Source organism: Vibrio sp. EA2, assembly GCF_033042495.1.
Taxonomy (GTDB): domain Bacteria; phylum Pseudomonadota; class Gammaproteobacteria; order Enterobacterales; family Vibrionaceae; genus Vibrio.
Genome location: NZ_JAWLID010000014.1, coordinates 1 through 57,671 on the forward strand (window position 1 = coordinate 1; position 57,671 = coordinate 57,671).

Genomic DNA, 57,671 nt, shown 5'->3' on the forward strand with positions numbered 1-57,671 from the left:
TCGTTTCCGCTCGACTTGCATGTGTTAGGCCTGCCGCCAGCGTTCAATCTGAGCCATGATCAAACTCTTCAATTTAAGATTTTGTCGGCTCAATGAATACTGAACATTACATAAAGTAATGTTTGAATTGACTGTGCTCTTATTGGTTTTCACTTTTGAAAAAGTAAAACAAAACAGCTCAAGGCTGCTTCCCAATTCGAATGGTCACTTCGTATCATTGAAACCTAAATTGATACCGAAGTATCTAATTTGGATTATCATCAACGAGTGCCCACACAGATTGATAGGTCTATATTGTTAAAGAGCTTTCCTATTGAGCCTTGAGCTATGCGCCCCACTCAAATCGGACGGCCATTTTAGCGAGTTAAAGTTTAGTGTCAATCACTTTTTTCAAACTTTTTTCAAGCGTTTCCGCTTGGCTAATTTGGCTTGCTAACTTCGCTTCGTTCCTTTCGGAGCGTTGCCGTGTCAGCGAGGTGGCATTATAGAGATTGCGATCACATTGGCAAGCCCTTTTTTACTATTTTTTCGAATTTTCTATCATTCGAATGAAATAGCATCAAAAACACTTAAAAGAGCACGTTATTTCTACAGTTCTTTGAATTTATCCGTGAAAAGAGCCACTTTTTCCCAGTTGGTGTATTCCACTTCTTTCGTTGTATCCGTTTCTCCACCTGTCATCGACATGATGAACTTAATCATCATTTTGTCGAACCATCCGTAACGAGGATAATAAAGCGCACCAGCAAACACGCCTATCAGCTCTGGTTTCCAAGGTGATTTCATCAAGAACTTACGAATATAAGCACTTCCTTCGGGCGTATCTTTACCCTGGTCTTCCTTACGTGCCGTTAAGTTCACGCAGAAGAAAGCGACTTTATGCTTTTCCAGTTGCGTAAGATGGCGTTCAATAAATTGGTACAATTTCTTATTCAAATGCCCATAACGAATAGAAGCACCAACCAACACTTTGTCATAGGGTTCGAAATCAATAGTATCTACATTATGTAGGTCGACTAAATCACAATCGAAGTCCGTTAGTTTCTCATCTATATAGTGGAAGATTTTTTTAGTTTGCCCTTCGCGAGAAGAGTACAAGAACAAAGCTTTTGCCACGGTTTCCCCTTAACTACGCCAAAACGTCGGCGTGAGTAGAATGAGTAAGGTAAATATTTCCAGACGACCAAATAGCATGGAGACAATCAGTACCCATTTAGCTTTATCATTGACGTCGCCAAAATGCAGCGCCACTTCTCCAAGACCAGGGCCAAGGTTATTTAAAGTGGCAGCAACGGCCGAGAATGCACTCAGTTCATCCATTCCGGTCGCGATAAGCCCTAACATGCACACAACAAATACCAATGCATAAGCTGAGAAGAACCCCCAAACGGCATCGACAACTCGTTGTGGTAGAGCGCTGCCCCCCACTTTAATGGTGTAGACAGCCCTAGGGTGGACCAGACGTTTAAGCTCACGTGCTCCTTGTAGTGTAAGTAGCAAAATACGGATAACTTTCATGCCGCCACCTGTCGAGCCAGCGCACCCACCAATAAAAGATGAGAACAGAAGCAATACAGGTAAGAATAGTGGCCAATCAGCGAAGCCTGTTGTGGTAAAACCAGCCGTCGTAGAAATAGAAACCGTTTGGAACAGCGCTTGGTCAAACGCATCATAAGTGGAGGTATATGCGTGGTGCTGAAGTAATAATAAGAAGCAAATGACGAACAGTAGCACCTGTATAAAGATGAAGGCACGAAACTCGGGATCTTTCCAATAGTATTTCGGGTGCACACCACCAGAGGCAAATGCCGCAAAGTGCAAGGTATAGTTACATGCCGATATAAGCAGGAAAACCACGGTAATGAGGTTAATCGCATAGCTATCGAAATACCCCATACTCGCATCGTGAGTTGAGAACCCGCCTATTGCGATGGTCGAGAAGCTGTGGCTAATCGCATCAAATGGGGTCATACCCGCCAACCAAAATGCTGTCGCACACGCAATGGTTAAGCTTAAGTAGATATACCAGAGGGCTTTGGCTGTCTCGGCAATACGCGGCGTCATTTTAGTGTCTTTTACCGGACCCGGAATTTCAGCGCGATACAACTGCATACCACCGATACCCAATACAGGCAAAATGGCAACCGCCAATACGATGATCCCCATTCCACCAAACCATTGGAGTAACTGGCGATAGAACAAGATCGCTTTAGGTAACTCATCCAGACCAACAATCACGGTTGCACCGGTCGTCGTCAAAGCAGAAAATGACTCAAAAAAGGCGTCAGTTACCGATACATTAGGGTTATCGGCAATCAAAAACGGAATGGACCCCGCACTGCCTAGTACCGTCCAGAATAAGACCACAATAAGGAAGCCGTCACGTGATTTTAGCTCATGCTTGTGCCTGCGGTTCGGAAACCAGCAAACACCTCCGCAAAACAGCAGAACAAAAAAGGTCGTAACAAAGGGTACACCCGCGCCATCTCGATAGGTAAGCGCGACGAGTGCAGGTGCGAGCATTGTGACGCTAAAAAGCGCAAGCAATAGCCCGACAATACGAATAATTGAACGAAATTGCATGGATTGATTGACTAGCGAAGCTGTCCCTGTCGCTTACTGTTTTTCATTATTTTCCGTCTAGCGGGGTCACAATTGCCTTTGCCCCACTTTTATTGATGATCGCTTGGGTAAATCCGCTCACTTCACGCAGCTCAATTTCTACCACCAGCACGACCTGATCGCTGTATTCAGCATCGACTTCCACCGCCCCAAACTGAGGCATAATAGACTGTGCGATAGGCATAAACCCATAGTCTAACGCTAGTCTGAGCTTTGTGGTGATTTTTTTCTCAATAGTTTGAAGCTGCTTGAGTGCTTGTTGCACCCCACCACCATAAGCCTTAACCAGACCACCCGTGCCTAATTTGATGCCACCAGAGTAACGGGTCACAACCGCAGTCATTTCCCCAACCCCAGAGCCGGAAAGCTGCGCGAGAATAGGCTTACCTGCCGTACCAGACGGTTCACCGTCGTCGCTAAAACCCCATTTCATCGAATCTTCCGGCCTACCTGCGACAAATCCCCAGCAATTATGTCGCGCATCCGCGTGCTGTGCTTTTACTTGATCCACAAATGCTTTCGCCGCTTCGACACTTGGCGTATGGGCAAGATGCGTAATAAACACACTCTTTTTGATCTCTTCTTCAAATTGAGTCGGTTGCGCAGGAATCAAATAAGGCTGGTCATTCATAGCATTAGGTCGTTTATCTCTTTACCAGAAGTCTATCACGATAGTGATTTGCAAGTCGCATAAGATCTGTCCCAGCGCACAATGTTAAACACTTGTTTGAAAAATGTGTTGAAATTAAACATCCACCGATCAAAACTAACATCAATGGTCAAACCAGAATTAGAATAAAACACTTCCTCGATACCTATTTATCTGAGGCTATTTATACGAGGAAGGGCACCATTTAAATAGGTATACAGACAATCCCAGATTGTATGTCATGGAGATAGACAATGATTTACCAAGCCGAAACCCTACAGGTAAAGGAAATACAGGATGGCATTGCAGAGCTGAGCTTCTGCTCGCCAAAATCCGTCAATAAACTTGATTTAGCGACGCTTGAGTCACTAGACAAAGCCCTTGATGCACTTATCGCCCACCAAGGTCTGAAAGGCGTAATGCTGACTTCAGATAAAGATGCGTTCATTGTAGGTGCAGACATTACTGAATTTTTAGGTCTGTTTGCGAAGACAGATGCCGAGCTGGATCAGTGGTTACAATTTGCTAACAGCATCTTCAATAAAATGGAAGACCTGCCAGTGCCAACCATCTCAGTCATCAAGGGCCATGCTCTTGGTGGTGGCTGTGAGTGTGTATTGGCAACAGACATGCGTATCGGTGACAAGACCGCCAGCATTGGTCTGCCAGAAACGAAACTTGGCATCATGCCAGGCTTTGGTGGCTGTGTACGCCTGCCACGTGTTATCGGCGCTGATAACGCGATGGAAATCATCACCCAAGGCAAAGCTTGTCGAGCAAATGAAGCACTAAGCCTTGGCCTGTTAGATGCGGTTGTTGATTCAGACTCTCTCTATGCATCTGCTCTGCAAACACTGACTTCTGCAATTAACGAGAAACTGGATTGGCAAGCACGCCGTAAACAAAAGACATCGCCACTGACGTTGAGTAAGCTTGAGTCAACGATGAGCTTCACAATGGCAAAAGGCCTCGTGGCACAAAAAGCAGGCCCGCATTACCCAGCACCAATGACATCCGTCCTTACTATTGAAGAAGGTGCTCAGTTTGCCCGTGATGAAGCACTGGCTGTAGAACGTAAGTACTTCGTTAAGCTGGCAAAATCAGAAGAAGCGAAATCACTGGTCGGTCTGTTCCTTAATGATCAGTACATTAAAGGCATCGCTAAAAAAGCAGCAAAATCAGCAAACAAAGACACTAAACGTGCAGCAGTCCTTGGCGCAGGTATCATGGGTGGCGGTATCGCTTACCAATCGGCACTGAAAGGTGTGCCTGTACTGATGAAAGACATCGCTCAAGCCTCATTAGATTTGGGCATGAACGAAGCGTCGAAACTGCTGAATAAGCGTCTTGCTACGGGTCGTCTTGACGGCTTCAAGATGGCGGGCATCCTCGCGTCTATTACTCCAAGCCTGCACTACGCTGGCATCGAAAACTCAGATGTGATTGTCGAAGCGGTGGTTGAAAACCCGAAAGTAAAAGCTGCCGTCCTTAGCGAAGTCGAGCAAAATGTTGGCGAAGATACGGTTATTACGTCTAACACATCGACCATTCCAATCAACGTACTGGCTCAGTCACTACAACGCCCGGAAAACTTCTGTGGTATGCACTTCTTTAACCCTGTGCATCGCATGCCATTGGTTGAAATCATCCGCGGCGAGAAAACATCGGATGACACGATCAATCGTGTTGTCGCTTACGCAGCGAAAATGGGTAAATCACCTATCGTGGTCAATGACTGCCCTGGATTCTTCGTAAACCGCGTACTGTTCCCGTACTTTGGTGGCTTCAGCATGCTGCTTCGTGATGGTGCTGATTTCACGCAAATCGACAAAATCATGGAACGCAAGTTTGGCTGGCCAATGGGTCCAGCATACCTGCTTGACGTTGTAGGTATTGATACTGCTCATCATGCGCAAGCCGTGATGGCCGAGGGTTTCCCAGAGCGTATGGGTAAACAAGGTCGTGATGCGATTGATGCTTTGTTTGAAGCCAACAAATTTGGTCAGAAAAACGGCAGCGGCTTCTACAGCTATTCAGTTGATAAGAAAGGCAAACCGAAGAAGACCTTCTCTGAAGAAATCTTGCCACTATTAGCTGACGTATGTGCAGATAAACGTGACTTCGACGAGCAAACCATCATCCAACGTATGATGATTCCTATGATCAACGAAGTGGTGCTGTGTCTACAGGAAGGCATTATCGCCACACCACAAGAAGCGGACATGGCTCTGGTTTACGGTCTGGGCTTCCCTCCATTCCGCGGCGGTGTATTCCGCTACCTAGACAGCGTTGGTATTGCTGAATACATCGAAACAGCAAAACAACACGCTGAACTAGGCGCGATGTACCAAGTACCGCAAATGCTGATTGATATGGCAGCCAAAGGCGAGAGCTTCTACGGCGCACAACAGCAAGGCTCTATCTAAGGAGGGATTCCCAAAATGACTAATCAAACAAGAAATGTTGTCGTAGTAGATTGTCTACGTACCCCAATGGGTCGCTCTAAAGGTGGCGCTTTCCGTAATACTCGTGCTGAAGACCTATCAGCACAACTGATGAAAGGCATTCTGGCGCGTAACCCGCAAGTAAACCCAAGTGAGATCGAAGACATCTACTGGGGCTGTGTACAACAAACGCTGGAACAAGGCTTTAACGTTGCACGTAACGCAGCGCTGCTGGCTGGTCTGCCAATTGAAATTAGCGCGGTTACCGTAAACCGTTTGTGTGGTTCATCCATGCAGGCTTTGCATGACGGTACACGCGCAATTATGACTGGCGACGCAGAGATCTGTCTGATCGGTGGTGTTGAGCACATGGGTCACGTACCAATGAACCACGGTGTGGATTTTCACCCGGGCATGGCAAAGAACGTAGCTAAAGCGGCTGGCATGATGGGCTTAACGGCTGAAATGCTGGGCAAACTACACGGTATCAGCCGTGAACAACAGGATGAGTTTGCGGCACGCTCTCATGCTCGCGCTCATGCAGCCACCGTGGAAGGCCGTTTTAAAAACGAGATCCTGCCAATCGAAGGTCACGCGGCAGACGGTACTCTCTTTACTCTCGATTACGATGAAGTTATTCGTCCAGAAACTTCGGTAGACGGCTTATCTCAGCTTCGTCCGGTATTCGACCCTGCAAATGGTACTGTGACGGCAGGTACGTCTTCTGCTCTGTCAGATGGCGCATCAGCCATGCTGATCATGAGTGAAGAAAAAGCCAACGAGCTTGGCCTGAAGATCCGTGCGCGTATCAAGGGTATGGCGGTTGCAGGCTGCGATCCGTCAATCATGGGTTACGGTCCGGTACCAGCAACACAAAAAGCGCTAAAACGTGCAGGTCTATCTATTGATGATATGGATGTCGTTGAACTAAACGAAGCATTCGCAGCACAATCACTACCATGTGCGAAAGACCTGGGTCTTCTTGATGTGATGGATGAAAAAGTGAACCTGAATGGTGGTGCAATCGCTCTGGGTCACCCACTAGGCTGTTCTGGTTCTCGTATCTCTACAACGCTGATCAACCTAATGGAAGCTAAAGACGCGAAATACGGTCTTGCGACCATGTGTATCGGTCTTGGTCAGGGCATTGCGACTGTCTTTGAAAGACCTTAGGTCTTTGAACGACAGAGTGATCCACTCGGCATCCTGATGAAATGAACCGATGCTAAAGTCATTTAGTATTAGACTTAAGGGCGACATCCTGTGTCGCCCTTTATTTTTAAGTTGTCATCAGAGATACATGCACTACAAGCATAGATTAAATGATGAACTTTCATTTTATTCATAACCAAACAAGACATACACTTAGAGGCAGTTAATATCTTGCTGCTGTGGCATCCCAGCCACACTACCGCACACTCGGAGAACCTCATGTTTAATGCTCTAGTTCTAAACCAAGAAGACAAACGTACTATCGCCAACATCGAACAAATTGATGAAACCCAACTTCCTGAAGGTGACGTCCTGATTGACGTTGACTACTCATCGTTAAACTACAAAGACGGTTTGGCGATTACAGGCAAAGGTAAAATCATCCGTAACTTTCCAATGGTTCCGGGCATTGACCTGGCTGGTACCGTGGTGAGCTCTGAAGATGGACGCTACCAGGCTGGCGACAAAGTGGTACTGACAGGCTGGGGCGTCGGTGAAAACCACTGGGGCGGCATGGCGCAACGTGCTCGTTTGAAAGCTGATTGGTTAGTACCGCTACCAAAAGGGCTAGACAGCAAAAAAGCAATGATGGTTGGTACTGCTGGCTTTACCGCAATGCTGTGTGTTCAGGCGCTGCTTGATGCTGATATCAAACCAGAAGCAGGCGAAATCCTTGTTACTGGCGCAAGTGGTGGCGTAGGCTCAGTCGCTGTGGCATTGCTGGCGCAACTGGGTTACAAAGTCGCAGCCGTTACTGGCCGCGTTGAACAAAACGGCCCACTGTTAGAAAAACTGGGTGCAAGTCGCATCATCGACCGCGTTGAGTTTGAAGAACCAGCTCGCCCACTTGAGAAACAAATCTGGGCAGGTGCAGTTGATACTGTCGGCAGCAAAGTGCTGGCAAAAGTATTGGCACAAATGGATTACAACAGCGCAGTCGCAGCATGTGGCTTAGCAGGTGGTTTTGACCTGCCAACAACAGTGATGCCATTTATCCTACGTAATGTAAGACTCCAAGGCGTGGATTCAGTTATGTGTCCAACTGAAAAACGCATTGCCGCATGGGAAAAGCTGGTTGAGATCTTACCTGATAGCTACTTTGATCAAGCTTGTACCGAAGTCGAACTGGGAGAAGCACCAAAGTACGCTGAAGACATCACTAATGGCCAAGTGACTGGACGCGTGGTTATTAAGCTTTAAGCTCTACAATCACAAACTTGATAGACCAAGAGCCGGCATTGCTGGCTCTTTTTGATCAACCTAATCCCATATCTTCGATGCGCTTGGCAATCAACCGTCCGCACTCTTCTTTCACAATCCCTCTCAACCATTCTTGTGCAGGTGAATGCTCACAACGCGCATGCCAGATCATCGAGTAATCAAACGGAGTAAATTCAAACGGCAGAGGTTTCACCATTAGGTCATAACGTTCCGCTACCAAATACGCTAAATCGGCCGGAACGATGATAATGATTGGCAAGGTATCAACAATCGCCAGTGCCGCTTCCAGGTGATAAGCACGCAGCACCATTTTGCGTTGTGGCTTATCCATCAGAGCTTGCTCGATCAGCGCATTGACCCCATCACTGATGGCAATCATCGCATGTGGGTAATGCAGATAATCGTTCAGACTCATCTCTTTTTCTGCCAACGGGTGCTGTTTCGACAACAAACACAACACGCCGACTCGACCCAAAATTTCACTTCGCAGTGGCTCTATCGGACCAGTAGGTCGACAAATGGCGAGATCGGCACCTTCATAGGTCAGCTGATCTGACAACCGGTCATGCTGCAAGGGCAGGAAATTGAACGACACATTCGGTGCTTCCTGATAAATACGCGGCAAAGCAAAAGGCAATATAGTCTGCATCGCGTAATCTGTCGTGGCGATAGTAAAGGTCTGGTCGCATTGCAGCGGATCGAATTCAATTGGCGAAAGCAGCTGTCGCAGCGACTCTAACGGCTCCCCTAGAGAACGATCAATTTCCAGCGCCTTTTTAGTTGGAATCAAATGCTGCCCCTGGCGAGTGAACAATGGGTCATCCAATAAATCGCGCAGTCGACCAAGCACCCGACTCATCGCCGACTGGCTCAAGTTCAGGCGGGTTGCAGCCTTACTGACGCTGTTCTCTTCAATCAGAACACGTAGTGCGACTAATAAATTCAGATCTCGACGATAAATGTCTTCTAATTCCACAATGACCACATACTGTGCAGGGGTTTCGTCAAATTGTACTCTTCAGGCAAAAAAAATCCCGCCTTTCAGCGGGGAAGCCCAAGAAAAAATGGGGATAGTGTCGGAATGAAGTGTTGGTAAAAAGATAATGGCAAATCAATGTGTCTCGATTGAGTTAGGCAATATTAGTTTTCTTGCTCTGATGCATCTGACCACTTATGCATCTCAATCCAAATACCCAAAATCGTTGCAATCACGCCTACGAGAGGCATTAATGAGGAATCCGCTGGTTTACTGACGACCAATGCACCAAACGAAATAAAACAGAGAACAGAATATATTGTTAGTCTGTCTAAAGCTGTCAACATCGCTTCTCCTCACCACTTGTTACCAATTTGTTAACTTAAGGTAAATCAAAAATAACAATTTGCCAAGTGGTTATTGAATATTTTTTCCACGAACGTAAAATTCATCGCTAAGTTAGCTACGAGAGTCACACTATGAGCTTTAATCCTGAACTGGCAACCAAGACGTTAGAAGCAGAGGGACTTCGCTGTCCAGAGCCAGTCATGATGGTCAGGAAGACAATTCGCAACATGCAAGATGGTGAAATTTTGCTGATCAAAGCGGACGATCCATCCACGACACGAGATATCCCGAGTTTCTGTCGCTTTATGGATCACCAACTGGTTGCTGCACAAACGGAGCAGCTGCCTTACCAGTACCTGATTAAGAAAGGGTTGGAATAATCAAAAACGGCAGCCGATTAGGCTGCCGTTTGTTTATTCGTCATATTCTAGTGTGCGAACTTCTGACTGTAGCTTGTTGAGTTGTTGTTTCATCGCCCGCATTTCTTCATGCATCGGTATGATATGAGCAACCCGAATCCACGCTTCTACCGTTAAGCCGGTAAGAACGAACGTTCCCGCCACAATCGGCAACCACATATCGGTCAGCGCCAATGCCAGTAAACACAGCGCCAAACCAAAGGTGAATAAATAACTCTGACTCTTTGGGGTCATCCCCATGTAACGTGTAAGCATATATTTGCCCTCTCGCTATCATTCACAGCACTAAACTACCATGACAAGTATGACACTAATATGTGCTTCGTCACGCTCCTGATCGAATTTAAGCCAGAGTTTGAATAAGACCACGAATTAGCTAGTTATTGATAATTCTTTCCATTTCAACTAATTTTCGCAGACAAAGCCACGCTCAACGGTTGGCTTTGTCCACATTGGTAAATTAGAAGAATGCCGCACCAATCGCCAACAAGACGAACAAAAAGGCGGTCACCTTACGGATAAGATCCAGTGGCATTTTATCCGCTGATAACTTACCGATCAGAACCACAGGCACATTCGCCAATAACATACCTATCGTGGTACCTAACACGACCCAGCTCAAGGCATCGGCATACTGCGCACCCAGAATAGAAGTGGCGATCTGAGTTTTGTCTCCAATCTCGGCCACGAAGAAGGCAATAAAACTGGCAATAAATGGACCGCGATTGGAAATCTCTTCATCATCATCCAGTTTATCCGGAATCAGAACCCAGGCGGCCATAGCAACAAAACTGACCACCAGCACCCATTTTAATACTTCAGGAGATAGATAATCGGCCACAACGACACCTAACCATGCAGCCAAAGCGTGGTTAGCAATGGTGGCTAAAAAGATTGCTGCAATAATAGGAACCGGTTTGCGGTATCGACTGGCAAGTAACAACGATAGCAATTGGGTCTTATCGCCAATTTCTGCTAACGCGACAGTAGTAATTGAAATAGCTAAAACGCTCACGACATGCTCTTTGGGGCAGGGATTATTATATTCAACCGTAGACAAACCTCACGCCCCACCCCGGTTCGTGATGATTTGTCTAAGGTCTTGCTAAACTCGAAAGGCTTCGAGTCTCGAGCGCCATGGTGATTTTGCACCAATTATGTTGACGAACGAACCTGATGAAACGGAAACTTCACCGGGTAAGCTACTCCCCAAAGACAGGCGCAATTCTAGCCAACCTTAAGGCTCATCTCAAGCACCAAAGCGGCAGAAAACTCCCTTTTAAGAAAAATACAGCAGATAACGCGGTAAAAATTCATTAAAGGAGAAAATCGCCCATGAATTAATCAAGATTAGCTCTACTCCCATGCTCAATATCTGGTTATACTAGATTGTTAATTTATTCAACCGTAATTACTCTTTATCGCCGTTGTTAGAGTTGAAAAACTCGGCATAGATGACGAATTAATGAGTAACAAGAGAATCGCGCGAACCTGACTTATGCAAAAATACGATATCAAAACCTTCCAGGGAATGATCCTCGCGCTGCAGGATTATTGGGCTCAAAATGGTTGTACCGTTGTTCAACCACTCGATATGGAAGTTGGAGCGGGTACCTCGCATCCAATGACCTGTTTACGAGCAATTGGTCCAGAGCCAATGTCGACAGCTTATGTACAACCTTCACGTCGTCCTACTGATGGCCGTTATGGTGAAAACCCTAACCGTCTTCAGCACTACTACCAATTCCAAGTAGCGCTAAAACCATCGCCAGACAATATCCAAGAGTTGTACCTTGGTTCCCTTGAAGTTCTTGGTATTGACCCGCTTGTACACGATATCCGTTTCGTAGAAGACAACTGGGAAAACCCGACACTAGGCGCATGGGGTCTAGGCTGGGAAGTATGGCTAAACGGCATGGAAGTAACTCAGTTTACTTACTTCCAACAAGTTGGTGGCCTTGAGTGTAAACCAGTCACTGGCGAAATTACTTACGGTATCGAGCGTCTTGCTATGTACATCCAGGAAGTAGATTCGGTTTACGACCTGGTTTGGAATATCGCACCAGACGGCAGCAAAGTTACTTACGGTGATATCTTCCACCAAAACGAAGTGGAACAATCAACTTACAACTTCGAACACGCTGATGTTGATTTCTTATTCGGCTTCTTTGAACAGTGTGAGAAAGAGTGTCAACAGCTCGTTGCGCTTGAAAAACCTCTTCCACTACCAGCTTATGAACGCATCCTGAAAGCAGGCCACGCGTTCAACCTGCTAGATGCACGCAAAGCGATCTCTGTAACTGAGCGTCAACGCTATATTCTGCGCATCCGTAACCTGACTAAGGCAGTAGCAGAAGCATACTACGCATCACGTGAAGCACTTGGCTTCCCAATGTGTAAAAAAGAAGATAACGCGTAAGGGGTCGATCTAACATGGCAAAAGAATTTCTAATCGAGCTGGGTACAGAAGAGCTACCACCAACGCAACTTCGTACACTGGCTGAAGCATTCGCAGCAAACTTTGAATCTGAGCTAGCAAGCGCAGAGCTTGCTCATGAAGGCATCAAGTGGTTTGCAGCACCTCGCCGTCTGGCACTTAAAGTAGCCGCACTGGCAGAAAGTCAATCTGACAAAGTCGTTGAAAAACGCGGCCCTGCTGTATCAGCAGCATTTGATGCTGACGGAAACCCAACCAAAGCCGCTCAAGGCTGGGCACGCGGTTGTGGCATCACGGTTGACCAAGCGGATCGCATGGTGACCGATAAAGGTGAATGGCTACTGTTCAAGCAAGAAGTTAAAGGTCTGCCAACCTCTGAGATCATCGTTGAACTAGCTGCAAAAGCACTAGCAAACCTACCTATCGCAAAACCAATGCGCTGGGGTAACAAGACGACTCAATTTATTCGTCCAGTGAAAACACTCACCATGCTAATGGGCAGCGATCTGATCGCAGGCGAAATCCTTGGCGTTGCATCGGATCGCACAATTCGCGGTCACCGCTTCATGGGTGAGCAAGAGTTCACTATCGACTCTGCTGAGCAATACCCTGCGATTCTTGAAGAACGCGGTAAAGTCATGGCGGATTACGAAGCTCGTAAAGCTATCATCCTGGCTGACGCACAAAAAGCGGCAGCTGCTGTTGGCGGTATCGCTGATCTCGAAGATGACCTAGTAGAAGAAGTGACCTCTCTGGTTGAATGGCCAGTAGTACTCACAGCGAAATTCGAAGAAGAATTCCTCAAAGTGCCTTCTGAAGCCTTGGTTTACACCATGAAAGGTGACCAGAAGTACTTCCCTGTCTACTCTGAAGACAAGAAGCTACTGCCTAACTTCATCTTCGTATCCAACATTGAGTCGAAAGAACCTCGCTACGTTATCGAAGGTAACGAGAAAGTCGTTCGTCCACGTCTTGCTGATGCAGAGTTCTTCTTCAATACTGACCGCAAGCGTCCACTGATTGACCGCCTTCCAGAGCTGGAAAACGCGATTTTCCAGAAGCAACTGGGCACAATCAAAGACAAAACCGATCGTATCACTGCACTTGCAGGCTACATCGCGAAACAAATTGGTGCGGATGTCGAGAAATCAACTCGCGCAGGTTTGTTAGCGAAGTGTGACCTAATGACTTCAATGGTATTCGAGTTTACGGATACTCAAGGTGTTATGGGTATGCATTACGCCACTCACGATGGTGAAGATGAGCAAGTAGCACTCGCACTATACGAGCAATACATGCCGCGTTTCGCTGGTGATGTTCTGCCAAGCACTGCGATTTCTTCTGCAGTGGCAATGGCTGACAAGCTGGACACTATCGTTGGTATCTTCGGTATTGGTCAAGCGCCAAAAGGCAGCGACCCATTTGCACTTCGTCGTGCCTCTCTGGGTGTACTACGTATCATCGTTGAAAATGGCTACAACCTAGACCTTCTAGACCTTATCCGTGAAGCAAAAGTACAATTTGGCTCTAAGCTGACTAACACTAACGTTGAACAAGACGTTATTGAATTCATGCTTGGTCGTTTCAATGCATGGTACAAAGACGAAGGCTTCAGTGTCGATATTATTCAGGCAGTACTAGCACGTCGCCCAACCAAACCAGCAGATTTCGATCAACGCGTGAAAGCAGTATCTCACTTCCGTGAGCTAGAAGCGGCAGAATCTCTGGCGGCAGCAAACAAACGTGTAGGTAACATCCTGGCGAAATTCGATGGCGAACTAGCAGAAGAGATCGACTTGTCTCTTCTACAAGAAGATGCAGAAAAAGCGTTAGCAGAAAGCGTTGAAGTGATGACTGAAGCACTTGAGCCAGCTTTTGCAACAGGTAACTACCAAGAAGCCCTAAGCAAACTTGCTGATCTACGTGAGCCAGTGGATGCGTTCTTCGACAACGTAATGGTAATGGCAGACGACGAAGCGCTTAAGAAAAACCGTCTGACCCTACTGAACAACCTGCGTAACCTGTTCCTACAGATCGCAGATATCTCTCTTCTACAAAAATAAGTAACCGAAGACTCAGTTACTGACCGAAGAAGTGATATAAGATAGTAAGAAGGGAAGCATCTGCTTCCCTTTTTTGTTGCTAATACAATGATGTTAGGGGTATTTATTATTCATTTTGTGAACAACACAAAAATTTGTAGGGTGAGAGGCATTTAACTTGTTGTTGTACCGCTCGGATTGTAGAGGGCTCTTTTTGTTATAAAAGAGTTGTTTATCCGGGGGAAGGACACAATGAAAAAAACAATTCTCGCACTCTCTATTAGTCTGCTTAGTGCCTGCAGCAGCCAAATTCCAGAAAACGCCATCGTACTCAGTATCGGTGAAGACAAAGCCGTGTTTGAACAAAATGAAAAAGGCTTGCTCATCGCAGAGCAGAAACTGGATAAAGGCAATTACACTTTCACGATCGCCGACAGCAAACAGAGCTGTGGCAATAGCTTCGCTCTGGCAGAAGAAAGCCGCATAAAATTCAACCGACCATTAAAAATGGATAACTGTGCAACGGATGCCACTATGCCGCTGCGCATTTTTAAATCTAATACCTACCAATTTACGCTTAACCCAGCGACCAATGAGCTGACCGTTAAGCTCAAGCCAAAGCAATCTCAGGTAACCAGCTTCACTTGCCCTGTTGCGACCGATACGGCTAAAACCATCAATGTCGCGGAAACCTTTGATGATGGAACCTTGGTTCGCGATGCTCTCACAGGACAAGAAGCAACCGTAACCAACGGCAGTGTCACTCTTCAGCCAGGCCCTATGAGCCAGGGTCTATTGCTGCTGGAAGAAGTTGAACAGCAAACGGCCAAATCATTCAGCTGGGATAACGCCACGGTTTATTTCGTCATGACAGACCGTTTCTACAATGGCAACCCGAACAATGACAACAGCTACGGCCGCAGCAAAGACGGCAAATATGAGATCGGTACCTTCCACGGAGGTGACCTAGCCGGTCTGACCAATAAGCTCGATTACATTGAATCCTTGGGTGTGAATGCCATCTGGATAACCTCACCCCTTGAGCAAATTCACGGCTGGGTTGGCGGCGGCGACAAAGGCGATTTCAAACACTATGGTTATCACGGCTACTACCACCAAGACTGGACTAAGCTTGATGCCAACATGGGCACCGAAGATGAGCTGAGAACCTTCATCGATACCGCACACGAGAAAGGCATTCGCATCATTTGGGATGTGGTGATGAACCATACCGGCTACGCCACACTGGCCGATATGCAGGAATTTGGCTTTGGTCAGCTTTATCTTGATGATCAGGAAGCCAAAGACGTGCTGGGTGATAACTGGACTGACTGGCAGCCAAAATCAGGTCAGAGTTGGCATAGCTTCAACGACTACGTCAAATACAATGACAGTGAAGCATGGGACAAATGGTGGGGTAAAGACTGGATTCGAACCGACATCGGCAATTACGATGCACCGGGATACAACGACATTAGCATGTCTCTTAACTACTTACCGGATCTGAAAACTGAGTCGACTCAGAAAACTGGTTTGCCAAACTTCTTCCACAACAAAGATACTGGCGCACGTGATGAACAAAAGACGCCGCGCGAACATCTGATCACTTGGCTATCCGATTGGGTCCGCGATTATGGCGTTGATGGCTTCCGTGTTGATACCGCGAAGCACGTAGAAATGGAAGCGTGGTCAGAATTGAAAGCCAGTACCACACAAGCGCTAGCAGAGTGGAAACAGAACAACCCAGATAAAGCGCTGGACGATTTACCATTCTGGATGACCGGAGAAGTTTGGGCGCACAGCGTGGTGAAGAGCCCTTACTTCGATAACGGATTCGATTCAATTATCAACTTCGAATTCCAGTCAGATGTCGCACCAAAAGCGCTGAAATGTTTTGCCAACCTCGACAGTGATTACCGACGCTATGCAGAGCAAATCAACGATGATCCTGAGTTTAATGTGTTGAGTTACCTCTCTTCTCACGATACTCAGCTGTTCTGGTCTGCCCGTAGTCGCAGCTTCGATGATCAGGCCCGTGCCGCAAATGCATTGATGCTGGCTCCGGGTGCGGTTCAGATCTATTACGGTGACGAAATTGCCCGTGACTTCGGTCATACCGGTTCCGATACGCATCAGGGAACCCGCTCAGACATGCCATGGGATAAGATTCATGGCGAACGTGAAGACTTACTGCAGCACTGGCAAAAACTGGGCGAGTTCCGTAAGCGTCACCCAGCCGTTGCTCAAGGTCAGCACATTACACGCAATCAGGAAGACTACTACGCATTCGAGCGTCAGTATCAGGATGACAAAGTGCTTATTGTCTACACTGGCGAATAGCACATCCATCTTTCCACCAGCAAGGGAAGCGCAGGCTTCCCTTTTTAATCCTCTTTTCGCTTTATAATCCATTCATCTGGTCTGAACAGACACTTTTTTCTTCTTCGAGTGAATTCACACTTTGCGTCGTAATAACATTAGGGTAAGGTCAAGTATTACACTATAAGCTGGTGTTCAATCAGCAAGATGACACAAAGCAATCACAATGAATTAGGTATAAGTAAACATGCAGTTCTCAAAGTTTGGTGAAAAATTTAATCAGTATTCAGGTATCACGCAGTTAATGGATGATTTAAATGATGGTCTGCGCACACCAGGTGCCATCATGCTCGGTGGAGGTAATCCCGCTGCCATCCCTGCCATGCTCGATTACTTTCACCAAGCCAGTGAGGAAATGCTCGCCAATGGCGATCTCATCGCCGCTCTGACCAACTATGATGGTCCACAGGGTAAAAATGCGTTTATTAAAGCCTTGGCTAAGCTGTTCCGTGAAACGTACGGTTGGAACATTAGCGAGAAGAACATCAGCCTGACCAATGGCAGCCAAAGCGGTTTCTTCTACCTATTCAATTTACTCGCTGGCCAACAGCCGGACGGGTCACACAAGAAAGTACTATTACCAATCGCGCCAGAGTATATTGGTTATGGCGATGCGGGCATTGATGAAGATATTTTCGTCTCGTACCACCCAGAGATCGAATTGCTTGATAAGGGTCTGTTTAAGTACCACGTTGATTTTGAAAAGCTAAAAGTTGATGACTCTGTCGCGGCTATCTGTGCTTCTCGCCCAACCAACCCAACAGGCAACGTACTAACGGATGAAGAAGTTCGCAAACTGGATAAGCTCGCGCGTGAAAACAACATCCCGCTAATCATCGATAACGCTTACGGCTTGCCATTCCCGAACATCATTTTTGAAGAAGTTGAACCATTCTGGAATGACAATACGATTCTTTGCATGAGCTTGTCCAAGCTTGGCTTGCCGGGCGTGCGCTGCGGTATCGTAATCGCCAATGAAGCCATCACTCAAGCTCTGACCAATATGAATGGCATTATTAGCCTTGCGCCGGGAAGTGTCGGCCCTGCAATAGCGAATCATATAATTGGTAATGGCGACCTTCTAAGGCTGAGTTCGGATGTCATTAAGCCCTACTACAAGCAAAAGTCTCAACGTGCAGTAGAACTGCTGCAGCAAGCGATTACCGACCCACGTTTTCGTATTCACAAGCCAGAAGGCGCCATCTTCTTATGGCTGTGGTTTGATGAACTGCCAATCACGACAATGGAGTTGTACCAACGTCTGAAAGCTCGTGGGGTACTGATTGTTCCGGGTGAATATTTCTTTATCGGTCAGGAAGATGAGTGGGATCACGCCCATCAGTGCCTACGTATGAACTACGTTCAAGATGACGAGATGATGCAGAAAGGCATTGCGATTATCGCCGAAGAAGTTGAAAAGGCATACCAAGAAGGTAAATAGAAAAACAAACTAAAAGAGCGCCGACTGGCGCTCTTTCTCACTCTATGGGCAAAGTATTTGCTGATTAGCTGTTTTCCAGCAGGTTGCCGCCGCCGATAGCAATTTTACGTGGTTGCATCGCTTCAGGAATTTCACGAACCAAGTCAATGTGTAACAGGCCGTTTTCCATTGATGCGCCTGTCACTTTCACGTAGTCCGCTAGCTGGAACTTACGCTCAAAATCGCGCTCGGCAATGCCCTGGTAAACGTAGTTTTTACCTTCTTCGGCTTGACGTTCGCCCTTCACAATCAGCATATTTTCGTTTTGGGTCAAATCAAGCTGCTCTTCAGCAAAGCCCGCAACGGCCATCGTAATACGGTAATTGTGCTCGTCTTTTTGTTCAATATTGTATGGAGGGTAACCATTGGAAGAGTTCTTCGCAGAGCCCGCTTCCATCAGGTTTAGCAGACGGTCAAAACCAATAGCATTACGGTATAGTGGTGAGAAATCTACATTGCGCATAAATCTATCCTCTTAATCAAGCAATAGTCTTAGCCCAGATGACAGCCATCTAGAAAGCGTGATTATGCAAAAATCAGCGCTGAGCTAAGCGATTCTTATCATTCCGCAGGCTGTTATCTTCAGCGCAGAGACATGACGTGGAATCTTTAGGGTTTAAATTTTGTTGCTAAAACCACGTATCCTCTTCTGAGCGATCGGGTTTTAGCGATTTCAGAGCGCTGAACTTCTAGTCTCTAGCAAGTCCGCTAACCTCTTCAATTCTAGATATAAGGCCTGAAAAATGGCTTTCAAGGGTTGGAACGAAAATAATTTGTCGATTTGAGGTCTTGTATTAAGGTCCTAGGTTCTAGAATCCTAGGTCCTAGGGAGAAACACGGTTACGGATTACGGATTACGGATTACGGATTACGGATTACGGATTACGGATTACGGATTACGGATTACGGATTAATTTTCAACCACCCAAGCCGAATATCAAGCATTTCGGTATTCTGTAAGCGAAGCGCCCTGTATTCTGTATTCCAAGACAACAAGCACCTGAGCTTACAGTTGTAACTGAACTTACCACAGATACACCTAGGTCCTAGGATCCTATCAACCTAGGACCTTTTCCAAAAAAAACGCCACCCCTTATCGAGATGGCGTTTGAATCTGTTTTTGTCTGAGTATTTGAAACTACACGTCTAGGTTGGCAACCTTCAGCGCGTTCTCTTCGATGAAGTTACGACGAGGTTCAACCTGGTCGCCCATTAGCGTAGTAAACAACTGATCTGCACCAACGGCATCTTCAATAGTGACTTGCATCATACGACGAGTCTCTGGATCCATGGTGGTTTCCCAAAGCTGCTCTGGGTTCATCTCACCCAGACCTTTGTAGCGCTGACGGCTCAGGCCACGCATAGACTCTTTAACCAGCCACGCGAGTGCTTCTGCAAAGCTTGAAACTGCCAGAGTACGCTCACCACGCTTGATGTAAGCGCCCTCTTCCAACAATCCGTCCAGCGCTTCTGATAGATCGGCGAGTTTGCTGTACTCTTTCGAGTTGAGGAAGTCGATACTGATGGCATGCTCATGAGTCACACCGTGAGTACGGACAATGATCTTAGGTAGGTTCAGGCCAAGTTCAGCGTGCTGTTCTACCTCAAAGCTGTATTGGCTCGCGCCGACTTCTTTTGCGTTAAGCTGCTCAACAAGTTGTTTTGTCCACGCTTCGACAGCCGCGGTATCATGACACTGTTCCGGCGTTAGACGTGGTGTGTAAATCAGCTCATGCATCAGTGCGCTTGGGTAACGACGGCTCATACGATCCGCAAGTTTGATACCGGCGTTGTATTGCTGAACCAGTTTCTCCAATGACTCACCCGCAAGCGCCGGCGCTTCTGCGTTAACGTACAGTGATGCGTTATCCAGTGCCAGTGAAACCTGATATTGGTTCATCGCTTCTTCATCTTTGATGTACTGCTCTTGTTTGCCTTTCTTCACTTTGTATAGTGGTGGCTGAGCGATGTACACGTAGCCACGCTCAATGAGCTCTGGCATTTGACGGTAGAAGAAAGTCAACAGTAGCGTACGGATGTGCGAACCATCGACGTCGGCATCGGTCATGATGATGATGTTATGGTAACGCAGTTTGTCCGGGTTGTATTCGTCACGACCAATACCACAACCTAGCGCTGTGATAAGCGTTGCGACTTCTTGTGAAGACAGCATCTTGTCGAAACGTGCTTTTTCAACGTTCAGGATCTTACCTTTAAGCGGTAGGATAGCCTGGTTCTTACGGTTACGACCCTGCTTAGCACTACCGCCCGCAGAGTCACCCTCCACAATGTAAAGTTCAGAGAGTGCCGGATCTTTTTCCTGACAGTCAGCAAGTTTGCCTGGAAGGCCTGCTAGGTCTAGCGCACCTTTACGACGAGTCATTTCACGAGCTTTACGCGCCGCTTCACGAGCACGTGCTGCATCGATGATTTTCGAACAAACCATCTTCGCTTCGTTCGGGTTTTCAACTAAGAATTCTGAAAGCTTTTCACCCATCGCCGACTCAACCGCTGATTTCACTTCTGATGAAACCAGTTTGTCTTTGGTTTGGCTTGAGAATTTTGGATCAGGTACTTTCACCGAAACCACGGCAGTCAAACCTTCACGTGCGTCATCACCTGAAGTTGCTGTTTTCGCTTTCTTAGAGAAACCTTCTTTATCCATAAAGCTGTTCAATGTACGCGTCAGCGCAGCACGGAAACCAGCCAGGTGAGTACCACCATCACGCTGTGGAATGTTGTTGGTAAAACAGAAGATGCTCTCCTGGAAACCGTCGTTCCATTGCATGGCAACTTCTACAGCAATACCGTCTTCACGCTCAAAGTTGAAGTGGAAGATTTTCTCGATGATTGGTGTTTTGTTGGTGTTTAAGTGCTCAACGAATGCCTGAATACCACCTTCGTATCTGAAGTGGTCATGCTTGTCTTCTTCACGTTCATCAAACAACTTGATTGAGACGCCAGAGTTCAGGAAAGACAGTTCACGCAGACGTTTCGCCAGAATATCGTAGTGGAACTCGGTGTTAGAGAAAGTTTCAGCACTTGGCCAGAAACGAATTTGTGTACCGGTTTTTTCCGTATCACCCACAACCGCTAGAGGAGCCTGAGGCTCGCCATGGTGGTAAGTTTGGGTATGAATATGACCGCCACGATGAATCGTCAGTTCAACCTTTTCAGACAGTGCGTTTACTACCGAAACACCTACACCGTGAAGGCCGCCCGATACTTTGTACGAGTTATCGTCGAACTTACCACCAGCGTGAAGAACCGTCATGATAACTTCGGCTGCTGAGACATTTTCCTCTGAGTGGATTTCTGTTGGTATGCCACGGCCATCATCGCTAACGGAAACAGAGTTATCCTCATGAATTGTCACAACGATGTCTTTACAGTGACCTGCCAACGCTTCATCAATTGAGTTATCCACCACCTCGAAAACCATGTGGTGCAGGCCGGTGCCGTCGTCCGTATCGCCGATGTACATACCTGGACGCTTACGTACCGCATCCAGACCCTTCAGTACCTTAATACTCGATGAATCGTAATTTTCAGACATGAGTTTCTCTCTTCTAGTTTGACTCTATCCTGCCATGTTCCACATGAAACAATTTACCCTTTTCGTCCAACATGTCGGCGATTTGGTTTTCAGTGATAGAGCTTACAAATACTTGTGCGCCTGTCTCTTTCAAGCAATCAGCAAGACGCTTGCGACGTTGGCTATCTAATTCCGACGCAAAGTCGTCAATTAGGTAAATGCATTGTTTACCGGTCATCTCTGTCAAGTGCTGCCCTTGCGCCACTCGCAATGCACACATCATGAGTTTTAATTGACCGCGTGACAGAACATCCTCAACTGGCGTTCCGTTCACTTTAATGCGCAAATCAGCTTTGTTCGGGCCACTAAAGGTGTACCCCAACGACTGATCACGCTCGAAATTCTTTTCCAGTATCTCTTGGTACGGGGTGTCTTTATCCCAACCACGATAATACTTTAATTGGATATCAAATTCTGGCAAAAATGTCTTACAGATACTTTCCGCAACGGTTTTCATCTGTTCGATATACAGCGCGCGCCACTGGCTGATATTTTCCGCCAAACGCGCCATTTCCTGATCCCAGTAACTGAGTTCTCGATAGCTACTGGCCGTTTTAAGTAACGCATTTCTCTGCTTATTGAGACGCCTAAAACGTCCCCATGCTTCATAAAAAGCCGGTTCAGTATGGAATACACCCCAATCGATAAATGCGCGCCGATGCTTAGGGCCATCGGTAAGTAAATCAAACCCTTCCGTATGTATCAACTGCAGTGGCAATACTTGCGCTAACTGTGCTAATTTTTGCCCGGATTGACCGCCTATTTTAACCTCTGTTGAGCCATCACGCTGCTTATTAATGCCGATTGGTAGCTCAAATTGATCAGAGTTCAAAAAACGACCGTGAACAAACAGTTCATCACACTCGTTCTGAATCACCCGACCAGTCAGAGAGCTTTTGAATGAACGGCCATGCCCGAGCAAGTAGACCGCTTCCAGGACACTGGTTTTGCCACTGCCATTAGGCCCGATAAGAAAGTTAAAGCCTGCTGATAACTCAATATCACAGGCTTTAATGTTGCGAAACTGCTGAATAATAAGGCGAGAAAGAGGCATCTGTTCGCTTATAGACGAATTGGCATCACCACATACATGGCACTGTCATCGTCGGCATTTTCAATCAATGCACTCGCATTCGCGTCCGACATCGACACACGCACATTTTCACAACGTAGCGTATTGAGCACATCCAGTACGTAGCTGACGTTGAAGCCGATTTCGATCGCTTCACCATCAAAGCTAACGTCCAGCATTTCTTCGGCTTCTTCTTGCTCTGGGTTGTTAGCAGTAATACGCATTTCCGTATCCGCGAGATTCACTCGCACACCACGGAACTTTTCATTCGATAGGATTGCAGCACGTGAAAATGCCTGACGCAACTCGTCACAGTTAGCGATTAACGTTTTGTTGGTATTCTGTGGCAATACACGGCGATAGTCGGGGAAACGACCATCAACGAGCTTAGAAGTGAAGATAAAATTATTCACTTCAGCACGTACATTAGAGTTACCAATTTGCAATACGACCGGTTGCTCTGGTGCATCCATTAACTTAACGAGTTCCTGGACACCTTTACGTGGCACGATGATTTGCTTTTGCGCAAAATCCGCACCCAGTTCTGTTTGCGATACCGCCATACGGTGGCCATCCGTCGCAACACTGCGCAGTGTTGTACCATCAATTTCAAACAACATACCGTTGAGGTAGTAACGAACGTCCTGGTTCGCCATCGAGAACTGGGTTTTGTCGATCAACGTACGCAGATCCGCCTGGCTCAATGAGACTTCTACTTCACTTTGCCAGTCTTCAATGTTTGGAAAATCGTTCGCAGGTAGCGTCGCCAATGAGAAACGACTGCGGCCAGAGCGAACTTGTACGCGATCGCCTTCTAATACGAAGGTAATGATCGCGTCGTCAGGTAAACCGCGGCAGATATCGAGAAACTTACGCGAAGGAACGGTAATGCTGCCCGCTTCAAAATCCCCTTCCAGAGTCACTTTGCTCACCAATTCCACTTCCAGATCGGTCGCGGTCATCGAAAGCACGTTCTCTTCTACTTTAAGTAGTAGGTTTCCCAGAATAGGCAGAGTTGGTCGGCCACCTAAAGCACCCGAAACCTGTTGTAACGGTTTGATTAAATGACTACGTTCAATAGTAAATTTCATGCTTGGCTCTTTACGCTGTCAGCTCAATAAATGATTTGCTTAGAATACTGTTATTCTAACCGATTAAGAGGACAGGGTGCGAATCAAGTTAGAGTAATCTTCTTTAATATCGTGGCTCTCTTCACGCAGCTGCTCAATCTTGCGACAGGCATGCAGTACCGTGGTGTGGTCACGACCACCAAACGCATCGCCAATTTCTGGCAAGCTGTGGTTAGTCAGCTCTTTCGCCAGTGCCATCGCTAGCTGACGAGGACGAGCTACCGAACGAGAGCGACGCTTAGACAATAGATCCGCGACTTTAATTTTGTAGTATTCCGCCACCGTCTTTTGAATATTGTCGATGGTCACCAGCTTTTCTTGCAGAGCCAGTAGATCGCGCAGTGCTTCACGTACAAAATCAATCGTAATTGGGCGACCAGTAAAGTTCGCATTGGCGATAACTCGGTTTAGTGCGCCTTCCAGCTCACGAACGTTGGAACGCAGGCGCTTAGCTATAAAGAATGCTACTTCGTCGGCCAGGTGAATTTGGTGATCTTCGGCCTTCTTCATCAAAATCGCTACGCGCGTTTCCAGCTCAGGCGGTTCGATCGCAACCGTAAGGCCCCAGCCAAAACGAGATTTCAGGCGATCTTCTACGCCACTGATCTCTTTTGGATAACGATCAGAAGTCAGGATGATCTGTTGGTTGCCTTCTAACAATGCGTTGAAGGTATGGAAGAATTCTTCCTGCGAGCGCTCTTTATTAGCAAAGAACTGAATATCATCGATAAGCAATGCATCAACGCTGCGGTAGTAGCGTTTGAACTCTTCAATCGCGTTATTTTGCAGCGCTTTTACCATGTCTTGCACGAAACGCTCAGAGTGCATGTACACCACTTTCGCGTTGGGGTTGTTATCCACAATCGCATTGCCCACTGCGTGGAGTAAGTGAGTTTTACCCAGGCCGGTGCCACCATAAAGGAACAATGGGTTGTACGCTGCGCCCGGATTATCTGATACCTGACGTGCTGCAGCCAAGCCCAACTGGTTCGATTTACCTTCGACAAAGTTGTTGAACTTATGTTTTGGGTTCACGTTAGAGCGGTGATTGATATCAGCGATCACCTGTGCGTCATCATCCCAGGTTTTGTGCACAGGCTTACGCGCCTGCAATTGTGCTGGGGCTGAAGATTCCGCTGCGACATCGGCTGGTGTACGTGTCGGCGTTGGCTTAGGTGTAGAAACCGGACGGCTACCCACTTCAAAGCGTAGGTTCGGGATATCGTTACCGCAGTAGTGCTGCAGTAAACGGGTAATACTATTCAGATACTTATCACGCACCCAATCCAACACAAAACGGTTCGGTGCGAATAGAGTGAGCGTATTGTCATTGAGCTCCGCTTGTAGCGGACGAACCCACATACTGAATTCTGTTGCTGGTAGCTCTTCTTGAAGCTGCTGCAAACATTGCAGCCAAAGCGAAGATGACACGGCGCCCCCACTGAGTAATTGAATTATCGGAAAAGACTGGCAATTTTACCTGTTGATAACCAAGATCGCCAGCAATTGATCGACGATCCAGTGAATAAGATCGAAGTTATTCACAATTATTTCACTAGACTTAGTGAGATCAACACATATTGCCCCAACTTTGCCCACATAACGATCCACATTTGGGCACAATCAACCGGATCGACAGATTGGTGATAACTCTGTGTATTATTTTATTTCCGGCAGGGATTTTTTGATCTCCAGTCATCGATGAGATCGTTTTTGTTAGTACTTTGCAAAAATGTAATTATGATTGACTAGACAGATAACTTATTACACTACGGTCTAGATTATTGCACTTGGTTATTATTTAATTGAGTTATTTAACAGTAGTATATCTAACCATAAAATTGTGGAGATTTATGATGAAAAACTGGATTAAGGTTGCTGTGGCGGCTATTGCACTATCTGCGGCGACTGTTCAAGCAGCAACAGAAGTAAAAGTTGGCATGTCAGGCCGCTACTTCCCATTCACTTTTGTAAAGCAAGATAAGCTACAAGGCTTTGAAGTGGATATGTGGGACGAAATTGGTAAGCGCAATGATTACAAGATCGAATACGTGACTGCGAACTTTTCTGGTTTGTTTGGTCTGTTAGAAACAGGTCGAATCGATACGATCTCAAACCAGATCACCATGACTGATGAGCGTAAAGCTAAATACCTGTTTGCTGACCCATACGTGGTTGACGGTGCACAAATCACAGTACGTAAAGGCAATGACAGCATTAAAGGCATCGATGATCTTGCTGGCAAAACCGTAGCAGTAAACCTGGGTTCGAACTTTGAGCAGCTTCTTCGTCAGTACGACAAAGACGGCAAAATCAACATCAAAACTTACGATACCGGTATTGAGCACGATGTTGCTTTAGGTCGCGCAGATGCGTTTGTTATGGATCGCCTGTCAGCACTAGAACTGATCAAGAAAACCGGTCTTCCTCTAGAATTAGCTGGCGAACCATTTGAAACCATTCAAAACGCTTGGCCATTTGTAAACAACGAAAAAGGTCAAAAGCTACAAGCGGAAGTTAACAAAGCACTTGCAGAAATGCGTGCAGACGGTACCGTTGAGAAGATTTCCGAGAAGTGGTTTGGTGCCGACATTACCAAATAAAACACTTTGAAATATAAGGTGTGGAGAGATACCCTCCCCACCTCTATAAATTTACGTGAAGGTGGAACCTAGTTTTCCACCTTTTCTTTTCTCTAGCGTTCAGGTATGCCGAATGGGATTTGATTTTAATTACATGTTGGAACTGTTGCCGATATTGCTCAAATATCTTGGCACAACCATGGAAATGGCAACATGGGGATTGGTGTTCTCACTGATTCTTTCCATCATTTTAGCCAATATCCGCGTTTTTAAGGTTCCAGTACTCGATCAATTGAGCCAGCTGTACATCAGCTTTTTCCGAGGAACCCCACTATTAGTTCAGCTGTTCCTGCTTTATTACGGCTTACCGCAAATCTTTCCATTTATGGTTGGCCTCGACGCTTTCTCTGCGGCCGTGATCGGATTAACCCTCCACTTCGCCGCCTACATGGCAGAGAGTATTCGAGCGGCCATCATCGGTATTGATCGCAGCCAGATGGAAGCGAGTTTATCGGTGGGCATGACGACCACTCAGGCGATGCGTCGAGTAATCTTGCCGCAAGCGACTCGTGTTGCGCTGCCATCTCTGATGAACTACTTCATCGATATGATTAAATCGACCTCCCTCGCCTTTACGCTAGGCGTGGCAGAAATCATGGCTAAAGCGCAGATGGAAGCATCATCCAGCTTCCGATTCTTTGAAGCTTTCCTTGCCGTCGCTCTGATTTACTGGGGCGTGGTCGTGATTCTGACCCGCGTTCAAATTTGGGCTGAAGTGAAACTGAATAAGGCGTACATTCGATGATTAAATTAGAGAATATTCATAAGCGCTTTGGTGATACTGAAGTACTCAAAGGCATCGATATCGACATCAAACAAGGTGAAATCATCGTTATCATTGGGTCTAGTGGTACCGGTAAATCTACCTTATTACGTACAGTTAACTTTTTAGAACAAGCTGACCAAGGGCATATCACGATTGATGATGTGTCGGTAGATGTAAATAAACACACTAAAGCAGAAGTACTGGCTTTACGCCGTCGAACTGGGTTTGTTTTCCAGAACTACGCGCTATTTGCTCATATGACCGCTCGTCAGAATATTGCCGAAGGTTTGATTACCGTGCGTGGCTGGAAGAAACAGGAAGCGCTGACTCGTGCTCAGCAGATTCTGGATGATATTGGCCTTGGCGACAAAGGCGACAGCTATCCGGCTGCGCTATCTGGTGGCCAGCAGCAGCGAGTCGGCATTGGCCGAGCGATGGCACTGCAACCTGAGCTTCTGCTCTTTGATGAGCCAACTTCTGCTCTGGATCCAGAATGGGTTGGCGAAGTGCTGTCATTAATGAAGAAGTTAGCCAATCAGCATCAAACCATGCTGGTGGTCACACATGAAATGCAATTTGCCAAAGAAGTCGCCGATCGGGTGATCTTCATGGCGGAAGGCAATATTGTTGAACAAGGTTCTCCACAGGATATATTCGATAATCCACAAGATCCTCGTTTGAAAAAATTCCTTAACCAAGTGGGAATAGAGTAACGATCAAGGTAGAGGATCGATTGATCCTTGAGATTTTACTCACACTACGTATAATCGCCCGGCCGGAATTTCATACGCATTGAGTCATTGACACATAATGTGAGTGTGATTACAATTCCGCCTCTTTGTTGAGAGGCGTCGGTTGCCTTCTCTATGTAAAGAGCTTCTTTATATAAGAAAGCATGTACCCACGCCGGGTTTAACAAGAACCTAAAACTACTGATCAGTAAAGGTAATTATCATGAAACGCACTTTTCAACCTACAGTTCTAAAGCGCAAGCGTACTCACGGCTTCCGTGCTCGCATGGCAACTAAGAACGGTCGTAAAGTTATCAACGCACGTCGTGCAAAAGGCCGTGCGCGCCTATCAAAATAATCGCTAGTTTATTTTGAACACGTACGCGTTTAATCGGGAGTTACGTTTGTTAACTCCCGAGCATTATCAAAACGTCTTCCAGCAGGCTCATCGTGCTGGCTCGCCTCATTTCACCATCATTGCTCGCAATAACACTCTTTCTCATCCACGATTAGGTCTAGCCGTTCCGAAAAAGCAGATTAAAACTGCCGTCGGTCGTAACCGATTTAAGCGTCTGGCTCGTGAAAGCTTCCGTAATAAACAACATCAGCTTCCAAACAAAGATTTTGTTGTGATCGCGAAGAAAAGCGCGCAAGATTTAAGCAATGAGGAATTATTTAAATTGTTTGATAAGCTATGGCAACGCCTGTCTCGCCCTTCACGTGGATAGCCATTGGGCTCGTTTATCTGTATCGCTGGTTTATCAGCCCTTTGATTGGTCCTCGTTGCCGGTTCACACCAACTTGTTCCACTTACGCGCTAGAAGCTTTGAGAGCTCACGGTTTTGTAAAAGGATGTTGGTTATCAGGCAAACGTCTATTAAAATGCCACCCTTTGAATGAAGGGGGGTATGACCCCGTTCCACCAGTCCAAAAACAAGACAGAGATAACTAACGATGGATTCTCAACGTAATATCCTGCTCATCGGTTTGGCCCTGGTTTCTTTCTTGCTGTTTCAACAATGGCAAGTAGCGAAGAATCCAGAACCTCAAGCAGTTGAACAGGCTCAATCAAACAGCAGTCTACCTGCACCATCTTTTGCTGATGATCTAGACCCAGCTCCGGGACACCAGCAAGCTTCTGCAAAAACTATCACAGTAACGACTGATGTTTTAACTCTGTCGATCGACACCGTTGGTGGCGATGTGGTACATGCCGACCTAAATGAATATTCTGCTGAACTTGATTCTGCTGACCCGTTTGTTCTGCTAAAAGACACTCAAGGTCACCAGTTCATCGCGCAAAGCGGCCTTGTGGGTCCACAGGGTATCGACCTTAGCAGCACGAATCGCCCTCATTACAATGTAAGTGCAGACAGCTTTACGCTTGCAGAAGGTCAAGACGAACTGCGCGTTCCGATGACTTTCTCAGCAAACGGCCTTGAGTACACTAAGACTTACATCTTTAAGCGCGGCAGCTACGCACTTAACGTAGAGTACGATGTCGTCAACAACTCAGGTAACAACGCAACATTTGGTATGTACGCTCACCTGCGTCAAAACCTAATGGACGATGGCGGCAGCATCACGATGCCAACCTACCGCGGCGGTGCTTTCTCTACAGAAGATACGCGTTACAAAAAATACAGCTTTGATGATATGCAGGATCGTAACCTGTCTATCAACCTAGCAGATGGCCAAGGTTGGGCAGCAATGATCCAACACTACTTCGCTGCTGCTTGGATTCCACGTAACGAGCCAGGCACAAACCTTTACACTCGTGTAATTGGTAATATGGGCGATATCGGCGTACGTATGCCGAACAAGACCATTGCAAATGGTGACCAAGCGAAGTTTGAAGCAACGCTATGGGTAGGTCCAAAACTTCAGGACCAAATGGAAGCCGTTGCGCCTAACCTAGACCTTGTTGTGGATTACGGCTGGCTATGGTTCATTGCGAAGCCACTACACTGGCTACTGTCTATGATTCACGGCTTCGTGTCTAACTGGGGTGTGGCAATCATCCTGTTAACCTTCGTCGTTCGTGGTGCAATGTACCCACTTACAAAAGCTCAATACACCTCTATGGCGAAAATGCGCATGCTACAGCCTAAGCTGCAAGCAATGCGTGAGCGTATCGGCGATGACCGCCAGCGTATGAGCCAAGAGATGATGGAACTGTACAAGAAAGAGAAAGTAAACCCACTGGGTGGCTGTCTACCTCTTATCCTGCAGATGCCAATCTTCATCTCGCTGTACTGGGCGCTAATGGAATCGGTTGAGCTACGTCACTCGCCATTCTTCGGTTGGATTCATGACCTTTCAGCGCAGGACCCATACTACATCCTGCCACTACTGATGGGTGCTTCAATGTTCATGATCCAGAAAATGAGCCCAACAACAGTAACGGATCCGATGCAGCAGAAGATCATGACCTTCATGCCGGTTATGTTTACCTTCTTCTTCTTGTTCTTCCCATCAGGTCTGGTTCTTTACTGGTTGGTGTCGAACATCGTTACGCTTATCCAGCAAACGCTAATCTATAAAGGATTAGAGAAAAAAGGCTTACACACCAAGTAATCCTTTAGGAAATGATTGAGAAAGGCGGCCAAAAGGTCGCCTTTTTGTTTTTGGCTGATTACAATTCAGCTAACAAATGATGATGGCTCCCTAGGGGCAACCTCCCCTATAGCCCAGCTCAAAAGGCAAGATTATGACTACAGATACGATTGTCGCTCAAGCGACCGCGCCTGGTCGTGGCGGTGTCGGCATTATTCGTGTTTCCGGCCCAAAGGCCAATCTGGTGGCAGAGGAAATCACAGGTAAAACACTCAAACCTCGCTACGCAGAATATCTGCCATTTCAGGCACAAAATGGCACCGTGCTTGATGAAGGCATCGCTTTGTACTTCCCTAACCCACACTCGTTTACCGGCGAAGATGTACTTGAACTACAAGGTCACGGCGGCCCTGTCGTCATGGATATGTTGATTAAGCGTATTCTTGGCATTGAAGGCGTGCGTGCCGCTCGTCCGGGCGAGTTCTCTGAACGAGCGTTCCTCAACGATAAAATGGACCTAACGCAAGCAGAGGCGATTGCTGACCTGATTGATGCGAGTTCTGAAGAAGCGGCGAAGTCAGCCCTGCAATCACTGCAAGGCCAGTTCTCGCAACGTATTCAGACGCTGGTGGAATCACTGATTCATCTACGAATCTATGTCGAAGCCGCTATCGACTTTCCAGAAGAAGAAATTGACTTTCTTGCCGATGGCAAAGTAGCCGGTGATCTGCAAGCGATTATCGATAACCTCGATGCTGTACGTCGTGAGGCGAATCAGGGCTCGATTATGCGTGAGGGCATGAAAGTCGTCATCGCTGGTCGTCCTAATGCGGGAAAATCCAGCCTGTTGAATGCGCTTTCTGGTAAAGAATCGGCCATCGTTACCGATATTGCAGGCACAACCCGTGACGTACTGCGTGAACATATCCACATTGATGGCATGCCGCTACACATTATTGATACTGCCGGTCTGCGTGATGCCTCTGATGAAGTGGAAAAGATTGGTATCGAGCGCGCCTGGGATGAAATTGCCCAAGCAGACCGCGTATTATTCATGGTTGACGGCACGACAACCGATGCCACCGATCCGAAAGATATTTGGCCAGACTTTGTTGATCGCCTGCCTGATAGTATTGGTATGACAGTGATCCGTAATAAAGCGGATCAAACTAATGAAGAGATGGGGATCTGCCATGTGAATAACCCTACTCTGATCCGTCTATCAGCGAAAACCGGGGCTGGCATTGACGCACTGCGTACCCACTTAAAAGCATGCATGGGCTTCTCTGGTAATACAGAAGGTGGCTTTATGGCTCGTCGCCGTCATTTAGATGCTTTAGAGCGAGCCGCACAACACCTGCAAATCGGTCAGGAGCAGCTTGAGGGCTACATGGCTGGTGAGATACTGGCAGAAGAACTGCGTATCACTCAGCAGCATCTGAATGAGATAACCGGGGAGTTCAGCTCAGACGACTTGCTCGGACGCATTTTCTCTTCATTCTGTATCGGCAAATAATATAACGCGCGGTGTTAAGCTTAGGTTTACCACCGCGTTTCTTTTTGTACTCTCGCTCAACAGCAGTATGTGCGAGCGCAAGTATCGCTTTATAAGGAAGATAAATGATCCACATTATAACAGGTAGCACCCTAGGCGGCGCTGAATACGTGGGCGATCACCTAAGTGATCTCCTGATTGAGAGCGGATTCGAAACCACGATCCATAATCAACCAGACCTGTCGTCAATTGAGAATCAAGGCACCTGGCTAGTGATCACCTCAACCCACGGTGCGGGTGAATACCCAGATAACATTCAGCCTTTTATTGTGGCTCTGCAAAATACTCCACCAAAAATGGCTGACGTAAAGTTTGCGGTGATAGCCATTGGCGATTCAAGTTATGACACCTTCTGTGCCGCTGGTCAGCATGCGTATGATTTGTTGGAAGACATCGGTGCAACACCGATCACTGACTGTCTGAAGATTGATGTCCTTAGCCACACAGTGCCAGAAGACGCTGCTGAAGAATGGCTAAAAGAGCATATCGATCGTTTTTAATCCCCCGAATTTTCCCACTGACAGAGTCATATTACGACTCTGTCACCGTCAATCTGGATAACTTTCTCTCTACCCTGCCAATCAACTGATTAAAAAACGCGCACTCGAGCTGTGGATAAGTAAGCTAATATCCCGTTACTTTCCTTTAGTTATCCAAATAACAACTTTGATCGTTTTCCTTCCCTGTGCATAACCACCCATTTTGATCCCAGCTAATCCTCGATCAGATCCAAGCAAGATCACAAGATGTGATCCAAAGAAGATCCATGATCTTGTTGATCATTTTTCGGTTATCCACAGAAAGGGGCGATCCTAATAATAGATCTAATAAAAGATCATATATATAGATCTTATATATATAGTACTTGAAGCTTAAAATGGATAAAGCGAGAAAACGATTTTCTCTGTGACATAAAGCAGGTAAAATACGGCTCCTTTATCTGTCCAATAAATCCTTTGAATACCTGAGGTCGGTTCATGCTTTATCACGAAAATTTTGACGTCATTGTTGTTGGTGGCGGACATGCTGGAACGGAAGCCGCACTCGCATCTGCACGTACAGGACAAAAAACGCTTCTTCTAACCCATAACATCGATACGCTAGGCCAGATGTCTTGTAATCCGGCGATTGGTGGTATTGGTAAAGGTCACTTAGTCAAAGAAGTGGATGCAATGGGCGGTTTGATGGCACAGGCTATCGATCATGCAGGTATTCAATTCCGAACACTTAATGCCTCTAAAGGCCCAGCTGTACGAGCGACTCGTGCTCAAGCCGATCGCGCGCTTTACAAATCTTACGTTCGTAGTGCACTAGAAAACGCGCCAAACTTAACCCTATTCCAGCAATCGGTTGATGATCTGATTGTGGAACAGGATCATGTGGTTGGCGTTGTGACTCAAATGGGTCTTAAATTTCGCGCTAAGTCGGTTGTGTTGACGGTTGGTACTTTCCTGGGTGGTAAGATCCACATTGGTATGGAAAGCTCTTCAGGTGGTCGTGCAGGTGATCCGCCATCGATCGCGCTTGCAGATCGTTTGCGTGAACTGCCATTTCGTGTTGATCGTCTCAAGACAGGCACCCCACCACGAATTGATGCTCGCACGGTAGACTTCTCAGTACTGGAAGAGCAACACGGGGATAACCCGACACCAGTATTCTCATTCTTGGGTAAACGTGACCAGCACCCGCGTCAGATTCCATGTTTCATTACTCACACCAATGAAAGTACTCATGATGTGATCCGCGCGAACCTTGATCGTAGTCCAATGTACGCTGGGGTAATCGAAGGTATCGGTCCGCGTTACTGCCCGTCTATCGAAGACAAGGTGATGCGTTTTGCTGACAAGAATAGTCACCAGATTTTTATTGAGCCAGAAGGTCTGACAACCAACGAGCTTTACCCAAATGGTATTTCGACCAGTTTGCCGTTTGATGTTCAGGTGAAGATTGTTCGCACCATGAAAGGTTTTGAGAACGCGCATATTGTGCGTCCAGGTTACGCGATTGAGTACGATTTCTTCGACCCGCGTGATTTGAAGCAAACCTACGAAACGAAATTTATTAATGGCCTGTTCTTTGCTGGTCAAATTAACGGTACCACCGGGTACGAAGAAGCGGCAGCTCAGGGCTTGATGGCAGGCTTGAACGCGAGTTTGTACAGCCAAGACAAAGAAGGTTGGAATCCACGTCGCGATCAGGCTTACATGGGCGTATTGATTGATGATTTATCTACCATGGGTACCAAAGAACCGTACCGCATGTTCACCTCTCGAGCGGAATACCGCCTGTTGTTGCGTGAGGACAATGCCGATTTACGCTTAACCGAAAAAGCGCGTGAACTTGGGTTGGTTGATGATGTGCGTTGGGCACGTTTCAATGAAAAAATAGACAACATGGAAACCGAGCGTCAACGCCTGAAGTCGACCTGGATGAACCCGAACTCACAAGGTATCGATGCCCTGAACAGCTTGCTGAAAACCCCAATGGCGCGTGAAGCCAGTGGTGAGGATCTGTTGCGTCGTCCGGAGATCACATACGCACAACTGACTCAGTTAGAGGCTTTTGCCCCGGCGCTGGAAGATCAACAAGCCGCTGAGCAGGTTGAAATCCAGGTGAAATATGATGGTTACATCAAGCGCCAGCAGGATGAGATCGAGAAGTCGCTTCGCCATGAACACACTAAGTTACCGGTTGATCTGGATTATAAAGATGTAAAAGGTCTTTCCAACGAGGTGGTAGCTAAGTTAAGCGAAGCGAAGCCTGAAAGTATCGGCATTGCGTCTCGTATTTCTGGAGTGACACCGGCAGCGATTTCAATTCTGCTGGTTCACCTGAAGAAACATGGTTTACTGAAAAAAGGCGAGGATGAGTAATGACCGTACTTCGCACCAAATTGGATGCATTGATTGCTCAAACCGACCTTGAGGTATCCGATAAGCAACGTGATCAGCTCGTTGGCTATGTTGAACTGCTCGACAAATGGAACAAAGCGTACAATTTGACTTCAGTACGTGATCCGCATGAGATGTTAGTGAAACATATTCTTGATAGTATAGTGGTTAGCGAACACTTACCTGGTCAGCGATTTATCGATGTTGGCACTGGCCCCGGTTTACCGGGGATTCCACTGGCAATCATGAATCCGGACAAAGAGTTTTACTTACTTGATAGCCTGGGTAAGCGTATTCGTTTTCTCAAACAGGTAGTACACGCGCTAGGCCTGAAGAATGTTACTCCTGTCCAAAGCCGTGTTGAAGAGTTCCAGCCTGAAGAAAAATTTGATGGTGTTTTAAGCCGTGCTTTTGCTTCAATGACAGATATGGTGGAATGGTGTCACCATCTGCCGAAACAAGAACATGGATTGTTTCTTGCATTGAAAGGACAGCACCCTAAAGATGAAATAGATCTGCTTCCTGAGTGGTGTTATGTGACAGATATCGTATCTTTGACTGTTCCTGAGTTGGAAGGCGAGCGTCATCTAGTAATCTTATCGCGCAAGGAAAATTAGCGAGGTAGTTTGTGGGTAAAATAGTAGCAATCGCCAACCAGAAAGGTGGGGTCGGCAAAACAACAACGTGCATTAACTTAGCGGCTTCGATGGCGGCAACAAAGCGCAAGGTTTTGGTTATCGATCTCGACCCTCAAGGCAATGCTACGATGGCCAGTGGTGTCGATAAGTACATGGTCGATGCCACGGCGTATGATCTGTTAGTCGAAGACACGCCGTTTGAACAAGTGGTGTGTTCGGAAACGTCCGGAAAGTACGATCTTATCGCGGCAAACGGTGACGTTACCGCTGCAGAAATCAAGCTGATGGAAGTCTTCGCACGCGAAGTTCGCCTGAAAAATGCCTTATCGTCAGTTCGTGATAACTATGATTTCATCTTTATCGATTGTCCCCCTTCTCTAAACCTTCTTACAATCAATGCTATGGCTGCAGCTGATTCAGTGCTGGTGCCTATGCAATGTGAATACTTTGCGTTAGAAGGTTTAACTGCTCTTATGGATACGATTAGCAAACTGGCGGCGGTAGTGAACGAAAACCTCAAAATTGAAGGTTTACTGCGCACCATGTACGATCCGCGTAACCGTTTATCGAATGAAGTATCCGATCAACTTAAAAAGCATTTTGGTACGAAAGTTTACCGCACAGTTATTCCGCGTAACGTTCGTCTGGCCGAAGCGCCAAGCCATGGTAAACCGGCGATGTACTACGATAAGTATTCTGCTGGCGCCAAAGCTTATCTTGCTCTGGCGGGTGAGATGCTTCGCCGCGATGAAGTACCCGTTTCACTCTAACCTAAGGAATTCAATCCCATGTCTAAGCGTGGTCTAGGAAAAGGACTGGATGCGTTGTTGTCGACCAGTTCATTTGCTCGTGAAAAACAGCATATTGCATCGCATAGCCAAGCCTTATCGGCAGACGGTGAGTTAATGGAACTCGCGATAGGTCAATTGCAGCCAGGAGTCTACCAACCGCGTAAAGATATGGCACCAGAAGCTCTGGAAGAACTGGCGGCTTCGATTCAATCACAAGGCATCATTCAGCCGATTGTGGTTCGTCAGCTCGATAGTGGCCAATATGAGATCATTGCCGGTGAGCGACGCTGGCGTGCCGCTAAGCAGGCAGGTCTAAAGCGTGTGCCTTGTTTGGTGAAAAAAGTTGAGGACCGTGCTGCGATTGCCATGGCGCTGATTGAGAATATTCAGCGTGAAGATCTTAACGTGATTGAAGAAGCACAGGCTTTAGAGCGTTTGCAAGATGAGTTTGCCTTAACGCACCAGCAAGTCGCCGAAGTGATTGGTAAGTCAAGAACGACGGTCAGTAATCTGCTGCGTTTGAATCAGCTCGAGCTCGAAGTGAAAAGCTTGGTGGCGGATAAAAAGCTCGAAATGGGACATGCCCGGGCGTTATTAGCACTGGAAGGCGAGCAGCAAATTGAGGTTGCTTTTCAGGTGGCGAAAAAACAAATGACTGTTCGCCAAACCGAACAGTTAGTAAAAAAGTGCTTAGCCCCACAGAATGAGCAAAAAGCGCAACAAGAAGATACCGAAGCTATGCAAATGTCGCATAAATTAAGCCAGATGCTTGACGCTAAAGTTTCTTTGGTTCGTTCTGCAGGTGGAAAAGCAAAGCTGACGATAAGTCTTGATGAACCTCACAAATTAGAGCAACTTATTGCCAAGCTTGAGGCCTAAGTGAGATAATTGATTTAGGTCAATTAACCGATTTAATCGAATTTTGTGCGAAAGTTGTCGTTTTGTAAACAAAACTGTAAGTTTTTGATGCAATTTAATTGCATTCGGTTGGACTGAACGTATAATTTTCGCCAATTTCACTGCACAGTGAGTTTAGTGCGAAGTGGATATTACTAGAGGTACGAATACATGGTAGCTGCGTTAGCTAGACCAGGACGAGAGCTTGCAAGGCAATTGTTAATGATCCAGTCTGGCGCGGTTATTTTTGTGGCAGCAGGGATGGCGGTAGCCGTAAATCCTGATTGGGGACTTTCCGCGTTGATTGGTGGGGGCATTTTTGTCATTGCCAATGCAGTATTCGCGCTATGTGCTTTTATGTTTAGTGGGGCTCGCGCTGCCAAGCGCATCGCGGCTTCTTTCTATACGGGCGAAGTACTGAAAATTCTCATCACGGTTGCACTGTTCTATGTTGCCTACATGTATATGCAGGTGGAACTTGTTCCCCTCAAACTAACCTATTTGCTGGTACTAGGTATTAATATCTTTGCACCAGTGCTATTCATTAACAACAAAAAATAGGATGAGTTATGGCTGCGCCAGGTGAAGCGCTAACATCGTCCGGATACATTGCCCACCACCTTACCAACTTATCATTAGCTAAGTTAGGTTTAGTGGAAGAAGCAAGTTTCTGGAACGTACATATCGATAGCCTGTTTTTTTCTTGGTTTACTGGTTTAATTTTCCTCGGAATCTTTTACAAAGTAGCAAAGAGAACAACAGCGGGTGTACCGGGTAAGCTTCAGTGTGCTGTAGAAATGATCGTAGAATTTGTCGCTGATAACGTCAAAGATACGTTCCATGGACGCAACCCACTGATCGCGCCTTTAGCACTGACTATCTTTTGTTGGGTATTTTTGATGAACGTGATGGACTTAGTCCCGATCGACTTCTTACCATACCCAGCAGAACATTGGCTTGGTATTCCTTACCTTAAGGTCGTACCGTCTGCTGATGTGAATATCACCATGGCTATGGCTCTAGGCGTTTTTGCATTGATGATTTTCTACAGCATCAAAGTAAAAGGTCTAGGTGGATTCGCAAAAGAACTTGCACTACATCCATTCAATCACCCACTGATGATTCCGTTTAACCTACTGATTGAAGTGGTATCGCTACTTGCGAAACCTCTATCACTTGGTATGCGTCTATTCGGTAACATGTTCGCGGGTGAGGTTGTATTCATTCTTTGTGCGGCAATGCTACCATGGTACTTACAATGGATGGGTTCACTACCGTGGGCAATCTTCCATATCTTGGTTATTACGATTCAAGCCTTCGTATTTATGATGTTGACAATTGTTTACCTGTCAATGGCACACGAAGATCCTGATCATTAATTTTTTTAGCTTTTTTATTTGGGCACTAAGCCAACAACTATAAATTGGAGATAGTAATGGAAACTTTACTGAGCTTTTCTGCAATCGCCGTAGGTATTATCGTCGGTCTTGCTTCTCTTGGTACAGCGATTGGTTTCGCACTACTAGGTGGTAAATTCCTAGAAGGTGCAGCACGTCAACCAGAAATGGCTCCTATGCTACAAGTTAAGATGTTCATCATCGCAGGTCTACTTGATGCGGTTCCAATGATCGGTATCGTAATCGCGCTACTATTCACTTTCGCAAACCCATTCGTTGGTCAACTAGGTTAATCACCTTTAACTTGGGACGAGCTTAGGCTTGTCACTGATTAATACTAAGTCCAAATAGAGGGGTAGCTGTTGTGAACATAAACGCAACTCTGCTAGGTCAAGCAATCTCGTTCGCACTATTTGTGTGGTTCTGCATGAAGTATGTGTGGCCACCGTTGATGCAAGCGATCGAAGAGCGTCAGAAGAAAATCGCTGATGGTCTTCAAGCAGCTGAACGTGCTGCTAAAGACTTGGATCTAGCACAAGCCAACGCTTCTGATCAGTTGAAAGAAGCGAAGCGCACAGCAACTGAGATCATCGAGCATGCGAATAAGCGTAAGTCTCAAATTCTAGAAGAAGCTCGCGAGGAAGCTCAGGCAGAACGCCAGAAAATCCTAGTGCAAGCGGAAGCTGAACTTGAAGCTGAGCGTAATCGTGCACGCGATGAGCTGCGCAAACAAGTTGCTACTCTGGCTGTAGCTGGTGCTGAGAAAATCCTTGAGCGTTCTATCGATAAAGACGCGCAAAAAGATATTCTCGACAACATTACTGCAAAACTTTAAGTCTGGGGGCGCATATGTCTGATTTGACTACAATCGCACGCCCCTATGCTAAAGCAGCCTTCGACTTTGCGGTAGAAAAAGACCAACTAGACCAATGGGGTCAAATGCTGTCTTTTGCTGCTGAAGTTGCCAATAACGAACAAATGACTGAACTGCTAACCAGTTCATTCTCTGCTGAAAAAATGGCAGAAATTTTTGTTGCAGTTTGTGGTGACCAAGTTGATGCGAACGGTCAAAACCTTTTAAAGGTCATGGCTGAGAATGGTCGTTTAACGGCCCTTCCTGATGTTTGTGAGCAGTTCTTCATTTTGAAGAAAGAACATGAGAAAGAAATCGATGTTGAAGTTATTTCAGCGTCAGCGCTTTCTGATGAACAGCTTGCAAATATCAGCAGCAAACTTGAAGCACGTCTTGAACGTAAAGTGAAGCTGAATTGCAGTGTAGATGAGACCCTACTTGGTGGGGTTATTATTCGAGCCGGAGACCTAGTCATCGATGACTCAGCGCGTGGTCGTTTGAACCGCCTGAGCGATGCATTGCAGTCTTAATGGGGATTGGAGCATGCAACTTAATTCCACGGAAATTAGCGATCTGATCAAACAACGTATCGAATCTTTCGAAGTTGTTAGTGAAGCTCGTAACGAGGGTACTATCGTATCGGTAAGCGATGGTATCATCCGCATCCACGGCCTAGCGGACGTGATGCAAGGTGAAATGATTGAATTACCGGGTGGCCGTTTTGCACTGGCACTTAACCTTGAGCGTGACTCGGTTGGTGCTGTTGTAATGGGTCCATATGCTGACCTTAGGGAAGGCATGAAAGTTACAGGTACTGGCCGCATTCTTGAAGTGCCAGTTGGTCCAGAACTACTAGGCCGCGTAGTAAACACGCTGGGTGAGCCTATCGATGGTAAAGGTCCAATCGAAGCGAAAATGACTTCACCTGTAGAAATGATCGCACCAGGCGTAATCGACCGTAAATCGGTAGATCAACCTGTGCAAACTGGTTATAAGTCAGTTGACTCAATGATCCCAATCGGTCGTGGTCAGCGTGAGCTTATCATCGGTGACCGTCAGATTGGTAAAACAGCACTGGCGATCGATGCGATCATCAACCAGAAAGACTCTGGTATTTTCTCAATCTACGTAGCAATCGGTCAGAAAGCATCGACTATTGCAAACGTGGTTCGCAAACTAGAAGAGCACGGCGCACTACAAAACACTATCGTTGTAGTTGCATCGGCTTCTGAATCTGCTGCGCTACAATACTTGGCGCCATACGCAGGTTGTGCGATGGGTGAATACTTCCGCGATCGCGGCGAAGACGCACTGATTGTTTACGATGATCTATCTAAGCAAGCAGTAGCTTACCGTCAGATCTCTCTACTACTTAAACGTCCACCAGGCCGTGAGGCTTTCCCAGGTGACGTATTCTACTTACACTCTCGTCTACTAGAGCGTGCAGCTCGTGTAAACGAAGACTACGTAGAGCGTTTCACTAACGGTGAAGTGAAAGGTAAGACTGGTTCTTTGACTGCTCTTCCTATCATCGAAACTCAAGCCGGTGACGTTTCAGCATTCGTACCGACTAACGTAATCTCAATTACCGATGGTCAGATCTTCCTACAAACTGAGCTATTCAACGCAGGTGTACGCCCAGCGGTTGACCCAGGTATCTCAGTATCTCGTGTAGGTGGTTCAGCTCAGACGAAAATCATCAAGAAACTATCAGGTGGTATCCGTACAGCACTAGCTGCATACCGCGAACTAGCCGCATTTGCTCAGTTCTCTTCTGATCTTGATGAAGCAACGAAGAAACAGCTAGACCATGGTCAAAAAGTTACAGAACTAATGAAGCAGAAGCAGTACGCTCCAATGTCTGTATTTGACCAAGCGCTAACTATCTTCGCGGCAGAGCGCGGTTACCTTGATGATGTAGAACTAAACAAAGTTCTAGATTTCGAGGCGGCTCTACTATCGTACGCTCGCGGTCAATACGCTGAACTAGCAGCTGAGATCGACAAGTCTGGTGCTTACAACGATGAAATCGAAGCTCAGTTGAAGAAACTGACTGACGACTTCAAAGCAACCCAAACTTGGTAATTAGGTCGGTGGCAGTTTCTGCCACCAACTAACGGAGAGTAACGATGGCCGGCGCAAAAGAGATACGTAATAAAATCGGTAGTGTTAAAAGCACGCAGAAAATTACGAAAGCGATGGAAATGGTAGCAGCTTCAAAAATGCGTCGCTCTCAAGATGCAATGGAAGCTTCTCGTCCATACGCTGAAACAATGCGTAAAGTGATCGGTCACGTGGCAAACGCAAACCTAGAGTACCGTCATCCGTACCTAGAAGAGCGTGAAGCTAAACGTGTTGGTTACATCATCGTTTCGACAGACCGTGGTCTGTGTGGTGGTTTGAACATTAACGTGTTCAAAAAAGCCGTTACAGACATCCAAACATGGAAAGAGAAAGGTGCTGAAATCGAGCTGGCAGTGATTGGCTCGAAAGCAACAGCTTTCTTTAAACATGGTGGCGCAAAAGTTGCGGCACAGGTTTCTGGCCTTGGCGATAACCCAAGCCTGGAAGACCTAATCGGTTCTGTTGGCGTAATGCTGAAGAAATACGATGAAGGTGAACTGGACCGTTTATACGTAGTGTTCAACAAGTTTGTAAACACTATGGTTCAGCAACCAACGATCGATCAATTGCTACCTTTGCCTAAATCGGACAGCAAAGAGATGCAGCGTGAGCACTCATGGGACTACATCTATGAGCCTGAGCCAAAACCTCTACTGGATACGCTACTAGTGCGTTACGTAGAGTCTCAGGTATACCAAGGTGTGGTTGAGAACCTTGCTTGTGAGCAAGCGGCTCGAATGATTGCGATGAAGGCTGCAACGGATAACGCAACCAACCTGATTGATGATTTAGAACTTGTGTACAACAAAGCCCGTCAGGCTGCGATTACACAAGAACTATCGGAAATCGTTGGTGGTGCAGCTGCGGTTTAAGCTTAGGTAAAACGAAATAGTTTAGAGGATTAACGATGGCTACAGGTAAGATCGTACAGATCATCGGTGCGGTAGTCGACGTAGAGTTCCCACAGAGCGAAGTACCTAGTGTATATGACGCTCTAAACGTAACGGACTCAAAAGAGCGTCTAGTTCTTGAAGTTCAACAACAGCTAGGCGGTGGCGTAGTTCGTTGTATCGTAATGGGTAGCTCTGATGGTTTACGTCGTGGAGTAGAAGTGGTTAACACTGGCGCTCCAATTTCAGTACCAGTCGGTACTAAAACTCTAGGTCGTATCATGAACGTCCTAGGTGACGCGATTGATGAGCGTGGTGAAGTTGGCGCGGAAGAGGTTTACTCTATCCACCGCAGCGCACCAAGCTACGAAGACCAATCAAACGAAATTGCACTTCTAGAAACGGGTGTTAAAGTAATCGACCTAATTTGTCCATTCGCTAAGGGTGGTAAAATCGGTCTATTCGGTGGTGCAGGTGTAGGTAAGACCGTTAACATGATGGAGCTTATCAACAACATCGCACTACAACACTCAGGTCTATCAGTATTTGCTGGTGTTGGTGAGCGTACTCGTGAAGGTAACGATTTCTACTACGAGATGCAGGAAGCGGGCGTTGTAAACGTTGAGAAGCCTGAAGAATCGAAAGTAGCGATGGTTTACGGTCAGATGAACGAGCCACCGGGTAACCGTCTACGTGTTGCACTGACTGGCTTGACTATGGCGGAGAAATTCCGTGATGAAGGCCGTGACGTACTGCTGTTTATCGATAACATTTATCGTTACACACTTGCAGGTACAGAGGTATCAGCACTGCTAGGTCGTATGCCTTCTGCGGTAGGTTACCAGCCAACTCTTGCAGAAGAGATGGGTGTACTTCAGGAGCGTATCACGTCAACGAAATCAGGTTCTATCACGTCTGTACAGGCGGTATACGTACCTGCGGATGACTTGACTGACCCGTCTCCAGCAACAACGTTCGCGCACTTGGATGCAACGGTTGTACTTAACCGTAACATCGCTGCAATGGGTCTATACCCTGCGATCGACCCACTAGATTCAACATCTCGTATGCTTGATCCACTAGTCGTTGGTCAAGATCACTACGATGTTGCTCGTGGCGTTCAGCAGACACTTCAGCGCTACAAAGAGCTGAAAGACATCATTGCTATCCTAGGTATGGACGAGCTATCTGAAGAAGATAAGCAAGTTGTATCTCGTGCACGTAAGATTGAGCGTTTCCTAACTCAGCCTTACCACGTGGCAGAAGTATTTACAGGCGACCCTGGTATTTACGTACCTCTTAAAGAGACTCTACGTGGCTTTAAAGGTCTACTAGCTGGTGAATACGATGACATTCCAGAGCAGGCATTTATGTACTGCGGTAGCATCGATGATGCTATTGAGAATGCTAAGAAGCTATAAGGCTAACTAGGAGGCGATATGGCACCAATAACCTTTCACCTAGACGTAGTAAGCGCTGAGAAACGTATTTTCTCTGGTCGTGTAGAAACGTTTCAGGTGACCGGTAGCGAAGGTGAGCTTGGTATTTTCCATGGCCATACTCCGCTTCTGACCGCTATTCAGCCTGGTATGGTGCGTATTGTGAAACAGCACGGCCACGAAGAGTTCATTTATGTCTCTGGTGGTATGGTCGAAGTTCAGCCGGGTACTGCTACAGTACTGGCTGATACAGCGATTCGTGGTGAAGATCTAGACGCAGCGAAGGCAGAAGAAGCTAAGCGTCGTGCTGAGGAGAATATCCAGAACCAGCATGGCGATATGGACTTCGCACAAGCGGCCAGTGAACTGGCTAAAGCCATTGCTCAGCTACGAGTTATCGAGCTGACCAAAAAACGTCGCTAAGCTCAATTAGCAACGTTGCATGAAAAAGGCGGCCAAATGGTCGCCTTTTTGATTAATTTTAGTTAGAAATTGACCTCTTACCATTAACTTATCCCTTCAAGCTGTCTAAAATATCCGCCAACTACATAAAGAACGTCAATAGGTTGTCAATGAAATTCAGTGCTGTAATTCTTGCTGCGGGTAAAGGAACCCGTATGTATTCGAACATGCCAAAAGTGCTTCATACTTTGGCTGGTAAACCAATGGCAAAACATGTCATTGATACATGTGCCGGTCTTGGTGCGCAAAATATTCACCTGGTATACGGCCACGGTGGCGATCAAATGAAGCAGGCACTAGCAGAAGAACCTGTTAACTGGGTACTTCAGGCTGAGCAGCTAGGTACTGGCCATGCAGTGGATCAGGCTTCAGCGCAATTCGAAGATGATGAAAAAATCCTTGTCTCGTATGGCGACGTGCCACTGATTTCAGCGGAAACTATTGAGAGCCTGCTTGATGCTCAACCAACGGGTGGTATCGCGTTACTAACTGTTGTTCTGGATAACCCAACCGGCTACGGACGTATTGTGCGTAAGAATGGTCCTGTGGTTGCTATCGTCGAGCAGAAGGATGCCACTGAAGAACAAAAACAGATCAAAGAAATCAACACAGGTGTGATGGTGGCGACTGGAGGTGATCTGAAACGCTGGTTATCTGGCCTGAACAATAATAACGCTCAGGGTGAATACTACCTGACTGACGTTATTGCGGCTGCGCATGATGAAGGACGTGCTGTCGAAGCGGTTCATCCTGCGAACCCTATTGAAGTTGAAGGGGTAAATGACCGCGCTCAACTTGCTCGTTTAGAGCGTGCGTTCCAATCGATGCAAGCACAAAAGCTTCTGGAGCAGGGCGTTATGCTGCGAGATCCAGCGCGCTTTGACTTACGTGGTGAACTGCAGTGCGGCATGGACTGTGAAATTGATGTGAATGTGATCATCGAAGGCAGTGTATCGCTTGGTGATAACGTCGTTATCGGTGCTGGCAGTGTGTTGAAAGATTGTGAGATTGATGACAACACGATCGTACGTCCATACAGTGTGATTGAAGGTGCAACTGTCGGAGAGGACTGTACTGTCGGTCCATTTACGCGTCTGCGTCCTGGTGCAGATATGCGTAACGATTCTCACGTCGGTAACTTTGTTGAAGTGAAGAATGCGCGCATTGGCGAAGGTTCTAAAGCAAACCATCTGACTTACCTGGGCGACGCAGAAATCGGCCAGCGTACCAATATCGGTGCTGGTACGATTACGTGTAATTACGATGGTGCAAACAAGTTCAAAACCATCATTGGCGATGATGTTTTCGTTGGCTCGGACAGCCAGCTAGTAGCGCCAGTGACCATTGCTGATGGTGCGACTATCGGCGCAGGTACAACTCTGACTAAAGACGTAGCCGAAGGTGAGTTAGTGATTACTCGTGCTAAAGAGCGCAGAATCACAGGCTGGCAGCGTCCGGTAAAGAAAAAGTAACGCATCTCAGCGTTAACCTCTCGCTAAAGAAAAATTAAATCAAAGCCGCTCAAATTGAGCGGCTTTGTTGCTTTTAACTTTCTTCTTCGCTGACTACGCGAGCGTTGTCCGGTGCTGAGAAGTGCTTTATCAGTTCTCTATTTGACAGAATGTAGCCGACCCACAAACCGCCCATACAAATCACAATGGCGATACCAGTGACCGACTGAGCCTGGCTGGCCATCGCAGCAACAAATGCGCTGGCGAGGCTACTCGCGCAGATCTGTAAGCTGTTTTGCAAACCTGCTGCGGTTGCTGGGCTTTGCTTAGCACTTTCCAGAGCTCGGTTTACTACGATAGGGTATAGTGCACCATTTGCCACAGCGATCAGACAGAAAGGCGCCAGAATTGGCCAGATTGAGGTTAATGTCCATTGTGATGCAACGAATACCATCAGGGCCGCGATACTGAATAATCCGATCAGCTGGCGTAAAACATTTTTGTCGCCATATTTGCGTACTCCCACTTTTCCTAAGTAGCCACCAGCCATAAAGGCAATGGTTTGTGGAATAAAGCTCAGGCCAATGTCTTTGGCTTCATAGCCCAATTGCGCCATGATTTCAGGCATACCTGTCAGGTAAGCAAAAAAGGCAGCGGAAGCGGTGGCAAACATAATCACGTTACCAAGGTAAGTTTTCGAGCCCAGTAGGGCTTTAATATCTGCTGAGATACTGGTCTGCTTTACTTCCGCTTTCTGATCTTTTTGCATCATAGTCGCCGCGACAAGCAATACACCGACCAGTGTTAAAGCGATAAAAATACTGTGCCAGCCAAAGTTGTCCGCGAGTACTACGCCTAATTGAGGCGCCAGCGCTGGTGATAAGGCAACCAACGGCATAATCGTGGCGAAAATCTGCTGGCTGCTGCTTGAGTAGCGTTTAATGACCATCGCTTGCCAGATAACCGCTGGTGCACAGACACCGATCGCCTGAACAAATCGTAGCGTGAGTAGCTGCCATACCTGATCGCAGAATGCCAGACCAAATGACGCGAGAGTAAATACAACTAAACCTGCGGCTAGTGTATTGCGGTGGCCAAACTTATCGGAAGCCAGGCCCCACATCAGCTGACCAAATGCCATTCCCCCTAAAAAGACGGTTAGAGACAGGGCAATTTGTTCCGGACCTGTCGCGAAGTCGATTTCCATCGCTTTAAAGGCCGGAAGATACATATCCGTGGCAATAAAGCCAAGCATCGACAGTGCTGCCAGATAAACGAGTTGTAGTTTTGATATTTTCATTATTAACCAATCAAATTATTTAATTACTTTTTAACCAATATCAGTTGGCGCCAACCGTGATTTATTTGTTCTTTCATTCTATTTTTCGATTTACTAAAAATAAAACGCTAAAATTGTTGGTTATTAATCAAAAAATTTGAAAGGTACTGTGTGATGTTTTCCAAATCCTCATTAGAAATGCTTGATACCGTCGCCCGGTTAGGTAGCTTTACCGCGGCCGCTGAGGTGTTGCACAAAGTGCCTTCGGCAATCAGTTATGGTGTTCGCCAGGTAGAGCAGGATTTGGATGTTGTACTGTTTCGACGTCTGCCAAGAAAGGTTGAGTTGACGCCTGCGGGAGAGTTGTTTATCTCAGAGGCGCGTGCTTTGTTACGTCAAATGGAAGAGGTGAAAGCTCAGACCCGTCGGGCGGCACATGGCTGGCAGACAACACTCAAGCTAACTTTGGATAACGTGGTAAAACTGGAAAAGCTTAAACCACTGATAGAAGATTTTTATCGTGAATTTGAGTTTGCTGAGCTACAGGTCAACATGGAAGTGTTTAACGGATCTTGGGAGGCAATTGCGCAGGGAAGAGCTGACATAGTGATTGGAGCGACAAGTGCGATCCCGGTTGGTGGCGACTTTGAAGTCAGAGACATGGGAATTCTGGATTGGGCATTTGTTATGTCACCGGCACACCCCTGTGTGCGTCAGCAAGCGTTAACGGAAGCGTTTGTCAGTCAGTTTCCTGCTATCTGTCTCGATGATACTTCGAATGTACTGCCTAAACGGCATACAGGTCATTATCCACATCAGCGCCGTTTGTTGCTGCCGAATTGGTATGCTGCGATTGAATGCCTGAAAAATGGGGTGGGTGTCGGGTTCATGCCGCGCCATATTGCGATGCCATTGATCAATGATGGCGTGCTGGTGGAGAAAATTCTGCCAGACGACAAACCGGTGAGCCGTTGTTGTTTGGTATGGCGTAAAGATGAAAACCATAACTTGATCCAATGGATGGTGGATTACCTCGGATCATCCAATCAGTTACATCTGGACTGGTTACAGGCTTAAATTAGCTCGGGGTAAATAAAAACACCTCGCTTTCACGAGGTGTTTTTAAGATGGTTCATGATAAGAAGAACTTGTAGGATGGGTTATCCGTTTCGTCTTTACACTGATAGCCAAGTTCGCGCAAATGGGCAGAAAACTGGGCCAAATCGCTTTCATCTAGCTCGAAACCACAAAGAACACGCCCGTAATCGGCACCATGGTTGCGGTAGTTAAACAGGCTGATATTCCAGTGGGTACCCAGTGTGCTTAAGAACTTCAGCAACGCTCCAGGGTACTCCGGAAATTCGAAGCTGTAGAGGCGTTCCTTGAGCTTTTTCGAAGGTTTGCCACCGATCATATAACGAATGTGTAGCTTGGCCATTTCATCGTCAGAAAGATCCACAACCGGATAACCGCCTTCGCGTAGATCGCGGATAATATGATCCAACTCTTCCTGGCCTCCCTGAAGACGCACACCAACAAAGATGTTTGCCAGTTCATCGTCGCTGTAACGGTAGTTGAACTCCGTCACTGCTCGGCCACCAATCAGGTTACAAAACTCAAAGAAAGCGCCTTGGCGTTCTGGGATCGTGACTGCGAGCAAGCCTTCACGCTTTTCACCAAGCTCACAGCGCTCAGAGACATAACGCAGCCCATGGAAGTTAGTGTTGGCACCAGACAGCACCGTACCCAGGTTTTTTCCTTCGAGTTTGTTCTGCTCAGCAAACTTTTTCAAACCAGCCAGGGCCAGGGCTCCTGAAGGCTCTGCAATCGCTCGTGTATCTTCAAAGATATCTTTCACGGCGGCGCAGATTTCATCGCTTGATACGGCAATATGACCATCAATGTACTTCTGACACAAACGGAACGTCTCTTCACCGATGCGCTTCACTGCCACACCGTCAGCAAACATACTGACTTGATCGAGTACGACAGGCTCACCAGCATCTAAAGCCGCTTTTAGACATGAAGAGTCTTCTGGCTCGACGGCAATGACTTTGATTTCTGGCATCAGTTGCTTGACCAGTACTGCGACACCAGCCGCCAGACCGCCGCCACCGACCGGAACAAAGATATAATCGAGGTGACCATTTTGCTGCAGCATTTCCATACCAATGGTGCCTTGACCAGCAATCACCAATGGGTGATCAAAAGGTGGCACAAAGGTGTAGCCGTATTCTTCTGACAGACGCTCTGCTTCGGCTTTGGCTTCATCGAAGTTATTGCCATGCAGCACGACATTGCCGCCAAAGCTACGAACCGCATCAACCTTGATGTCTGGCGTGGTCTTAGGCATGACGATGGTGGTTCTGATACCCAGCTTAGTGCCGGATAGCGCCATCCCCTGAGCATGGTTGCCCGCCGATGCTGCAATGACACCCGCCGCTTTCTGCTCTTCAGTCAGATTGGCTACCATGTTGTAAGCGCCACGCAGTTTGAAAGAGTGTACTGGCTGGCGATCTTCACGTTTGATTTGCACGTGATTACCAATGCGGGTTGACAGGCGTGGCATGTCTTGCAATGGCGTCACCGTGGCAACTTCATAAATCGGCGCGCGCAGGATTTGGCGCAGATAGTCTGCGCCAGTTTGATTCACTTTTTTTGCGGGTTGAGATTCCATCACTGCTAGCCCTCTAGCTTAGATTTGTCTCGTACTGCACCTTTGTCAGCACTGGTTGCCATGCTGGCGTACGCTTTAAGTGCAAAAGAAACTTCACGTTGACGATCAGCTGGTTTCCAACCAAGTTCGTCTTGTTTTGCACGGCGTGCTGCCAGTTCATCTTCTGCTACATCAAGCGTAATAGAGCGACTTGGGATATCAATGGTGATGATGTCGCCATCTTGAACCAAGCCAATCGTACCGCCACTGGCAGCTTCTGGGGATGCATGACCAATTGACAGACCCGATGTGCCACCTGAGAAGCGACCATCCGTTAGCAAGGCACAAGATTTGCCTAATCCCATCGATTTTAGGTAAGTGGTAGGGTAGAGCATTTCCTGCATACCCGGACCACCTTTAGGACCTTCATAACGAATAACAACCACTTCGCCCGCTTTAACTTTACCACCTAAGATGCCATCAACTGCTGAATCCTGGCTTTCAAATACAATCGCAGGACCCTGGAACTTAAGGTTCTCCTCATCAACACCAGCCGTTTTAACGATACAGCCATCAACCGCAATGTTACCTGCGAGAACGGCCAGGCCACCTTCTTGACTGAATGCGTTCTCTTTTGAACGGATACAGCCATCGGCACGGTCATCGTCCAGACGATCCCAGCGGCAGTCTTGTGAGAATGCTTTGGTGGTACGGATACCTGCAGGGCCTGCTCGGAAGAACTTAAGTACTTCTTCGTTTTCTGTTTGCATGATGTCGTACTCGGCAAGCTGCTGCTGCATGGTCATGCCTAATACCGTACTCGTACTGCCGTTTAGCAAACCGGCACGGTCGAGTTCACCTAAGATAGCCATTACGCCACCCGCACGGTGTACATCTTCCATGTGGTATTTTTGTGTCGATGGCGCCACTTTACACAAGTGTGGTACACGACGAGACATTTCATCGATATCGTTCATATCGAAGTTTATTTCACCTTCTTGCGCAGCGGCTAAAAGGTGTAGAACGGTGTTACTTGAGCCACCCATTGCGATGTCCAGCGCCATTGCGTTTTCAAAGGCGTCGCGGTTAGCAATGTTGCGTGGTAAGGCGGACTCGTCATCTTGTTCGTAGTAACGTCGAGTCAGCTCAACGATACGTTTACCAGCATTAATAAACAATTGTTCACGGTCGGCGTGTGTTGCCAGCATCGAGCCATTGCCTGGTTGAGATAGGCCTAGAGCTTCTGTCAGACAGTTCATTGAGTTGGCGGTAAACATGCCTGAGCACGATCCACAGGTTGGACAAGCTGAGCGTTCTACCTGTTCGCTCTGTTGATCCGACACGGTTGGATCGGCACCCTGAATCATCGCATCAACCAAATCGAGTTTGATAATTTGATCAGAAAGCTTGGTTTTACCTGCTTCCATTGGGCCGCCAGAAACAAAGATAACCGGAATGTTTAGGCGCATAGCGGCCATCATCATTCCTGGAGTGATTTTGTCACAGTTAGAGATACATACCATTGCATCAGCACAGTGTGCATTCACCATGTACTCTACAGAGTCGGCAATCAATTCACGTGAAGGCAATGAGTAAAGCATACCGCCGTGACCCATTGCGATACCGTCGTCGACAGCAATGGTATTGAATTCTTTTGCGATACCACCTGCTTTTTCGATTTCACCGGCAACCAACTGACCCATATCTTTCAGGTGTACGTGGCCAGGTACAAATTGAGTAAACGAGTTCACCACAGCGATGATTGGCTTACCAAAGTCTTCATCTTTTACACCAGTTGCACGCCAAAGCGCGCGGGCGCCCGCCATGTTACGACCATGTGTGGTGGTTGCTGATCTATATTTTGGCATTTCCTAATTCCTTCTTACTTCTGCTCTGGTTACACACAGTCTAACCAGCCCACTTTTCTTTCGTGGTGCTGTTACATAGGCCATCGTAGGCCTCTCGCAGTAGTTTGTGATTGGACAACGCTTGGCGCTGCCCATTTCCATTGTTTCGCGTATTACCACTGGCTTGCGTCATTAACCGAATTAAATCGGTAGTCAGCGCAGCTATCCTTATGCACTTACCTGTTGTTGTAAGTTGTGGTTTGGCAGTTCATCGTTGCGGATTTTTAGTACCTCAACGTGGCGAACATCCCACAGTTTCTCAATTTGATTGATCAAAAATGAGATTGGGCGATCGCTGTCGACGATGATCTCCACACTGGCGACTTTACTTTCGTGGTTTTGCGTCGCTGCTACTTGTTTGATCACGAAGCCTCGGTGACGAATCACACGTAGAACGCGCTCTAACAATACCGGTTTATCATCGGCTTTGATGTCGAGTAAATATCTGTCCATGTGATCGTCTCCTAGGTGTTTTCCAACATATCACTGTTTGATGCGCCAGGTGGCACCAAAGGCCACACGTTTTCTTCTTCGTCGATTAACACGTGAAGCATGTAAGAAGTTTTGCTTTCCAGCATCTCTTTCAGTGCTGGTTCCACTTCTTCTTTCTTGGTGATGGTTTTACCCGGAATATCAAATGCTTTTGCCAGCATCACGAAGTCAGGGTTGTCATCCAGGATAGTTTCACTGTGTCGACCATCGAAGAATAGCGATTGCCACTGGCGTACCATACCAAGACGTTGGTTGTTAAGAAGAACAATCTTCACCGGAATCTGGCGGCGTTTTAGCGTACCTAATTCCTGCACGTTCATCATGAATGAACCGTCACCAGTAATAAGAATAGACTGATCATCCGGGCGAGCAACGGCAGCACCCATTGCCGCTGGCAGACCAAAGCCCATGGTGCCCAAACCGGCTGAAGTGATGAAGTTTTGCGGATCACGTGGCTGGATATGTTGCGCAGCCCACATCTGGTGCTGGCCTACGTCCGTTGAAACCATAGAGCTGTCCGGCATCATGTCAGACAACTGCTTAAGCAACAGTGGAGCGTAGATAAGTTCACCCGGGTGGTCGTAGCGCCATTTGAAGCCGCTGCGTAAACTCTCACTGTGGTGAACCCATGGCGTGATGTCTTGGGTTAGCTCTAGCTGAGGAAGAATGGTTTTGATGTCTCCACGCAGTGGTGCGTTTGCGTGGCGCAGCTTATGAATTTCTGCTGCATCGATATCGATATGAATCACTTTCGCATTAGGTGCAAAAGTATCAAGCTTACCCGTCACACGGTCGTCAAAGCGCGCACCAACTACGATGAGTAGGTCTGCTTCCTGAACCACGAGGTTCGCTGCTTTGGTGCCATGCATACCTAGCATACCCAAGTAGTGAGGGTCATGACGTTCAATGGTGCCTAAGCCTTTCAGAGTGCTTACCGCTGGCATTGGATTCAGACGTAAGAACTCTCGTACCGCATCGGTCGCTTTCGCTAGCTGAACACCACCACCAACGTATAACACAGGGCGAGTAGAAGCGGCTAACACTTCTTGTGCGCGCTTTATGTCTTCGGCAGGGACATCTTCGATTGCTGGTGCCACATATGGCGTAAGCAAATCTGTTGGCGCTTGAGCAAGCTGAACGTCTTTAGCGATATCAACAATCACTGGACCAGGGCGGCCAGTTTTCGCTACTTCAAACGCTTCGGCTAGCGTCGGAGCGAGATCTTCAATTTCAGTAACCAGATAGCTGTGCTTGGTACAAGCTAAAGACATACCAATCACATCCATCTCCTGGAAGGCATCGGTACCGATGTGAGAACTGGCAACCTGACCTGTGATGGCAACCAGTGGGACGGAATCAAGGAAAGCGTCAGCTAGGCCAGTCACTAGGTTTGTGGCGCCAGGGCCGGAGGTTGCCATACAAACGGCAACATCTTGAGTGGATCGAGCCATACCAATAGCGGCCATGGCTGCACCTTGCTCATGACGGCATAAGATGTGCTCGACACCTCCGTCATACAAAGCATCGTAGATTGGCATGATGGCTCCACCGGGGTAGCCAAACACGGTCTGGATGCCTTGCTGTCTTAAAGCGGCTACGACAAGTTGTGCACCGGTCATCGTAAACCTCCTTTGCTACGTTGTGGCTCGTAGCTATCGCCATGTGTACTGCACTTCATGTGCACTCCCATTCTTCCCGTTAAACTGTCCAAGGGTTAGACAGATGACAACTTGTAGTTGTAAAAAAACCCCCGGACCTTTCAGTGCGGGGGTTTTTTATAATTTGTGGTTATCTTTCGCCCACAACACCCCGCGCGGTTCCAATAATGACCACGATAATCAGGGCTAGCAGTGAGTTAATGTAAGCGAAAAGATTCATCTGTCTGTCGTTCTGTTTTCGTTAAATTTTGTTGTGTAATGTTCTACGAAATTGTTTGCGTCATTAGTGGTATCACACAATTCCTCTGCATGACAAGCAAAAAGTCATTCTTTTTTCACATTAACTCCCAATTAAGACGCGGTATATAACATAACCACATAGAAAAGTACTTGTTTATCAAGTGATCAATAACGTATTGGGGAGCATATGGGGCTGGCAATCATTCATAGTCGGGCAAGTGTCGGAGTACAGGCACCGTCAGTTAGTGTGGAAGTACATATTAGTAACGGTATGCCGGGCTTTACTTTAGTAGGGCTGCCAGAAACGACGGTAAAAGAGTCTAAAGATCGGGTACGCAGTGCCATTATCAATTCTAATTTTCAATTTCCTGCAAAGCGTATCACGGTCAACTTAGCGCCAGCGGACCTACCCAAAGAGGGCGGACGTTTTGATCTGCCTATCGCGTTAGGCATTTTGGCTGCTTCAGAGCAAATCGCGACAGATAAGCTAAAAAAATACGAATTTGTTGGCGAATTAGCGCTATCTGGTGGCTTAAGACCTGTGAAAGGCGTACTGCCTGCTGCGCTCGCTGCGAGCAAGGTTCAGCGGCATTTGGTGGTGCCGCATGTAAACGGTGATCAGGCGGCGCTGGTGGCTCAAGAGCAGCATAAGTCTGCTCAGTCATTGCTTGAGGTCTGTGCTGAGTTATGCGGCCAGCATCGGCTTAGTTTGCATCAAACGCCTGAGCGAATCATGTCAGAAAACCATAATCGAGATCTGCAAGACATTATCGGCCAGCAGCAGGGAAAGCGGGCTTTGGAGATCGCGGCGGCAGGTAACCATAACTTATTATTTTTAGGACCACCCGGTACCGGAAAAACCATGTTAGCCTCGCGCTTATGCGATTTGTTACCTGAAATGAGTGATGAGGAAGCGATGGAAACCGCGTCCGTCGCGTCACTGACACAAAGCGAAATTAATGAATATAACTGGAAGCGACGACCGTTTCGTTCTCCACACCACTCCAGTTCTATGGCGGCATTAGTCGGCGGAGGCTCGGTGCCGAGGCCGGGTGAGATTTCACTGGCGCACAATGGCTTATTGTTCCTCGATGAAATGCCAGAGTTTGATCGCAAAGCTCTGGACTCGCTGCGAGAGCCGCTGGAATCGGGGGAAATCATCATCTCTCGGGCTCAGGGAAAAACCCGTTTTCCTGCCCGCTTTCAGCTGGTGGGTGCACTCAACCCCAGTCCGACGGGTTACTACGAAGGCAATCAGGCACGCACCAACCCTCAAGCCATTCTGCGCTATTTAGGTCGCTTATCAGGGCCGTTGCTGGATCGATTTGATATGTCGCTGGAAATTCCTGCGTTGCCAAAGGGGACATTATCGGAGGGTGGGGACCGAGGTGAGCCTTCAGCAGTCGTTAAAGCGCGGGTCAATGATGCTCGACAAAATATGTTAAACCGCAGCGGCAAGGTGAATGCTTTGCTGGGAAGTCGTGAGATAGAAACGTTTTGTCCACTGCAAAAAAGTGATGCTGAGTTTCTGGAGACCGCTTTGCATCGATTGGGGCTGTCTATTCGTGCGTATCATCGAATCATTAAAGTTGCCCGTACTATTGCCGATCTGGATGGGGAAGAGCAGATTGAGCGCTCCCATCTGGCGGAAGCGCTTGGTTATCGTGCGATGGACCGGTTACTGAAACAGCTTACTGCCCAGTCTGTCTAATCAGTCCTTACCCCAACTAGCGGTCAGACAATTAAAAACGATAGCTGAAGCCTAACGAGAATAGGTATTCCTTCTCGTCATAGAAGGTAATGTTTGAGTCGGTTTGACTATAGCCTGCGAATGAAATGAAAGACCAGTCTTGCCAATCAAACACATTTTGATATTCGTAAGCGGCAAACAGGCTCAGCGTGTCGTCACTGCGCTTCTTGGTAAAGGTTGCGCTTTTAGATTGGTAGTCCTGAAGCGTATAGCCACCGGTGAGCGCTAAGCGATGACGATTGATGAATTTAAACCAGCTAAGCTCAAACCCATATGAGTCAAAGGATTCTGCTTTACCATCCGCATCTTGGTTAATGTAGGTAAACGCGGGTTGCAGTATTGATGTGCGATCCAGTGAAATTCGGTAGTCACCTTTGATGTAGTAAATATCAGCGTCGCGAACCAGGGAGCGATCCGTCACTTCTTCATCATCAATTTCTTTGTCCGCATAGGCCAGATCCAGATTGAAGTTTTTATCAATCAACCCTTTGACCTGAAAGCGATAAGCGTTACCGCCCTCATCGGTTGTGCGGCGAGCGACACCGACCTGATATGGATTGCGCCAGGTTTCCCCTTCTAACATGGTTGGCAGGTACGATACATCGAGTATCGTGCCTGACGGCAATTGGTATTGATAGCCTAACTGGAACGCAAGTGTACCAATGGCTACGTCTGAACGAGTGGTACCTGCGTAGACTTGCTGGTTGAGCTGGGTTCCGAAGGTATACGCGATGTTGCCAAGAGGTGCTGCGACCACCGAGCTGTCGCTGTCAGCACTGTGATTCAGTGAATCGATGGTTCTGTCGTTATCGGTATTAAAGTTAGATTCTGAGGTCACAAAGGCAGCGTTCAGTGAAATCTCGCCACTGAATCCAGAGGTTTCGGCAAGCTGTGCCTGAGCAGAGCTGACGATAAAGGCCAAGGTCAAGACCGTTAGTCTTGGTTTCATTCATGATCTCCCTATTTGTGAATGAATGGTTGGAACCATGGTCGAGCGCTTACTTACAGCCTATGGTTCGCTAATTTTTCCCTAATCTAATTGGCAACATACTATTTTTGTTGCATAAAGTGCAAGAGCATTCAGGATGACTACGTCAACGATAAACTCTACGAGCGCAGTTTCAGCAGTGGTTAGGTGGTGTCGGGCAAGAGAAAGAACGGTTACTTGAGGAGATTCACAGATAAGTGCAGACTGTTAAAGGATGGTTGATAGATAAAAGAAAAGGGGGAGCATAAACTTATGCTCCCCCTTTTGAATTATTTAAATTGGATTATTTTAGATCGAGCAAGTAATTCACCAGAGCAAAATATTCATCCATGGTTTTGATGCTTTGTGCTTGTACCAGGTACTTGTTGTTGACAATCACTGCAGGAACACCAGTCAGGCCACTGTCTTCAAACTGCTTATCCATACGACGAACCATAGAGTCGACGGCAAACCCTTTGAATGCTGAGTCAAACTTCTTCTCGTCCACCCCTTCATCTAAGAAAATTTGACGCAGTTCTGCATCGTCACGTGGCGCTTTACGCAAATTGTGGATGCGGTTAAACATCACAGGGACCATTTTGTCTTCAATCTT

Annotated in this window: 52 protein-coding genes and 1 rRNA gene (1 of these 53 running past the window's edge); 33 read left to right on the forward strand and 20 right to left on the reverse strand. The window is 47.0% G+C overall.

The genetic code is table 11. The features are described 5' to 3' along the window. From RXX31_RS20550 to RXX31_RS20565, 4 genes are all read right to left on the reverse strand, one after another. Positions 1-75 (reverse strand): 16S ribosomal RNA (locus tag RXX31_RS20550); the annotation flags it as partial. A 513-nt stretch (positions 76-588) separates the two neighbouring features. Then, positions 589-1,116 carry a menaquinone-dependent protoporphyrinogen IX dehydrogenase gene (gene hemG / locus RXX31_RS20555; protein ID WP_317591565.1) on the reverse strand — a complete coding sequence of 176 codons (528 nt, stop codon included), beginning with the start codon at positions 1,114-1,116 and terminating at the stop codon, positions 589-591. 9 nt (positions 1,117-1,125) lie between these two features. Further along, on the reverse strand, positions 1,126-2,583 hold the full coding sequence (locus RXX31_RS20560; protein ID WP_317591566.1) for a TrkH family potassium uptake protein: 1,458 nt from the start codon (positions 2,581-2,583) through the stop codon (positions 1,126-1,128). Positions 2,584-2,629: 46 nt separating this feature from the next. Further along, entirely contained in the window at positions 2,630-3,253 is a 624-nt protein-coding gene (locus RXX31_RS20565) for a YigZ family protein (RefSeq protein ID WP_317591567.1), read from the reverse strand. A 272-nt stretch (positions 3,254-3,525) separates the two neighbouring features. Between RXX31_RS20565 and fadB the strand changes: the two genes are divergently transcribed. The 3 genes from fadB to RXX31_RS20580 all read left to right on the forward strand — a co-directional run bounded on the left by fadB (position 3,526) and on the right by RXX31_RS20580 (position 8,127). After that, positions 3,526-5,697 (forward strand): fatty acid oxidation complex subunit alpha FadB, encoded by a 2,172-nt coding sequence (gene fadB, locus RXX31_RS20570; RefSeq protein ID WP_317591568.1) that lies wholly within the window; start codon positions 3,526-3,528, stop codon positions 5,695-5,697. A gap of 15 nt (positions 5,698-5,712) precedes the next feature. Beyond that, entirely contained in the window at positions 5,713-6,888 is a 1,176-nt protein-coding gene (gene fadA / locus RXX31_RS20575; protein WP_317591569.1) for an acetyl-CoA C-acyltransferase FadA, read from the forward strand. A 258-nt stretch (positions 6,889-7,146) separates the two neighbouring features. Beyond that, the gene (locus RXX31_RS20580) at positions 7,147-8,127 is read left to right on the forward strand and encodes an MDR family oxidoreductase (protein WP_317591570.1); all 981 of its coding nucleotides are present in this window, start codon (positions 7,147-7,149) and stop codon (positions 8,125-8,127) included. A gap of 55 nt (positions 8,128-8,182) precedes the next feature. Here the strand turns inward: RXX31_RS20580 and RXX31_RS20585 are convergent, their stop codons facing one another. After that, positions 8,183-9,124 (reverse strand): LysR family transcriptional regulator, encoded by a 942-nt coding sequence (locus RXX31_RS20585; RefSeq protein ID WP_317591571.1) that lies wholly within the window; start codon positions 9,122-9,124, stop codon positions 8,183-8,185. Between the two features lie 164 nt (positions 9,125-9,288). Beyond that, positions 9,289-9,471, reverse strand: a complete 183-nt coding sequence (locus RXX31_RS20590; RefSeq protein WP_317591572.1) for a hypothetical protein — start codon at positions 9,469-9,471, stop codon at positions 9,289-9,291. Between the two features lie 132 nt (positions 9,472-9,603). Here RXX31_RS20590 and tusA point away from each other — a divergent pair, with 132 nt between their 5' ends. Then, entirely contained in the window at positions 9,604-9,852 is a 249-nt protein-coding gene (gene tusA / locus RXX31_RS20595; protein WP_317591573.1) for a sulfurtransferase TusA, read from the forward strand. 33 nt (positions 9,853-9,885) lie between these two features. Here tusA and RXX31_RS20600 read toward each other — a convergent pair whose 3' ends face one another. Both RXX31_RS20600 and RXX31_RS20605 read right to left on the reverse strand, forming a co-directional pair. Next, complete coding sequence (locus RXX31_RS20600; RefSeq protein WP_317591574.1) at positions 9,886-10,146, reverse strand: hypothetical protein; 261 nt, start codon at positions 10,144-10,146, stop codon at positions 9,886-9,888. 205 nt (positions 10,147-10,351) lie between these two features. Then, positions 10,352-10,906 carry a TMEM165/GDT1 family protein gene (locus RXX31_RS20605; protein WP_317591575.1) on the reverse strand — a complete coding sequence of 185 codons (555 nt, stop codon included), beginning with the start codon at positions 10,904-10,906 and terminating at the stop codon, positions 10,352-10,354. A 483-nt stretch (positions 10,907-11,389) separates the two neighbouring features. Between RXX31_RS20605 and glyQ the strand changes: the two genes are divergently transcribed. From glyQ to RXX31_RS20625, 4 genes are all read left to right on the forward strand, one after another. Further along, positions 11,390-12,310, forward strand: coding sequence for a glycine--tRNA ligase subunit alpha (gene glyQ / locus RXX31_RS20610; protein WP_317591576.1), 921 nt, complete (start codon positions 11,390-11,392; stop codon positions 12,308-12,310). Between the two features lie 14 nt (positions 12,311-12,324). Further along, the gene (gene glyS / locus RXX31_RS20615) at positions 12,325-14,391 is read left to right on the forward strand and encodes a glycine--tRNA ligase subunit beta (protein WP_317591577.1); all 2,067 of its coding nucleotides are present in this window, start codon (positions 12,325-12,327) and stop codon (positions 14,389-14,391) included. Between the two features lie 231 nt (positions 14,392-14,622). After that, on the forward strand, positions 14,623-16,710 hold the full coding sequence (locus RXX31_RS20620) for an alpha-amylase (protein ID WP_317591578.1): 2,088 nt from the start codon (positions 14,623-14,625) through the stop codon (positions 16,708-16,710). Positions 16,711-16,936: 226 nt separating this feature from the next. Beyond that, entirely contained in the window at positions 16,937-18,190 is a 1,254-nt protein-coding gene (locus tag RXX31_RS20625) for a valine--pyruvate transaminase (RefSeq protein WP_317591579.1), read from the forward strand. A gap of 64 nt (positions 18,191-18,254) precedes the next feature. Here RXX31_RS20625 and RXX31_RS20630 read toward each other — a convergent pair whose 3' ends face one another. The 5 genes from RXX31_RS20630 to dnaA form a co-directional block, all read right to left on the reverse strand. Beyond that, positions 18,255-18,692, reverse strand: a complete 438-nt coding sequence (locus tag RXX31_RS20630) for an Hsp20 family protein (RefSeq protein ID WP_317591580.1) — start codon at positions 18,690-18,692, stop codon at positions 18,255-18,257. 675 nt (positions 18,693-19,367) lie between these two features. Next, positions 19,368-21,785, reverse strand: coding sequence for a DNA topoisomerase (ATP-hydrolyzing) subunit B (gene gyrB, locus RXX31_RS20635; protein WP_317591581.1), 2,418 nt, complete (start codon positions 21,783-21,785; stop codon positions 19,368-19,370). Between the two features lie 13 nt (positions 21,786-21,798). Continuing rightward, positions 21,799-22,878, reverse strand: coding sequence for a DNA replication/repair protein RecF (recF, locus tag RXX31_RS20640; RefSeq protein WP_317591582.1), 1,080 nt, complete (start codon positions 22,876-22,878; stop codon positions 21,799-21,801). A gap of 8 nt (positions 22,879-22,886) precedes the next feature. Beyond that, positions 22,887-23,987 (reverse strand): DNA polymerase III subunit beta, encoded by a 1,101-nt coding sequence (gene dnaN, locus RXX31_RS20645; protein WP_317591583.1) that lies wholly within the window; start codon positions 23,985-23,987, stop codon positions 22,887-22,889. Positions 23,988-24,050: 63 nt separating this feature from the next. Further along, the gene (gene dnaA / locus RXX31_RS20650) at positions 24,051-25,457 is read right to left on the reverse strand and encodes a chromosomal replication initiator protein DnaA (protein ID WP_317591584.1); all 1,407 of its coding nucleotides are present in this window, start codon (positions 25,455-25,457) and stop codon (positions 24,051-24,053) included. 425 nt (positions 25,458-25,882) lie between these two features. On the opposite strand from dnaA, the gene RXX31_RS20655 reads away from it, so the two are divergent. The 23 genes from RXX31_RS20655 to glmU all read left to right on the forward strand — a co-directional run bounded on the left by RXX31_RS20655 (position 25,883) and on the right by glmU (position 46,130). Continuing rightward, entirely contained in the window at positions 25,883-26,629 is a 747-nt protein-coding gene (locus RXX31_RS20655) for an amino acid ABC transporter substrate-binding protein (RefSeq protein ID WP_317591585.1), read from the forward strand. 112 nt (positions 26,630-26,741) lie between these two features. Further along, positions 26,742-27,413 (forward strand): amino acid ABC transporter permease, encoded by a 672-nt coding sequence (locus tag RXX31_RS20660; RefSeq protein WP_317591586.1) that lies wholly within the window; start codon positions 26,742-26,744, stop codon positions 27,411-27,413. Further along, positions 27,410-28,147, forward strand: coding sequence for an amino acid ABC transporter ATP-binding protein (locus RXX31_RS20665; protein WP_317591587.1), 738 nt, complete (start codon positions 27,410-27,412; stop codon positions 28,145-28,147). The genes RXX31_RS20660 and RXX31_RS20665 overlap by 4 nt, the downstream gene beginning before the upstream one ends. Positions 28,148-28,388: 241 nt before the next feature. Beyond that, a complete protein-coding gene (gene rpmH / locus RXX31_RS20670) occupies positions 28,389-28,523 on the forward strand; it encodes a 50S ribosomal protein L34 (protein ID WP_005378825.1) in 135 nt (44 codons plus the stop codon). A 46-nt stretch (positions 28,524-28,569) separates the two neighbouring features. Next, the gene (gene rnpA / locus RXX31_RS20675; RefSeq protein WP_020333575.1) at positions 28,570-28,893 is read left to right on the forward strand and encodes a ribonuclease P protein component; all 324 of its coding nucleotides are present in this window, start codon (positions 28,570-28,572) and stop codon (positions 28,891-28,893) included. Continuing rightward, a complete protein-coding gene (yidD, locus tag RXX31_RS20680; protein ID WP_005378822.1) occupies positions 28,860-29,117 on the forward strand; it encodes a membrane protein insertion efficiency factor YidD in 258 nt (85 codons plus the stop codon). Before rnpA ends, yidD begins: the two co-directional genes overlap by 34 nt. 2 nt (positions 29,118-29,119) lie before the next feature. Next, complete coding sequence (gene yidC / locus RXX31_RS20685; protein ID WP_317591588.1) at positions 29,120-30,742, forward strand: membrane protein insertase YidC; 1,623 nt, start codon at positions 29,120-29,122, stop codon at positions 30,740-30,742. Between the two features lie 133 nt (positions 30,743-30,875). After that, entirely contained in the window at positions 30,876-32,237 is a 1,362-nt protein-coding gene (gene mnmE, locus RXX31_RS20690; RefSeq protein WP_317591589.1) for a tRNA uridine-5-carboxymethylaminomethyl(34) synthesis GTPase MnmE, read from the forward strand. Positions 32,238-32,341: 104 nt separating this feature from the next. Further along, on the forward strand, positions 32,342-32,776 hold the full coding sequence (mioC, locus tag RXX31_RS20695) for an FMN-binding protein MioC (RefSeq protein ID WP_317591590.1): 435 nt from the start codon (positions 32,342-32,344) through the stop codon (positions 32,774-32,776). A 477-nt stretch (positions 32,777-33,253) separates the two neighbouring features. Then, entirely contained in the window at positions 33,254-35,149 is a 1,896-nt protein-coding gene (gene mnmG, locus RXX31_RS20700; RefSeq protein ID WP_317591591.1) for a tRNA uridine-5-carboxymethylaminomethyl(34) synthesis enzyme MnmG, read from the forward strand. Continuing rightward, positions 35,149-35,784, forward strand: coding sequence for a 16S rRNA (guanine(527)-N(7))-methyltransferase RsmG (gene rsmG / locus RXX31_RS20705; protein WP_317591592.1), 636 nt, complete (start codon positions 35,149-35,151; stop codon positions 35,782-35,784). The genes mnmG and rsmG overlap by 1 nt, the downstream gene beginning before the upstream one ends. 11 nt (positions 35,785-35,795) lie before the next feature. Continuing rightward, positions 35,796-36,575 (forward strand): ParA family protein, encoded by a 780-nt coding sequence (locus RXX31_RS20710; protein WP_317591593.1) that lies wholly within the window; start codon positions 35,796-35,798, stop codon positions 36,573-36,575. Positions 36,576-36,593: 18 nt separating this feature from the next. After that, the gene (locus RXX31_RS20715) at positions 36,594-37,475 is read left to right on the forward strand and encodes a ParB/RepB/Spo0J family partition protein (RefSeq protein WP_317591594.1); all 882 of its coding nucleotides are present in this window, start codon (positions 36,594-36,596) and stop codon (positions 37,473-37,475) included. Positions 37,476-37,664: 189 nt separating this feature from the next. Continuing rightward, positions 37,665-38,054: a F0F1 ATP synthase subunit I gene (locus tag RXX31_RS20720; RefSeq protein ID WP_237318708.1), complete on the forward strand. Its 390-nt coding sequence runs from the start codon at positions 37,665-37,667 to the stop codon at positions 38,052-38,054. An 8-nt stretch (positions 38,055-38,062) separates the two neighbouring features. Then, positions 38,063-38,872 carry a F0F1 ATP synthase subunit A gene (gene atpB, locus RXX31_RS20725; protein WP_237318706.1) on the forward strand — a complete coding sequence of 270 codons (810 nt, stop codon included), beginning with the start codon at positions 38,063-38,065 and terminating at the stop codon, positions 38,870-38,872. 56 nt (positions 38,873-38,928) lie between these two features. Continuing rightward, positions 38,929-39,183, forward strand: coding sequence for a F0F1 ATP synthase subunit C (gene atpE / locus RXX31_RS20730; RefSeq protein WP_002540812.1), 255 nt, complete (start codon positions 38,929-38,931; stop codon positions 39,181-39,183). 71 nt (positions 39,184-39,254) lie between these two features. Beyond that, a complete protein-coding gene (gene atpF / locus RXX31_RS20735; RefSeq protein ID WP_317591595.1) occupies positions 39,255-39,725 on the forward strand; it encodes a F0F1 ATP synthase subunit B in 471 nt (156 codons plus the stop codon). 14 nt (positions 39,726-39,739) lie between these two features. After that, positions 39,740-40,273 (forward strand): F0F1 ATP synthase subunit delta, encoded by a 534-nt coding sequence (atpH, locus tag RXX31_RS20740; protein WP_317591596.1) that lies wholly within the window; start codon positions 39,740-39,742, stop codon positions 40,271-40,273. Positions 40,274-40,286: 13 nt separating this feature from the next. After that, complete coding sequence (gene atpA, locus RXX31_RS20745) at positions 40,287-41,828, forward strand: F0F1 ATP synthase subunit alpha (RefSeq protein WP_317591597.1); 1,542 nt, start codon at positions 40,287-40,289, stop codon at positions 41,826-41,828. Between the two features lie 44 nt (positions 41,829-41,872). Continuing rightward, positions 41,873-42,739 (forward strand): F0F1 ATP synthase subunit gamma, encoded by an 867-nt coding sequence (gene atpG / locus RXX31_RS20750; protein WP_317591598.1) that lies wholly within the window; start codon positions 41,873-41,875, stop codon positions 42,737-42,739. Between the two features lie 35 nt (positions 42,740-42,774). Continuing rightward, entirely contained in the window at positions 42,775-44,178 is a 1,404-nt protein-coding gene (atpD, locus tag RXX31_RS20755) for a F0F1 ATP synthase subunit beta (RefSeq protein WP_317591599.1), read from the forward strand. An 18-nt stretch (positions 44,179-44,196) separates the two neighbouring features. Beyond that, a complete protein-coding gene (locus tag RXX31_RS20760; protein ID WP_014233411.1) occupies positions 44,197-44,619 on the forward strand; it encodes a F0F1 ATP synthase subunit epsilon in 423 nt (140 codons plus the stop codon). Positions 44,620-44,768: 149 nt separating this feature from the next. Further along, on the forward strand, positions 44,769-46,130 hold the full coding sequence (gene glmU / locus RXX31_RS20765; RefSeq protein WP_317591600.1) for a bifunctional UDP-N-acetylglucosamine diphosphorylase/glucosamine-1-phosphate N-acetyltransferase GlmU: 1,362 nt from the start codon (positions 44,769-44,771) through the stop codon (positions 46,128-46,130). Between the two features lie 73 nt (positions 46,131-46,203). Here glmU and punC read toward each other — a convergent pair whose 3' ends face one another. Beyond that, on the reverse strand, positions 46,204-47,409 hold the full coding sequence (gene punC / locus RXX31_RS20770; protein WP_317591601.1) for a purine nucleoside transporter PunC: 1,206 nt from the start codon (positions 47,407-47,409) through the stop codon (positions 46,204-46,206). Positions 47,410-47,562: 153 nt separating this feature from the next. On the opposite strand from punC, the gene punR reads away from it, so the two are divergent. Beyond that, complete coding sequence (punR, locus tag RXX31_RS20775; RefSeq protein ID WP_317591602.1) at positions 47,563-48,465, forward strand: DNA-binding transcriptional activator PunR; 903 nt, start codon at positions 47,563-47,565, stop codon at positions 48,463-48,465. Between the two features lie 55 nt (positions 48,466-48,520). Here punR and ilvA read toward each other — a convergent pair whose 3' ends face one another. The 4 genes from ilvA to ilvG form a co-directional block, all read right to left on the reverse strand. Next, positions 48,521-50,065, reverse strand: coding sequence for a threonine ammonia-lyase, biosynthetic (gene ilvA / locus RXX31_RS20780; protein ID WP_317591603.1), 1,545 nt, complete (start codon positions 50,063-50,065; stop codon positions 48,521-48,523). A gap of 5 nt (positions 50,066-50,070) precedes the next feature. Beyond that, a complete protein-coding gene (gene ilvD / locus RXX31_RS20785; protein WP_317591604.1) occupies positions 50,071-51,912 on the reverse strand; it encodes a dihydroxy-acid dehydratase in 1,842 nt (613 codons plus the stop codon). Between the two features lie 207 nt (positions 51,913-52,119). Continuing rightward, positions 52,120-52,404, reverse strand: coding sequence for an acetolactate synthase 2 small subunit (gene ilvM, locus RXX31_RS20790; RefSeq protein ID WP_317591605.1), 285 nt, complete (start codon positions 52,402-52,404; stop codon positions 52,120-52,122). 11 nt (positions 52,405-52,415) lie between these two features. Next, a complete protein-coding gene (gene ilvG, locus RXX31_RS20795; protein ID WP_317591606.1) occupies positions 52,416-54,062 on the reverse strand; it encodes an acetolactate synthase 2 catalytic subunit in 1,647 nt (548 codons plus the stop codon). A 466-nt stretch (positions 54,063-54,528) separates the two neighbouring features. On the opposite strand from ilvG, the gene RXX31_RS20800 reads away from it, so the two are divergent. Further along, positions 54,529-56,052, forward strand: coding sequence for a YifB family Mg chelatase-like AAA ATPase (locus RXX31_RS20800; RefSeq protein WP_317591607.1), 1,524 nt, complete (start codon positions 54,529-54,531; stop codon positions 56,050-56,052). Positions 56,053-56,083: 31 nt separating this feature from the next. On the opposite strand, the gene RXX31_RS20805 is transcribed toward RXX31_RS20800, so the two are convergent. Next, positions 56,084-57,040 carry a DUF2860 domain-containing protein gene (locus RXX31_RS20805; RefSeq protein ID WP_317591608.1) on the reverse strand — a complete coding sequence of 319 codons (957 nt, stop codon included), beginning with the start codon at positions 57,038-57,040 and terminating at the stop codon, positions 56,084-56,086. Between the two features lie 322 nt (positions 57,041-57,362). Continuing rightward, positions 57,363-57,671: the 3' portion of a thiol:disulfide interchange protein DsbA/DsbL gene (locus RXX31_RS20810; RefSeq protein WP_317591609.1), read on the reverse strand. 294 nt of this gene lie beyond the right edge of the window; 309 of the gene's 603 nt are visible here — the last part of the coding sequence; its start codon lies beyond the right edge, outside the window; the stop codon is at positions 57,363-57,365.

What these genes read in the sequence shown, in the direction of transcription:
- atpD (WP_317591599.1), top strand. Translation starts at nt 42,775, where the DNA reads ATGGCTACAGGTAAGATCGTACAGATCATCGGTGCGGTAGTCGACGTA.
- RXX31_RS20565 (WP_317591567.1), bottom strand. Translation starts at nt 3,253, where the DNA reads ATGAATGACCAGCCTTATTTGATTCCTGCGCAACCGACTCAATTTGAA.
- RXX31_RS20715 (WP_317591594.1), top strand. Translation starts at nt 36,594, where the DNA reads ATGTCTAAGCGTGGTCTAGGAAAAGGACTGGATGCGTTGTTGTCGACC.
- RXX31_RS20665 (WP_317591587.1), top strand. Translation starts at nt 27,410, where the DNA reads ATGATTAAATTAGAGAATATTCATAAGCGCTTTGGTGATACTGAAGTA.
- RXX31_RS20660 (WP_317591586.1), top strand. Translation starts at nt 26,742, where the DNA reads ATGGGATTTGATTTTAATTACATGTTGGAACTGTTGCCGATATTGCTC.
- rsmG (WP_317591592.1), top strand. Translation starts at nt 35,149, where the DNA reads ATGACCGTACTTCGCACCAAATTGGATGCATTGATTGCTCAAACCGAC.
- yidD (WP_005378822.1), top strand. Translation starts at nt 28,860, where the DNA reads ATGGCAACGCCTGTCTCGCCCTTCACGTGGATAGCCATTGGGCTCGTT.
- atpB (WP_237318706.1), top strand. Translation starts at nt 38,063, where the DNA reads ATGGCTGCGCCAGGTGAAGCGCTAACATCGTCCGGATACATTGCCCAC.
- RXX31_RS20625 (WP_317591579.1), top strand. Translation starts at nt 16,937, where the DNA reads ATGCAGTTCTCAAAGTTTGGTGAAAAATTTAATCAGTATTCAGGTATC.
- tusA (WP_317591573.1), top strand. Translation starts at nt 9,604, where the DNA reads ATGAGCTTTAATCCTGAACTGGCAACCAAGACGTTAGAAGCAGAGGGA.
- punR (WP_317591602.1), top strand. Translation starts at nt 47,563, where the DNA reads ATGTTTTCCAAATCCTCATTAGAAATGCTTGATACCGTCGCCCGGTTA.
- fadB (WP_317591568.1), top strand. Translation starts at nt 3,526, where the DNA reads ATGATTTACCAAGCCGAAACCCTACAGGTAAAGGAAATACAGGATGGC.
- mnmG (WP_317591591.1), top strand. Translation starts at nt 33,254, where the DNA reads ATGCTTTATCACGAAAATTTTGACGTCATTGTTGTTGGTGGCGGACAT.
- mioC (WP_317591590.1), top strand. Translation starts at nt 32,342, where the DNA reads ATGATCCACATTATAACAGGTAGCACCCTAGGCGGCGCTGAATACGTG.
- fadA (WP_317591569.1), top strand. Translation starts at nt 5,713, where the DNA reads ATGACTAATCAAACAAGAAATGTTGTCGTAGTAGATTGTCTACGTACC.
- punC (WP_317591601.1), bottom strand. Translation starts at nt 47,409, where the DNA reads ATGAAAATATCAAAACTACAACTCGTTTATCTGGCAGCACTGTCGATG.
- mnmE (WP_317591589.1), top strand. Translation starts at nt 30,876, where the DNA reads ATGACTACAGATACGATTGTCGCTCAAGCGACCGCGCCTGGTCGTGGC.
- ilvM (WP_317591605.1), bottom strand. Translation starts at nt 52,404, where the DNA reads ATGGACAGATATTTACTCGACATCAAAGCCGATGATAAACCGGTATTG.
- ilvD (WP_317591604.1), bottom strand. Translation starts at nt 51,912, where the DNA reads ATGCCAAAATATAGATCAGCAACCACCACACATGGTCGTAACATGGCG.
- gyrB (WP_317591581.1), bottom strand. Translation starts at nt 21,785, where the DNA reads ATGTCTGAAAATTACGATTCATCGAGTATTAAGGTACTGAAGGGTCTG.
- RXX31_RS20800 (WP_317591607.1), top strand. Translation starts at nt 54,529, where the DNA reads ATGGGGCTGGCAATCATTCATAGTCGGGCAAGTGTCGGAGTACAGGCA.
- yidC (WP_317591588.1), top strand. Translation starts at nt 29,120, where the DNA reads ATGGATTCTCAACGTAATATCCTGCTCATCGGTTTGGCCCTGGTTTCT.
- RXX31_RS20600 (WP_317591574.1), bottom strand. Translation starts at nt 10,146, where the DNA reads ATGCTTACACGTTACATGGGGATGACCCCAAAGAGTCAGAGTTATTTA.
- RXX31_RS20720 (WP_237318708.1), top strand. Translation starts at nt 37,665, where the DNA reads ATGGTAGCTGCGTTAGCTAGACCAGGACGAGAGCTTGCAAGGCAATTG.
- glmU (WP_317591600.1), top strand. Translation starts at nt 44,769, where the DNA reads ATGAAATTCAGTGCTGTAATTCTTGCTGCGGGTAAAGGAACCCGTATG.
- RXX31_RS20580 (WP_317591570.1), top strand. Translation starts at nt 7,147, where the DNA reads ATGTTTAATGCTCTAGTTCTAAACCAAGAAGACAAACGTACTATCGCC.
- RXX31_RS20805 (WP_317591608.1), bottom strand. Translation starts at nt 57,040, where the DNA reads ATGAAACCAAGACTAACGGTCTTGACCTTGGCCTTTATCGTCAGCTCT.
- atpE (WP_002540812.1), top strand. Translation starts at nt 38,929, where the DNA reads ATGGAAACTTTACTGAGCTTTTCTGCAATCGCCGTAGGTATTATCGTC.
- ilvG (WP_317591606.1), bottom strand. Translation starts at nt 54,062, where the DNA reads ATGACCGGTGCACAACTTGTCGTAGCCGCTTTAAGACAGCAAGGCATC.
- RXX31_RS20560 (WP_317591566.1), bottom strand. Translation starts at nt 2,583, where the DNA reads ATGCAATTTCGTTCAATTATTCGTATTGTCGGGCTATTGCTTGCGCTT.
- atpH (WP_317591596.1), top strand. Translation starts at nt 39,740, where the DNA reads ATGTCTGATTTGACTACAATCGCACGCCCCTATGCTAAAGCAGCCTTC.
- rpmH (WP_005378825.1), top strand. Translation starts at nt 28,389, where the DNA reads ATGAAACGCACTTTTCAACCTACAGTTCTAAAGCGCAAGCGTACTCAC.
- recF (WP_317591582.1), bottom strand. Translation starts at nt 22,878, where the DNA reads ATGCCTCTTTCTCGCCTTATTATTCAGCAGTTTCGCAACATTAAAGCC.
- RXX31_RS20655 (WP_317591585.1), top strand. Translation starts at nt 25,883, where the DNA reads ATGAAAAACTGGATTAAGGTTGCTGTGGCGGCTATTGCACTATCTGCG.
- dnaN (WP_317591583.1), bottom strand. Translation starts at nt 23,987, where the DNA reads ATGAAATTTACTATTGAACGTAGTCATTTAATCAAACCGTTACAACAG.
- glyS (WP_317591577.1), top strand. Translation starts at nt 12,325, where the DNA reads ATGGCAAAAGAATTTCTAATCGAGCTGGGTACAGAAGAGCTACCACCA.
- RXX31_RS20620 (WP_317591578.1), top strand. Translation starts at nt 14,623, where the DNA reads ATGAAAAAAACAATTCTCGCACTCTCTATTAGTCTGCTTAGTGCCTGC.
- atpA (WP_317591597.1), top strand. Translation starts at nt 40,287, where the DNA reads ATGCAACTTAATTCCACGGAAATTAGCGATCTGATCAAACAACGTATC.
- RXX31_RS20590 (WP_317591572.1), bottom strand. Translation starts at nt 9,471, where the DNA reads ATGTTGACAGCTTTAGACAGACTAACAATATATTCTGTTCTCTGTTTT.
- ilvA (WP_317591603.1), bottom strand. Translation starts at nt 50,065, where the DNA reads ATGGAATCTCAACCCGCAAAAAAAGTGAATCAAACTGGCGCAGACTAT.
- RXX31_RS20630 (WP_317591580.1), bottom strand. Translation starts at nt 18,692, where the DNA reads ATGCGCAATGTAGATTTCTCACCACTATACCGTAATGCTATTGGTTTT.
- glyQ (WP_317591576.1), top strand. Translation starts at nt 11,390, where the DNA reads ATGCAAAAATACGATATCAAAACCTTCCAGGGAATGATCCTCGCGCTG.
- RXX31_RS20760 (WP_014233411.1), top strand. Translation starts at nt 44,197, where the DNA reads ATGGCACCAATAACCTTTCACCTAGACGTAGTAAGCGCTGAGAAACGT.
- atpG (WP_317591598.1), top strand. Translation starts at nt 41,873, where the DNA reads ATGGCCGGCGCAAAAGAGATACGTAATAAAATCGGTAGTGTTAAAAGC.